The sequence below is a fragment of the Microbacterium sp. genome (assembly GCF_030149085.1).
Classification (GTDB): domain Bacteria; phylum Actinomycetota; class Actinomycetes; order Actinomycetales; family Microbacteriaceae; genus Microbacterium.
Genome location: NZ_JASBSF010000289.1, coordinates 1 through 49,118 on the forward strand (window position 1 = coordinate 1; position 49,118 = coordinate 49,118).

General features: G+C 66.9%; 58 protein-coding genes, 3 pseudogenes and 1 riboswitch. Of the genes and pseudogenes, 27 read left to right on the forward strand and 34 right to left on the reverse strand.

Annotated features, from left to right (window positions below; all coding sequences use genetic code 11):
- On the reverse strand, positions 1–840 hold an 840-nt coding region (locus Q1V87_RS11685; RefSeq protein ID WP_300592943.1), incomplete at its 3' end, for a glycine cleavage system protein T.
- Positions 841–1,004: 164 nt separating this feature from the next.
- Positions 1,005–1,096: riboswitch (glycine riboswitch) on the reverse strand.
- Between the two features lie 65 nt (positions 1,097–1,161).
- Positions 1,162–2,346 carry a MarP family serine protease gene (locus Q1V87_RS11690; RefSeq protein ID WP_300592946.1) on the reverse strand — a complete coding sequence of 395 codons (1,185 nt, stop codon included), beginning with the start codon at positions 2,344–2,346 and terminating at the stop codon, positions 1,162–1,164.
- A 113-nt stretch (positions 2,347–2,459) separates the two neighbouring features.
- On the opposite strand from Q1V87_RS11690, the gene Q1V87_RS11695 reads away from it, so the two are divergent.
- From Q1V87_RS11695 to Q1V87_RS11720, 6 genes are read left to right on the forward strand one after another with little or no spacing between them, the layout of a single operon-like run.
- A complete protein-coding gene (locus tag Q1V87_RS11695; RefSeq protein WP_300592949.1) occupies positions 2,460–3,245 on the forward strand; it encodes an NUDIX domain-containing protein in 786 nt (261 codons plus the stop codon).
- A complete protein-coding gene (nadA, locus tag Q1V87_RS11700; protein ID WP_300592952.1) occupies positions 3,242–4,591 on the forward strand; it encodes a quinolinate synthase NadA in 1,350 nt (449 codons plus the stop codon). The genes Q1V87_RS11695 and nadA overlap by 4 nt, the downstream gene beginning before the upstream one ends.
- Positions 4,588–6,147, forward strand: coding sequence for an L-aspartate oxidase (nadB, locus tag Q1V87_RS11705; protein WP_300592955.1), 1,560 nt, complete (start codon positions 4,588–4,590; stop codon positions 6,145–6,147). The genes nadA and nadB overlap by 4 nt, the downstream gene beginning before the upstream one ends.
- Positions 6,147–7,016, forward strand: coding sequence for a carboxylating nicotinate-nucleotide diphosphorylase (nadC, locus tag Q1V87_RS11710; RefSeq protein WP_300592958.1), 870 nt, complete (start codon positions 6,147–6,149; stop codon positions 7,014–7,016). Before nadB ends, nadC begins: the two co-directional genes overlap by 1 nt.
- Positions 7,013–8,155, forward strand: coding sequence for a cysteine desulfurase family protein (locus Q1V87_RS11715; protein WP_300592961.1), 1,143 nt, complete (start codon positions 7,013–7,015; stop codon positions 8,153–8,155). Before nadC ends, Q1V87_RS11715 begins: the two co-directional genes overlap by 4 nt.
- Complete coding sequence (locus Q1V87_RS11720; RefSeq protein WP_300592964.1) at positions 8,152–9,042, forward strand: glycosyltransferase family 2 protein; 891 nt, start codon at positions 8,152–8,154, stop codon at positions 9,040–9,042. The genes Q1V87_RS11715 and Q1V87_RS11720 overlap by 4 nt, the downstream gene beginning before the upstream one ends.
- Positions 9,043–9,058: 16 nt before the next feature.
- On the opposite strand, the gene Q1V87_RS11725 is transcribed toward Q1V87_RS11720, so the two are convergent.
- Positions 9,059–9,703, reverse strand: a complete 645-nt coding sequence (locus Q1V87_RS11725; RefSeq protein ID WP_300592966.1) for a DUF2461 domain-containing protein — start codon at positions 9,701–9,703, stop codon at positions 9,059–9,061.
- 44 nt (positions 9,704–9,747) lie between these two features.
- On the opposite strand from Q1V87_RS11725, the gene Q1V87_RS11730 reads away from it, so the two are divergent.
- On the forward strand, positions 9,748–9,957 hold the full coding sequence (locus Q1V87_RS11730; RefSeq protein WP_300592969.1) for a hypothetical protein: 210 nt from the start codon (positions 9,748–9,750) through the stop codon (positions 9,955–9,957).
- A gap of 251 nt (positions 9,958–10,208) precedes the next feature.
- Positions 10,209–11,669 carry a DHA2 family efflux MFS transporter permease subunit gene (locus Q1V87_RS11735; RefSeq protein WP_300593088.1) on the forward strand — a complete coding sequence of 487 codons (1,461 nt, stop codon included), beginning with the start codon at positions 10,209–10,211 and terminating at the stop codon, positions 11,667–11,669.
- 32 nt (positions 11,670–11,701) lie between these two features.
- Here the strand turns inward: Q1V87_RS11735 and Q1V87_RS11740 are convergent, their stop codons facing one another.
- Together Q1V87_RS11740 and Q1V87_RS11745 are read right to left on the reverse strand one after the other, a co-directional pair.
- Positions 11,702–11,956 carry a hypothetical protein gene (locus Q1V87_RS11740; protein WP_300592971.1) on the reverse strand — a complete coding sequence of 85 codons (255 nt, stop codon included), beginning with the start codon at positions 11,954–11,956 and terminating at the stop codon, positions 11,702–11,704.
- A complete protein-coding gene (locus tag Q1V87_RS11745; RefSeq protein WP_300592974.1) occupies positions 11,943–12,278 on the reverse strand; it encodes an ATP-dependent DNA ligase in 336 nt (111 codons plus the stop codon). The genes Q1V87_RS11740 and Q1V87_RS11745 overlap by 14 nt, the downstream gene beginning before the upstream one ends.
- A 305-nt stretch (positions 12,279–12,583) precedes the next feature.
- On the opposite strand from Q1V87_RS11745, the gene Q1V87_RS11750 reads away from it, so the two are divergent.
- Positions 12,584–13,414, forward strand: coding sequence for an SDR family oxidoreductase (locus tag Q1V87_RS11750; protein ID WP_300593091.1), 831 nt, complete (start codon positions 12,584–12,586; stop codon positions 13,412–13,414).
- Between the two features lie 35 nt (positions 13,415–13,449).
- Positions 13,450–13,716 carry a Rho termination factor N-terminal domain-containing protein gene (locus Q1V87_RS11755; RefSeq protein WP_300592977.1) on the forward strand — a complete coding sequence of 89 codons (267 nt, stop codon included), beginning with the start codon at positions 13,450–13,452 and terminating at the stop codon, positions 13,714–13,716.
- Here Q1V87_RS11755 and Q1V87_RS11760 read toward each other — a convergent pair.
- The 3 genes from Q1V87_RS11760 to Q1V87_RS11770 all read right to left on the reverse strand — a co-directional run bounded on the left by Q1V87_RS11760 (position 13,691) and on the right by Q1V87_RS11770 (position 15,154).
- On the reverse strand, positions 13,691–13,852 hold the full coding sequence (locus Q1V87_RS11760) for a hypothetical protein (RefSeq protein WP_300592980.1): 162 nt from the start codon (positions 13,850–13,852) through the stop codon (positions 13,691–13,693). The two genes, Q1V87_RS11755 and Q1V87_RS11760, sit on opposite strands and share 26 nt — an antisense overlap.
- Before the next feature lie 44 nt (positions 13,853–13,896).
- Entirely contained in the window at positions 13,897–14,214 is a 318-nt protein-coding gene (locus Q1V87_RS11765) for a hypothetical protein (protein WP_300592983.1), read from the reverse strand.
- Positions 14,215–14,323: 109 nt separating this feature from the next.
- Positions 14,324–15,154, reverse strand: a complete 831-nt coding sequence (locus tag Q1V87_RS11770) for an oxidoreductase (RefSeq protein WP_300592986.1) — start codon at positions 15,152–15,154, stop codon at positions 14,324–14,326.
- Between the two features lie 112 nt (positions 15,155–15,266).
- Here Q1V87_RS11770 and Q1V87_RS11775 point away from each other — a divergent pair, with 112 nt between their 5' ends.
- Positions 15,267–15,602: a hypothetical protein gene (locus tag Q1V87_RS11775; RefSeq protein ID WP_300592989.1), complete on the forward strand. Its 336-nt coding sequence runs from the start codon at positions 15,267–15,269 to the stop codon at positions 15,600–15,602.
- Here the strand turns inward: Q1V87_RS11775 and Q1V87_RS11780 are convergent.
- The 5 genes and pseudogenes from Q1V87_RS11780 to ychF form a co-directional block, all read right to left on the reverse strand.
- Positions 15,584–16,261, reverse strand: a complete 678-nt coding sequence (locus Q1V87_RS11780) for an alpha/beta hydrolase (protein WP_300592992.1) — start codon at positions 16,259–16,261, stop codon at positions 15,584–15,586. The two genes, Q1V87_RS11775 and Q1V87_RS11780, sit on opposite strands and share 19 nt — an antisense overlap.
- Positions 16,262–16,285: 24 nt before the next feature.
- A complete protein-coding gene (locus Q1V87_RS11785) occupies positions 16,286–16,696 on the reverse strand; it encodes a type II toxin-antitoxin system VapC family toxin (protein WP_300592995.1) in 411 nt (136 codons plus the stop codon).
- Positions 16,693–16,974 carry a type II toxin-antitoxin system Phd/YefM family antitoxin gene (locus Q1V87_RS11790; protein WP_300592998.1) on the reverse strand — a complete coding sequence of 94 codons (282 nt, stop codon included), beginning with the start codon at positions 16,972–16,974 and terminating at the stop codon, positions 16,693–16,695. The genes Q1V87_RS11785 and Q1V87_RS11790 overlap by 4 nt, the downstream gene beginning before the upstream one ends.
- 73 nt (positions 16,975–17,047) lie before the next feature.
- On the reverse strand, positions 17,048–17,239 hold the full coding sequence (locus Q1V87_RS11795; protein ID WP_300593001.1) for a hypothetical protein: 192 nt from the start codon (positions 17,237–17,239) through the stop codon (positions 17,048–17,050).
- A 94-nt stretch (positions 17,240–17,333) separates the two neighbouring features.
- Positions 17,334–18,406: pseudogene (gene ychF, locus Q1V87_RS11800) on the reverse strand (redox-regulated ATPase YchF).
- 83 nt (positions 18,407–18,489) lie between these two features.
- Here ychF and Q1V87_RS11805 point away from each other — a divergent pair.
- Entirely contained in the window at positions 18,490–19,089 is a 600-nt protein-coding gene (locus tag Q1V87_RS11805) for a 3'-5' exonuclease (protein ID WP_300593004.1), read from the forward strand.
- Positions 19,090–19,161: 72 nt separating this feature from the next.
- Complete coding sequence (gene rmuC, locus Q1V87_RS11810; protein WP_300593007.1) at positions 19,162–20,496, forward strand: DNA recombination protein RmuC; 1,335 nt, start codon at positions 19,162–19,164, stop codon at positions 20,494–20,496.
- Here rmuC and Q1V87_RS11815 read toward each other — a convergent pair.
- The 3 genes from Q1V87_RS11815 to Q1V87_RS11825 form a co-directional block, all read right to left on the reverse strand.
- On the reverse strand, positions 20,477–20,701 hold the full coding sequence (locus Q1V87_RS11815) for a UDP-N-acetylmuramyl pentapeptide phosphotransferase (protein WP_292708410.1): 225 nt from the start codon (positions 20,699–20,701) through the stop codon (positions 20,477–20,479). The two genes, rmuC and Q1V87_RS11815, sit on opposite strands and share 20 nt — an antisense overlap.
- 119 nt (positions 20,702–20,820) lie before the next feature.
- A complete protein-coding gene (gene glpX / locus Q1V87_RS11820; RefSeq protein WP_300593011.1) occupies positions 20,821–21,810 on the reverse strand; it encodes a class II fructose-bisphosphatase in 990 nt (329 codons plus the stop codon).
- 88 nt (positions 21,811–21,898) lie between these two features.
- On the reverse strand, positions 21,899–22,228 hold the full coding sequence (locus Q1V87_RS11825) for a hypothetical protein (RefSeq protein WP_300593014.1): 330 nt from the start codon (positions 22,226–22,228) through the stop codon (positions 21,899–21,901).
- 186 nt (positions 22,229–22,414) lie between these two features.
- On the opposite strand from Q1V87_RS11825, the gene fbaA reads away from it, so the two are divergent.
- Positions 22,415–23,446, forward strand: a complete 1,032-nt coding sequence (gene fbaA, locus Q1V87_RS11830) for a class II fructose-bisphosphate aldolase (protein WP_300593017.1) — start codon at positions 22,415–22,417, stop codon at positions 23,444–23,446.
- 45 nt (positions 23,447–23,491) lie between these two features.
- Here fbaA and Q1V87_RS11835 read toward each other — a convergent pair whose 3' ends face one another.
- Positions 23,492–24,055, reverse strand: a complete 564-nt coding sequence (locus Q1V87_RS11835; RefSeq protein ID WP_300593019.1) for a DUF6264 family protein — start codon at positions 24,053–24,055, stop codon at positions 23,492–23,494.
- On the reverse strand, positions 24,052–25,098 hold the full coding sequence (locus Q1V87_RS11840; RefSeq protein WP_300593022.1) for a 4-hydroxy-3-methylbut-2-enyl diphosphate reductase: 1,047 nt from the start codon (positions 25,096–25,098) through the stop codon (positions 24,052–24,054). Before Q1V87_RS11840 ends, Q1V87_RS11835 begins: the two co-directional genes overlap by 4 nt.
- A 55-nt stretch (positions 25,099–25,153) precedes the next feature.
- On the opposite strand from Q1V87_RS11840, the gene xseA reads away from it, so the two are divergent.
- Genes xseA through Q1V87_RS11875 form a run of 7 tightly spaced genes read left to right on the forward strand, consistent with a single transcriptional unit; the run spans position 25,154 to position 31,224 of the window.
- On the forward strand, positions 25,154–26,449 hold the full coding sequence (gene xseA, locus Q1V87_RS11845) for an exodeoxyribonuclease VII large subunit (protein ID WP_300593024.1): 1,296 nt from the start codon (positions 25,154–25,156) through the stop codon (positions 26,447–26,449).
- A gap of 1 nt (position 26,450) precedes the next feature.
- Positions 26,451–26,708, forward strand: coding sequence for an exodeoxyribonuclease VII small subunit (locus tag Q1V87_RS11850; protein ID WP_300593026.1), 258 nt, complete (start codon positions 26,451–26,453; stop codon positions 26,706–26,708).
- On the forward strand, positions 26,708–27,352 hold the full coding sequence (locus Q1V87_RS11855) for a DUF4245 family protein (protein WP_300593094.1): 645 nt from the start codon (positions 26,708–26,710) through the stop codon (positions 27,350–27,352). Before Q1V87_RS11850 ends, Q1V87_RS11855 begins: the two co-directional genes overlap by 1 nt.
- Positions 27,349–27,984, forward strand: a complete 636-nt coding sequence (locus tag Q1V87_RS11860; protein WP_300593028.1) for a carbonic anhydrase — start codon at positions 27,349–27,351, stop codon at positions 27,982–27,984. Before Q1V87_RS11855 ends, Q1V87_RS11860 begins: the two co-directional genes overlap by 4 nt.
- Before the next feature lie 48 nt (positions 27,985–28,032).
- On the forward strand, positions 28,033–29,427 hold the full coding sequence (locus Q1V87_RS11865; protein ID WP_300593030.1) for an aspartate ammonia-lyase: 1,395 nt from the start codon (positions 28,033–28,035) through the stop codon (positions 29,425–29,427).
- Positions 29,428–29,473: 46 nt separating this feature from the next.
- The gene (locus Q1V87_RS11870) at positions 29,474–30,571 is read left to right on the forward strand and encodes a HAMP domain-containing sensor histidine kinase (RefSeq protein WP_300593033.1); all 1,098 of its coding nucleotides are present in this window, start codon (positions 29,474–29,476) and stop codon (positions 30,569–30,571) included.
- Positions 30,568–31,224: a response regulator transcription factor gene (locus Q1V87_RS11875; protein ID WP_300593035.1), complete on the forward strand. Its 657-nt coding sequence runs from the start codon at positions 30,568–30,570 to the stop codon at positions 31,222–31,224. Before Q1V87_RS11870 ends, Q1V87_RS11875 begins: the two co-directional genes overlap by 4 nt.
- A 206-nt stretch (positions 31,225–31,430) precedes the next feature.
- On the opposite strand, the gene Q1V87_RS11880 is transcribed toward Q1V87_RS11875, so the two are convergent.
- From Q1V87_RS11880 to Q1V87_RS11890, 3 genes are all read right to left on the reverse strand, one after another.
- Complete coding sequence (locus Q1V87_RS11880; protein WP_300593097.1) at positions 31,431–32,744, reverse strand: PhoH family protein; 1,314 nt, start codon at positions 32,742–32,744, stop codon at positions 31,431–31,433.
- A gap of 239 nt (positions 32,745–32,983) precedes the next feature.
- Entirely contained in the window at positions 32,984–34,108 is a 1,125-nt protein-coding gene (locus Q1V87_RS11885; RefSeq protein WP_300593038.1) for an aminotransferase class V-fold PLP-dependent enzyme, read from the reverse strand.
- 51 nt (positions 34,109–34,159) lie between these two features.
- Entirely contained in the window at positions 34,160–34,948 is a 789-nt protein-coding gene (locus Q1V87_RS11890) for an isoprenyl transferase (RefSeq protein WP_300593040.1), read from the reverse strand.
- Positions 34,949–35,118: 170 nt separating this feature from the next.
- Between Q1V87_RS11890 and Q1V87_RS11895 the strand changes: the two genes are divergently transcribed.
- Positions 35,119–35,808 (forward strand): hemolysin III family protein, encoded by a 690-nt coding sequence (locus Q1V87_RS11895; RefSeq protein ID WP_300593100.1) that lies wholly within the window; start codon positions 35,119–35,121, stop codon positions 35,806–35,808.
- Positions 35,809–35,820: 12 nt separating this feature from the next.
- On the opposite strand, the gene Q1V87_RS11900 is transcribed toward Q1V87_RS11895, so the two are convergent.
- Positions 35,821–36,114, reverse strand: coding sequence for a hypothetical protein (locus Q1V87_RS11900; RefSeq protein WP_300593043.1), 294 nt, complete (start codon positions 36,112–36,114; stop codon positions 35,821–35,823).
- A 65-nt stretch (positions 36,115–36,179) separates the two neighbouring features.
- On the opposite strand from Q1V87_RS11900, the gene Q1V87_RS11905 reads away from it, so the two are divergent.
- A complete protein-coding gene (locus Q1V87_RS11905) occupies positions 36,180–36,599 on the forward strand; it encodes a DUF4307 domain-containing protein (protein ID WP_300593046.1) in 420 nt (139 codons plus the stop codon).
- 78 nt (positions 36,600–36,677) lie between these two features.
- Positions 36,678–37,169: a transcription elongation factor GreA gene (gene greA / locus Q1V87_RS11910; RefSeq protein WP_300593049.1), complete on the forward strand. Its 492-nt coding sequence runs from the start codon at positions 36,678–36,680 to the stop codon at positions 37,167–37,169.
- Positions 37,170–37,178: 9 nt separating this feature from the next.
- On the opposite strand, the gene ilvA is transcribed toward greA, so the two are convergent.
- Both ilvA and Q1V87_RS11920 read right to left on the reverse strand, forming a co-directional pair.
- The gene (gene ilvA / locus Q1V87_RS11915) at positions 37,179–38,405 is read right to left on the reverse strand and encodes a threonine ammonia-lyase (protein WP_300593051.1); all 1,227 of its coding nucleotides are present in this window, start codon (positions 38,403–38,405) and stop codon (positions 37,179–37,181) included.
- Positions 38,402–39,595 carry an AI-2E family transporter gene (locus tag Q1V87_RS11920; protein ID WP_300593053.1) on the reverse strand — a complete coding sequence of 398 codons (1,194 nt, stop codon included), beginning with the start codon at positions 39,593–39,595 and terminating at the stop codon, positions 38,402–38,404. Before Q1V87_RS11920 ends, ilvA begins: the two co-directional genes overlap by 4 nt.
- 62 nt (positions 39,596–39,657) lie before the next feature.
- Here Q1V87_RS11920 and Q1V87_RS11925 point away from each other — a divergent pair, with 62 nt between their 5' ends.
- Positions 39,658–40,569 (forward strand): hypothetical protein, encoded by a 912-nt coding sequence (locus Q1V87_RS11925; protein WP_300593056.1) that lies wholly within the window; start codon positions 39,658–39,660, stop codon positions 40,567–40,569.
- A gap of 24 nt (positions 40,570–40,593) precedes the next feature.
- Here Q1V87_RS11925 and Q1V87_RS11930 read toward each other — a convergent pair whose 3' ends face one another.
- The 5 genes from Q1V87_RS11930 to Q1V87_RS11950 all read right to left on the reverse strand — a co-directional run bounded on the left by Q1V87_RS11930 (position 40,594) and on the right by Q1V87_RS11950 (position 46,145).
- A complete protein-coding gene (locus Q1V87_RS11930; protein ID WP_300593059.1) occupies positions 40,594–41,487 on the reverse strand; it encodes a M48 family metalloprotease in 894 nt (297 codons plus the stop codon).
- Positions 41,488–41,504: 17 nt separating this feature from the next.
- Complete coding sequence (locus Q1V87_RS11935; RefSeq protein WP_300593062.1) at positions 41,505–42,074, reverse strand: LemA family protein; 570 nt, start codon at positions 42,072–42,074, stop codon at positions 41,505–41,507.
- Positions 42,075–42,140: 66 nt separating this feature from the next.
- On the reverse strand, positions 42,141–43,454 hold the full coding sequence (locus Q1V87_RS11940) for a D-arabinono-1,4-lactone oxidase (protein ID WP_300593065.1): 1,314 nt from the start codon (positions 43,452–43,454) through the stop codon (positions 42,141–42,143).
- Entirely contained in the window at positions 43,451–44,680 is a 1,230-nt protein-coding gene (locus tag Q1V87_RS11945) for an alanine racemase (protein ID WP_300593068.1), read from the reverse strand. The genes Q1V87_RS11940 and Q1V87_RS11945 overlap by 4 nt, the downstream gene beginning before the upstream one ends.
- A 112-nt stretch (positions 44,681–44,792) precedes the next feature.
- Positions 44,793–46,145 carry an HNH endonuclease signature motif containing protein gene (locus Q1V87_RS11950; RefSeq protein WP_300593071.1) on the reverse strand — a complete coding sequence of 451 codons (1,353 nt, stop codon included), beginning with the start codon at positions 46,143–46,145 and terminating at the stop codon, positions 44,793–44,795.
- Between the two features lie 72 nt (positions 46,146–46,217).
- Here Q1V87_RS11950 and Q1V87_RS11955 point away from each other — a divergent pair, with 72 nt between their 5' ends.
- Positions 46,218–46,679, forward strand: coding sequence for a GNAT family N-acetyltransferase (locus Q1V87_RS11955; protein ID WP_300593073.1), 462 nt, complete (start codon positions 46,218–46,220; stop codon positions 46,677–46,679).
- Here Q1V87_RS11955 and Q1V87_RS11960 read toward each other — a convergent pair.
- From Q1V87_RS11960 to Q1V87_RS11980, 5 genes and pseudogenes are all read right to left on the reverse strand, one after another.
- Positions 46,663–47,343, reverse strand: a complete 681-nt coding sequence (locus Q1V87_RS11960; protein ID WP_300593076.1) for a response regulator transcription factor — start codon at positions 47,341–47,343, stop codon at positions 46,663–46,665. The two genes, Q1V87_RS11955 and Q1V87_RS11960, sit on opposite strands and share 17 nt — an antisense overlap.
- A pseudogene (locus Q1V87_RS11965) lies at positions 47,340–48,440 on the reverse strand (ATP-binding protein); the annotation flags it as partial. The pseudogene Q1V87_RS11965 and the gene Q1V87_RS11960, both read right to left, overlap by 4 nt.
- A pseudogene (locus Q1V87_RS11970) lies at positions 48,433–48,657 on the reverse strand (potassium-transporting ATPase subunit KdpA); the annotation flags it as partial. The pseudogenes Q1V87_RS11970 and Q1V87_RS11965, both read right to left, overlap by 8 nt.
- A gap of 1 nt (position 48,658) precedes the next feature.
- The gene (kdpF, locus tag Q1V87_RS11975) at positions 48,659–48,748 is read right to left on the reverse strand and encodes a K(+)-transporting ATPase subunit F (RefSeq protein ID WP_300593079.1); all 90 of its coding nucleotides are present in this window, start codon (positions 48,746–48,748) and stop codon (positions 48,659–48,661) included.
- Entirely contained in the window at positions 48,745–48,882 is a 138-nt protein-coding gene (locus tag Q1V87_RS11980) for a hypothetical protein (RefSeq protein WP_300593082.1), read from the reverse strand. The genes kdpF and Q1V87_RS11980 overlap by 4 nt, the downstream gene beginning before the upstream one ends.
- Positions 48,883–48,933: 51 nt before the next feature.
- Here Q1V87_RS11980 and Q1V87_RS11985 point away from each other — a divergent pair.
- The coding region (locus Q1V87_RS11985; RefSeq protein WP_300593085.1) for a hypothetical protein at positions 48,934–49,118 on the forward strand (185 nt) is incomplete at its 3' end.

The following is a 49,118-nucleotide window of genomic DNA, read 5'->3' on the forward strand; positions in this document are numbered from 1 at the left end:
CTCGAGCCGCAGGGTGTCGCGGGCCGCGAGGCCCGCGGGTACGAGGCCGCGCGGCGCTCCCGCGGCCAGCAGGGCGTCCCAGAGGGCTCCCGCTGCGCGATGGGGCACGAGCAGTTCGAAACCGTCCTCACCGGTGTAGCCGGTGCGGGCGATGAAAAGCGGCGCGCCAGCGAAGGATCCGGCAGCCCAGGCGTAATAGCCAAGGTCCGCGAGCGCGGGCGAAACGCCTTCGATGCCGGATGTTGCCGTCACGATCTCCTGCGCCGCGGGGCCCTGCACGGCAACGAGCGCGAACTGGTCGGTCACGTCCTCGATCTGTGCCGTATCGGAGACGCCCGGGATGACCGCGAACGACGTGACGCCGCGGTCGATCCTCGGCTCCGCGAGGAAGGATGCCGCAACCGGCGCCCGCGCGGCGCGGAGCGCGAACGCGTCGGCAACGGCATCCCGGTTGCCGGCGTTGGCGATGACGAGATACCGGTCGTCGGCGATGCGGTAGACGATGACGTCGTCGATGATGCCGCCGTTTTCGGTCAGCACGAGCGAGTACTTCGCCTTGCCGACCCGCATGCCCGAGTGATCGCCCGAGAGCGCGTAGTCGAGGAACGCGCCGCTGTGCTCTCCCGTGACCAGGAACTCGGCCATGTGTGAGATGTCGAACAGGCCGGCTGCCTGCCGCACCGCGTGGTGCTCGGCGAGGTCGGATGCGTAGCGCACCGGCATCTGCCAGCCGCCGAAGTCTGTGAACGCGGCCCCGAGCGCGACGTGTCGATCGTGGAGCGGCGAGCGTTTCGGTTCAGCGGCCGCCTGTGCGGTATCTGGTGGTGCGGGGTGTGACATGAGTTCTCCCGGTCGTCGGACGGGGGACGCCCTTCGGCGCCCGTGAACTCCCCCTCTGTCTGTGGCCTGAGAGTTTCGCGCGGCATCCGAGTGAACCGGATGCTGTGCTTTCACCGTCGGCGGCCGCCACCCGATGCGCGGGTGATGACGCTTTCCAGAGTGGCCGGACGTGCGCGGTACGCGGACCTGAGAGATTGGCGGGGAGGCTTGCTCCTTCGGTGCCCGGTGTGACCCGGGGCTCTCCCGCACCCGTCATGTGGCCGGATCTTCAGTTGCGCCGCCAGCATATCCCAGCGCCCGGGCTGCGCCTGCAGACGCGCCTCAGGGCGTGCAGGAACCCGTCGATACCGGCTCGGCAAGAGCTGGCGCCTGATCGGCCAGCGGCGCGAGCACGCCAGAGGTGACGGCGTAGCCGACATCCGACCCGTCATCGGCGCGAGCGAATACGACGCCCGCCGCCTCCCCACCGGCGGTGAGCACGGGACCCCCGGAGTTCCCCGGTGCGACGCGGGCATCGAGCGCGTAGATCTCGCGGCTCACGGTCGCGGTGTCGTAGATGTCGGGGACCTGCGCGGTTCCCACCGACCGCACTGACGCCTGCCCCAGCGTGAACGGGCCGCCATAGGGATAGCCGGCAACCGCCGCGGTATCGCCCGCACGCAGCGGTGCGACGACGGGCAGTACCGCAACATCCTCGGTCTCCACGGCGATGACGGCGAGATCCTGGTCGGGGTCGAACCAGACGACGCGGCCCGCTTGCGCGATGCGCCCCGGCAGCTCGACGACGATCTGCTCCATCCCGGCCACGACGTGCGCGTTGGTGATGACGCGCTCATCGGCGATGACGAAACCCGATCCGGTCATGCCCCGCGAGCATGAGAATGCGGTTCCCGAGATGCGAGCCACCGACTGGGCGGCTGCGCTCAGGGCGGGGTCATCCAGCGCCACCGGCGGGGCTGTCGGTGCCGCGGCGGGAAGATCCAGCAGCGTCCCCATCCGGGGCAGGGCGTCCACGAAGACCGTCTGCCGCAGCTGCGCGAGGGCAGCGCTCACCGGTGGCGGCGTCAGCGCATCGATCGTGGCGAGGACGCGGGAGGACGAGGTCGCGGCAGTGACCAGCGGCACACCTGAGATAGCGGCGCTCTGGGCGACCAGCGAGAGCGACAGGGCGGTGGCGACGACAGCGACGACCCCGCCCAGCAGACGGTCGATCACGTGAAGGCGCAGTTTTTCGGCTCCGCGCCTGAGGGCACTGCCGACCGCGCCCCCAGCTATCGCACCGCCGACGAGCAGCACCACGACGCCGGCGATGAGCACCGGTCCACGCCACTCCGATTCGGGCAGCAGCGGCGCGACGAGCGGGAGGAGCCACCAGACCGCCACCCCGCCAACAGCAAGACCCACCGCCGATCCGAGGATCGCCAGCACGCCACTCGCGAGTCCCCACGCAAGTGCGCCGAGCAGCAGGATCACGACGAGAACGTCGGTGAGGATGCCGAGGACCACACATCCAGTCTGTCGCCCGCTCGATCGACCAAGCTGGGGGTTTTCTTCCAGCCCACCCGAGTTGCGGTTCTGGTCACCCTGACTCTAAGATCGACTGCGTAGTTAGAGTCACCATGACACAAACCGTCCTCGCTCCCGACACACCGCGCGCAGCATCCACCGATGCCATCCGCGTCGCGGTGTCGACCGTGATATTCACGGTCCGCCGCGACCCCGGAGACGGGTCGGGGCGCCTCATGATGCCGCTCGTGCGTCGAACCCGCGAACCCTATGAGTGCCTGTGGGCACTGCCCGGTGGGTGGCTCCACGCAGGCGAAGGCCTGGATGCTGCCGCCTCGCGCACCCTCGCCGAAACGACGGGTCTGACGCCGAGCTATCTGGAGCAGCTCTACGCGTTCGGAGACGTCGACCGCTCCCCCACCCGCGTCGTATCGATCGTCTACTGGGCACTCCTGCGCGCCGACGACGTTGACGCCCAGCGCGCCGCCCATGAGGCAGCGGGCGATGCTCCCGAGAACGTCGCCTGGTTCGACGCGAACGCGCCGGGCACCCTCGCCTTCGACCACAACGAGATCGTGTCGTACGCACTGTGGCGGCTGCGAAACAAGGTCGGCTACAGCCGCATCGCCCACGGCCTGCTCTCGGAGCTGTTCACGCTGGCCGACCTTCGCGAGGTCTACGAGGCGATCCTGGATCGGCGACTCGATCCCGCGAACTTCCGACGCCAGGTCGAGAACTCCGGAAACCTCATCCCCACCGACCGGTTCCGCACCGGCAGCCATCGTCCCGCCCGCCTCTACCGCTACAACCAGGATGTCGAACTCGCCGACCGGGGCCCGCTGAGCGCCGCGCGGCCGGGCGGCATCCGCACCTCCTCGCCCGAATCGAGCACCTCATGACAGCTGTCAACATCGCCCTCGCCCCGCGCCCCATCGATCCGTCGGTCGACCACGAGATCCACGGCATCGTCTCGGGGTCGCTGCAGGGCGAGACCTGCAACACCGACCTGGCGACGGCACCGTGGAGCTTCGACACGGTGCCGGGCTACGGGCCTGGAGCATCCGAGGGCGATGTCATCCCGACCGGTGCACCGCGTCAGGGCGAGCTCCCGCGGGAGTACCGCGAGGCCACAGAAGACGAGCTGGACGCCCGGATCATCGCGGCGAAGAACACCCTCGGCGACCGCGTCGTCGTGCTCGGACACTTCTACCAGCGCGAAGAGGTCGTGCGGCACGCCGACTACGTGGGCGACTCGTTCCAACTCGCCAACGCCGCGAAAGCACGCACGGATGCCGAGGCCATCGTGTTCTGCGGCGTGCACTTCATGGCTGAGACCGCAGACCTGCTCTCCGGACCCGATCAGGCGGTCATCCTGCCCAACCTCGCGGCCGGATGCTCGATGGCCGACATGGCTTCGATCGACGAGGTCGAGCAGGCGTGGGAGGAGCTCGCCGACATCTACGGCGACCTCGATACCCCGGATGTCGAGGGCCTGCTGCCGGTGATCCCGGTGACCTACATGAACTCCTCGGCGGCGATCAAGGGGTTCGTGGGCCGCCACCACGGAATCGTGTGCACCTCCTCGAACGCGCGGACCGTGCTGGAGTGGGCCTTCGAGCGGGGCCGGCGCGTGCTGTTCTTCCCCGACCAGCATCTCGGCCGCAACACCGCGAAGGCCATGGGCGTGCCGCTCGAGCAGATGCCGATGTGGAACCCCCGCAAGCCCCTGGGCGGCAACGACGACACGACTCTGGATGCCGCGCGCGTCATCCTGTGGCACGGATTCTGCTCGGTGCACCGCCGCTTCTCGGTCGCTCAGATCGACAAGGCCCGCGCTGAGCACCCCGGCGTCCGTGTCATCGTGCACCCCGAGTGCCCCATGGAGGTTGTCGACGCAGCTGACGAAGCCGGCTCGACCGACTACATCCGTAAGGCGATCGAGGCCGCGACCGAGCCGACGACGTTCGCTATCGGCACGGAAGTGAACCTGGTGCAGCGCCTCGCGGCCGAGCATCCACAGCACGAGATCTTCTGCCTCGATCCCGTCGTCTGCCCATGCTCGACGATGTATCGCATCCACCCTGGCTACCTCGCGTGGGTGCTGGAGTCGCTCGTTGCCGGCGAGGTCGTCAACCGCATCACGGTTCCGGCCAACGTAGCCGACCCAGCCCGCGTCGCTCTCGAGCGGATGCTGGCAGCTAAGCCCCCGGCAGCCCCCGCTGCAGCCTGGGAGCAGGCGTCATGACATCCGCACCGCGCGTGATCGTCGTTGGCAGCGGGATTGCGGGCCTCACCGTTGCCCTGCACGCCGCAGCCGGCGGATGCCTCGTAACGGTGGTGACCAAAAACGTGCTGGAGCACGCCAACACGCGCTACGCGCAGGGCGGGATTGCCGGAGTCATGTTCCCCGACGACCGGGTCGAAGACCACATCCGCGACACCCTGGTCGCCGGCGCCGGACTCGGTGATGAGGCAGCGGTGCGAGTACTTGCGACCGAGGGACCGGAGCGGATCCGTGAGCTTGTCGCGCTCGGCGTCGCGTTCGATCGCGACGAGCACGGTGAGTTCCGCAAGGGTCTCGAGGCCGCGCACTCCTACCCCCGCATCCTGCACTCGGGAGGCGATGCGACCGGAACTGAAATCGAGCGCGCTCTGGTCACCGCCGTGCGCGCAACGGCGGCGACGGTCATCGAGCACGCGTTCCTGGTCGACCTCATCATCGAGCAGGGTCGGGTGCGCGGCATCCGGATCCTGCGCGACGCCCGTGACGGAGACGCGGGAACGCCCGACGAGCTGCGCGCCGATGCCGTCGTCCTGGCAACGGGGGGCATCGGCGAGCTGTTCGCGCACTCGACGAATCCCGCGGTAGCAACCGGTGACGGGATCGCTGCGGCGATTCGAGCGGGAGCCGCTGTCGCTGACCTCGAGTTCGTGCAGTTCCACCCGACAGTCCTCGCGGCCGGCGACGCGTTCTTAGTGTCCGAAGCGGTGCGCGGCGAAGGCGCGACGCTCATCGACGAAGACGGTCACCGCTTCGTTTTCGACGATCATCCCGACGGTGAGCTCGCGCCGCGGGACGTCGTCGCCCGCGCGATAGCCCGGGTCATGAGGCAGCAGGACGGACGCCCCGTGCTGCTGGATGCCACCGCCATTCCCGCGACTGACGCTGATGCCCGCGCGGCTTGGCTGCAGGAACGCTTCCCGACGATCGACGCCGCGATGCGTGAGCGCGGCCTGGATTGGGCGCGCGTTCCCGTACCGGTGACGCCTGCCGCCCACTACCTCATGGGTGGCATCGTCACCGACCTGGAGGGGCGCTCCTCGCTTCCCGGACTCTATGCCGTCGGCGAGGCGGCCCGCACCGGAGTCCACGGGGCGAACCGTCTCGCGTCGAACTCGCTCTTGGAGGGCGCCGTTTTCGGCGCCCGCGCCGGGGACGCGATCGCGACGGATGCCGCATCCCGCCTCTGGCCCGCCGACACCCGCGACGACATCAGCCCCGTTCCGTCCGTGGGCGTGGCGGGAAGCCTGGCCGCCCCCTCCCCAGCCTTCTCGCGCGCCGCTCTTCAGGACCTCATGTGGGAGAACGCGTCGCTGGTGCGAGACGACGAGGGGCTCGCCCGCGCCGCTAGCGTCATCGACACCTGGCGAGCGCAGGAGCGCTCGCCGCGGACCGAGCGCGAGTACGAAGACGAGAATCTGTTGCTTGTCGCCGAGCAGGTCGTGGCGGCTGCGCGTGCTCGGAAGTCTTCGGCCGGTGCCCACTTCCGCCGCGACGCCGAGCTGGCGGCGGTGCGCTGATGCTGACCCGCGCCGAGATCGACCGGGTGGTAGCTGCGGCCCTCGCCGAAGACGCACCGTGGGGCGACGTGACAGCGGAGGCCTTCGTACCGGCATCCGCCCGCGCCCGCGCCGAGCTCGTCGCGAGGGAGCCCGGAACCTTCAGCGGCGGAGACGTGTTCGCGGCAGCCTTCGCGCTGACGGATGCCGCTATCACCGTGACCGTGCACCGAGCCGACGGGGAGACGTTCTCGGCAGGCGACGTGCTCGCCACCGTCGAGGGGCCCGCCCGCGGCGTTCTCACCGCCGAGCGCGTCGGACTCAACTTCGCCCAGCGGATGTCGGGAATCGCCACCCTCACCTCCCGCTATGTCGAGGCGGCCGCGGGAACCGGCGCACGAATTGCAGACACCCGCAAGACGACCCCGGGCCTGCGCGCGTTCGAACGCCACGCGGTGCGCAGCGGCGGCGGCCACAACCATCGGCATTCCCTCTCGGATGCCGTGATGGTCAAAGACAATCACCTCGCTGTCCTGGCAGCTTCGGGTGCCTCCACCACGGAGGCGCTCCGCACCGGGGTCGCAAGCATTCCCCATACGATGCGTGTCGAGGTGGAGGTCGACCGTGTCGATCAGATTCCCGCGGTGCTCGCGGCAGGGGTCGACATCATCATGCTCGACAACTTCTCGCTCGACGAGCTTCGCGCCGGAGTCGAGCTGATCGCGGGCCGGGCCATCGTCGAGGCATCCGGTGGCGTCGGTCTCGACACCGTCGGGGCGATCGCTGCGACCGGTGTCGATGTGGTCTCGGTCGGAGCCTTGACGCACTCTGCCCCCGCGATCGACCTGGGCCTGGACATCCAGATCGAGTCGGGTACCGGCGGGTCGTGAGCGTCAGCTACCTCGACAACGCCGCGACCACTCCGGTGCGCCGGGAGGTGCTGGAGGCGATGACTCCGTACCTCACGTCGCACTACGGCAACCCGTCGAGCCACCACACCATCGGCGAGCAGGCAGCTCATGCCCTCGCCGATGCCCGGAATCGGGTCGCCACCGTCCTCGGCATGCGGGCCACCGACGTGATCTTCACCTCTGGTGCGACCGAGGCGAACAACCTCGCGATCAAGGGCGTCGCGATAGCCGCGCAGCAGCGACGCGGCGCCCGGCACGTGGTGACCACCCCGATCGAGCACGAGTCGGTGCTTGCCTCGATCGACTACCTGACGCGCATCCACGGGTTCGAAGCGACGCTCGTGCCGGTGGACACGACGGGACTCGTTGATCCGGATGCCGTGGCTGCAGCCATCCGCGACGACACCGCGATCGTCAGCGTCGGCTATGCCAATAACGAGATCGGCACGGTTCAGGACGTCACGGGTCTGGTCGCCGCCGTCGCCGGGAGGGTGCCCCTGCACCTGGATGCCGTCCAGGCGGCAGGATGGCTGCCGCTTCGCGGCCTCGGCGTCGACGCGCTCTCGATCGCCGGCCACAAAATCGGCGCCCCCAAGGGCATCGGTGTGCTCGGCATCCGATCCCGCATCCCCCTGGAGCCCGTGCTGCACGGCGGCGGACAGGAGCGGGAGCGGCGCAGCGGCACCGAGAACGTCGCCGGAGCCGTGGGCCTCGCGCGCGCACTCGAGCTCGCGGACGCCGAACGCCTTGACGCCGCCGCGCGCGTGGCCGCCCTGCGTGACGACCTGATCGCGGGAGTGCTCGAGCGGGTGCCGATCGCGCGGCTCACCGGGCATCCGGAGCACCGCCTTCCCGGGACGGCGAGTTTCACCTTCGCGGGAGTGAACGGCGAGACCGTGCTGCTCGAGCTTGAGCGGCGAGGCCTGGTCACCTCGAGCGGGTCAGCCTGCGCGGCCGGGAGCGACGAGGCCTCGCACGTCCTGCTCGCTCTGGGGCTGGAGCCGGACGAAGCCCGCACCGCGGTTCGTGTCACCCTCGGCCACGGCGCCGTCGGCTCGGTCGCGCCGATCGTCGACGCCATCGAGGCAGCTGTTGCCGCCGTAGGATCCGGGGTATGACAGACCCGGCGATCACCGTCATCGTTCCGGGTCTGGATGTCGCCCCCTACGTGCCCGCGGCGCTCGAGTCCCTTCGAAACCAGACCCGCGGCGACTGGCGGGCGATCCTCATCGACGACGGTTCCGCCGATGAGACCGGTGGGCTCTTCGAGCGGGCAGCCGCCCGCGACGAACGGTTCCGCGCCCTGAGGCTGCCCCGCACGCGAGGACTGGGGGCGGCGCGGAACGCCGCACTGGATCTTGTCACCACGCCCTTCGTGGGGTTCCTGGACGCTGACGACGAGTTCACCCCGTCAGCCCTCGAACGCATGATCGGGACGCTCGAGCGCACGCGAAGCGATTTCGTCATCGGCGCCTATACGCGGCTGCGGCCCCAGCCCGACGGCTCGTATCTCGACGGTCCAGTACAGCCGTGGGTTGCCGCGGCAACAGCACCCGAACGCCACGGGGTGACGCTGGACGAGCATCCGGCGGCGACCGGAAGCATCGTCGCGTGGGCGAAGGTGAGCCGGGCCCGGGTGTGGGATGAGCTGCGATTTCCCGAGGGTCGGCTGTACGAGGATCAGGTCATCGCTCAGCGGATGCTCGTGTCGGCATCCGCCTTCGACACGATCCCCGACGTCGTCGTGCGGTGGCGAATGCGGCCGGACGGATCCTCAATCACGCAGCGTGAGTCCGAACTCGCCGTGCTGCACGACTGCCTGGACGCGATGGCAGAAGGGCTCGACGTGCTCGCCGGCCACGAGGAAGCGCTCCGCGCCCGGATCGACCTCATCCGTGACATGGATGTGCCTCGACTGCGCTCGATCGCCGAGAGCCACCCCGACCCTCGCTATCGAGAAGCGTTGGACGCCTTCGAGGCGAGGCTCGAGGACTGGTTGAGCTGAGGCACCGTCAGGAGCGCTACCGGGCCTCGGGATCTGTGGCGATGTTCGCGTGCAACCAGTCGCACCACACCGATACGACGTGCCAGGCGGCACGGATCTCGTCGAGGGCGACGGGCGTCCACATCCAGTCCTCGGGCGCCTCTTCTCGCCCGATCGCCAGGTGCCGCAAGCGCAACAGCTCGATCCGCGGGTGATCGACAGAGAATCCTCGAGGCGCGGTGCGCAGCTCGTCGTCGCGCATCGGCTCGAAGCCCCCAGCATGAACCTCGGCGAGGGTGGCCTCGAGATCGGGCGCCGTCCGGGCGTCATCGACGAGCGACCGGAACGCCGCCAGCTGTGAGGGCGAGGGCTGGTACATCCCGCCACCGATCAACAGGCCGGATGCCGAGAGCTGCAGGTAGTGCGCGGCTGAAGCGCGGGTGACGAGGCCGATCTGGAGCTTGTAGGGCGACTTATCGGCGCTGAAGCGCACGTCACGGTACGGGCGGAAGATCTTCACGGGGCCGAACTCCGGCTCGAGTTCCTCGGCCAGCGACTCAAACGGACCGGCGACGTTCTCGGTGAAGCGCGACTTCTGGCTCTGCCACCACTCCTTGGTGTTGTTGACCGCCAACTCGTCGAAGAAGGCGAGGGCGTCAGGATTCAGGCCGTCGAAGCTCACGCCTGGAGCATAACGCCGGGCAGTGACACCGGTAGGCTGTGAGCATGACTGCGAACGATGGCGCCGGCACTGGACACGAAGACCTGGACGCGCTTCGCAAAGAGATCGACGATCTGAAGTCGATCCCCGAGGAGCAGCTGATCTCCCCGACACCGGCGGGCCTGCTCGATCGGGAGCCCACGCCGCACCCGACCAATGCGATCGGGTCCGAGCAGTGGGACAAGTCGGTGGACGAAGAGACTCTCGACGACTGAGTCTGGCTCCGACCGGGAGTAGTTTCTTCCGCCTCACGGGAATCGAATGTCGGTTCCCGCCGTTATGGTCAACGACGCCACCTCGCGTGGCTCTCGTGCGCCCGCTCTCGGCGTCCCCTCCCGTTTTCGACTCCGACGACACGTGCCCTGATAGTGAGGACCCGCCCGTGGCAGCCAGCAATGTAAACTCTCAGACCGGCTCGATCCCGGTCATCCCTGCCGGCCCCGACGCCGCGACTCCGGTCCCTGGTCTGAACCTGCGCCCCGAGGAGAGCCGGATTATCTGGCTCCTGCTGTCTGCGGCTTTCGTCGCGATCCTCAACGAAACCACGATGGGCGTCGCGATCCCCCACCTCATCGTGGATCTCGGCATCACCGCGGTGGCTGCCCAGTGGCTGACGACGGCATTCATGCTCACGATGGCGGTGGTCATCCCGATCAGCGGCTTCCTCCTGCAGCGCTTCACGACCCGGCAGGTCTTCCTCGCAGCGATGACGCTCTTCTCGACCGGAACAGCCGTGGCTTTCATTGCGCCCGGCTTCGAGATCCTCCTCGTCGCCCGCGTCATCCAGGCCTCGGGCACCGCGATCATGATGCCGCTGCTCATGACGACGCTCATGACCATCGTGCCGCCGCATGCGCGTGGCCGCATGATGGGGCGGGTCAGCATTGTCATCGCGCTCGCTCCGGCGATCGGCCCGTCCCTGTCGGGACTCATCCTCGATTCCCTGGGGTGGCACTGGATCTTCGGCATCGTCCTGCCGATCGCAATCGCAGCTCTCGTGGCCGGCGCGATCTGGATCCGCAATCTCGGCGAAACCACCCGCGCACCGATCGATGTGCTGTCTGTGATCCTGTCGGCGTTCGGATTCGGTGGCCTCGTCTATGGCCTGAGCCAGATCGGCGGCGCGGCAAGTCACGGCGGATCGCAGACCGACGCCGCAGCTGAAGCCGGGTCCACGATGACCCTGGTGATTGCGATTGCGGTGGGCGTCGTCGCGCTCGCGCTGTTCGTGTGGCGTCAGCTCGTGCTGCAGCGCAAGGATGACGCGCTGATGGACCTGCGCGTGTTCCGTTCCCTGAACTTCTCCCTGTCTATTGCCCAGATGGGCGTCCTCTCGATGGCGTTCTTCGGGGCGATCACGGTACTTCCGCTCTACCTCAGCCAGGCTGTGGGTGCGACGGCGCTGGAAAGTGGTCTCCTGCTGCTGCCGGGTTCGCTCGCCATGGGCTTCGCCGGGCCGATCGTGGGCCGCATCTACGACGCATCGGGCACCCGCGTACTGCTGGTTCCCGGCGCCATCCTCGCTGTCGCCTCGCTCTGGGCGTACGCGAGCTACGGCGCCGACACCTCCATCTGGGTCATCCTCGTCACCCAGATCGTGCTGTCGCTGGGTCTCGCGCTCTCGTTCACGCCACTGTTCACGGCGTCGCTCGCCTCGCTCCAGCCGCGGTTCTACTCCTACGGATCGGCGGTCCTCGGCACCGTGCAGCAGGTCGCAGGCGCTGCGGGCGTGGCTGTCATGGTCACGACGATGTCCGCGATTGCGGCTTCTGCCGTCGAAGCGGGACTCCCGGCCAACGAGGCAGCCGCGGCCGGGGCACGCGGCGCGTTCCTCGTGTCGGCGATCGTTGCGCTGCCGATCCTCGTCGGGGCCTTCATCATCCGCAAGCCGGCTGACCAGCCTGAGGGAGTTGTCCCCGCGCACTGAGCGCGCGAGCGAGAAGGTTCGTGCCGCTGCGATCAGCGGTTGTCGATCGTGCCCAGATCCTCCGCTCCAGTGAGCTCGCGCTCATCCTCGGGCACCGGCACGAGCGCGATAGGAACGCCGGGTGTCAAGAGCAGGAACGCCTCCCGACGCATCCCCTCGCCGTCGTTGACCCGGAGCCACTGCGGAGCGCTCAACATTCCGTCGAGAACCTCCTGACGGACGTCGTCGAACTCTCGCCCACCGACGCTATAGAGCTCGCCGCCGTAGACGATGTCAATGCGCTTCATTATTGCCTCCGGGCACCGGGTCGCCTTCCCTGGGTTCAGGCACGACGTAAAGGCCAGACGGGGAGTTCGCCGTGAACGCGAGGGCTTCCACCCATGCCATGTTCAGCTGCGGACGACGTCCACCGTAGAACTTGTAGACGAGCGAGCACCGCGGGTGGACCCACACTGTTGTTCGGCCATCACCAATGCTCGCATCGTCCTTCCAGGTGAAGTGAAACGCCTCGTTCCGCCTCAGCTTCGTCCCGATCACGACCTGCAAGTGCGCCAACGTCCGATCGTCGAAGTCGACCTTGACGGTGCCATCGTAGATGAACTTTCCCATTCCGCTCTTTCTCCCCTGTGTGGGCACTCCCCGAGTCGCCGGGAAACCCCGTAGTGCGGGTCTCCGTATGATTGCAGACCCCCAGTCAGTATGCGACCACATCTACCGCGATCGTGTCGACAGCGTGCGTGCCGGTGCCAGCCGCACATCAGCACCTACGGTGCGTGCGCTCGTTGCGTTACCTCCGTCGGCCTTCGTGGTCAAGTCCCTGCCCGGAGCGCACCGCAGCTTCTAGCATCGCGCTCGTGACTTCACACGACACACCCCAGGACCCCCGCACCGCTCACACGACTGCTGACTTCCCGATGCAGGAACAGGCGCAGCCCGGGCTCGAAACCGAGATGGGACCCCGTCCCGACCATGGCGAGGGAACGTACGTAGGTCACGGCCGACTTGCGGGCAGGCGTGCTTTGATCACAGGCGGAGACTCCGGAATCGGTCGCGCGGTGGCGATCGCCTTCGCGCGCGAAGGAGCGGACGTTGCGATTGCCTCGTTGCCGGAGGAGCACGAGGATGCGGAAAAGACGGTGTCCCTCATCCGTGACTCGGGGGTGCGCTCAGCCTCCTTCAGCGGAGATGTCCGTGACGAAGCCTTCGCCGAGAGGATCGTCGCCGACACCGTCGCGGAGTTCGGCGGAATCGACATCCTTGTACTGAACGCCGCGTATCAGCGCGACCGCGACAGCCTCGCCGATCTGGAAACTGCCGAGTTCGACCGGGTCTTTCGCACCAACCTGTACGGCATGCTGTTCTCCGCGCGCGCTGCGATGCCGCACCTCGGCGCAGGGTCGGCGATCATCGTCACGGCGTCGATTCAGGCTTTCGATCCGTCCCCCGGTCTCGTGGACTATGCCATGACAAAGGCGGCCCAGGTCGCGTTTGTCCGCGCGACGGCCCAGGATCTGGGTCCGCGCGGCATCCGTATCAATGCTGTCGCGCCCGGTCCGATCTGGACGCCCCTGATCCCGGCCACCGACTTCGATGAGGAGAAGCTCACGACGTTCGGAAGCGACACTCCCCTCGGCCGCGCCGGGCAACCGGCGGAGCTGGCCGGGATGTATGTGTATCTCGCGAGCGACGAAGCCTCATACGTGTCCGGTGGCGTCTTCCCGGTCACCGGAGGTCGCGCGCTGTAACTAGCCCCTTAAGCATCCAGAGAAGGGAGACACCGGTGCCTGGACGTCGGAACTCGAGCCTGAAAGACCCGGAGCTGTACGAGGAGCTCCGGGACGACGGAGCATCCAAGGAGAAAGCCGCGCGCATCTCGAATGCAGCGGCAAACCGCGGTCGGTCGACCGTCGGTCGCAAGGGTGGCGAATCGGGCAGCTACGAGGACTGGACTGTCGATGAACTAAAGAAGCGGGCGAAGGAGCTGGGGCTGTCTGGCTATTCGTCGATGCGCAAGAAGGAACTCATCGACGCGCTGCGGAACCACTGAGGTTCGGGATGACTTTGACAATTCCTCCGAGCACGGCAGCCAGCAGCGACACGAGCTCTGTCAGCAGCACACCGAACACGGTGACAACTGCCGCGAGGACGCCTGCCCAGATTCCAGCGGTTCTCAGAGCCTTCATGCACTCAGGCTAATGCGTCAGCGGCAATGGCGGGCGTGGCAAGGTCAGAGCTCCAGCGGCCACGGGTCATCCGGCGGGCCGCCTCGACCGCCGTCGAGGCGCATCCTGCGGCGGTGGATCTCTTCGATCGACGCAGGGTCGGGCTCCATGGTGGCCTCTCCGGGCACCGACTCGACAATGAGCGCGGCTGCCTCATTCAGGAGCATTGTCACCGTGACGCGATGTCCCTCTGCGTTCGTTGCCGGCACTGTCACTGCATCGGCCGTCCGGTGCTCGCTCAGGATCCGGGCGTAGTCGATGAGGGCATTGGCGGTGTCATCGTGCATGAACAGAGACCTACCGGCGTAGTGCACATGCTTCATGTGGGCAACCTAAGCCCGCGCGTCGTTGACCACGACCCTCTTGACATCCCGGCTCGGATGGTCAGAATTCCCGCCGAGCATTGCATCGCTTGGAAATCGTGGCGGCTGTTCACATGGCCAGGCGTCTGAGGATGAGGTCCATGACCCGGTCCGGGAGCAGGCGACGTGCGGCCACAACGACCTTGGCCGACGCCGGAGTCGCATATCGGGTCTTCGGCCGCCACACTGTCGCCGCGTGCACGATCGTGGCCGCGACATCCTCCGGGGTCCCGGAAGCCGCCGAGCCGTCGACGCGCTCGTAGTTGCGGACGAGGGCTCGGGCCTGCTCGGCATACGGGCCGGCGCCCGAGTACTCCTGCGCGCTGCGGCGCGAGATCGTATTCCATTCGGTTCGGATCGGCCCAGGCTGGATGATGACGACGTCGATCCCGTGCGGGGCAAGCTCGATCCGCAGCGAGTCTGAGAGGCCTTCGACCGCGAACTTCGTGGCGTGATACCAGGAGCCGATGGGCTCGTAGATGCGCCCGCCGATGGACGAGACGTTGATGATGCGGCCGCGCCGGAGAGCGCGCATCGTCGGGATCACGAGCTGGGTGAGCCGCGCCAACCCGAAGACGTTGACCTCGAACTGACGACGGGCCTCGTCGATGGGAACGTCCTCGAGTGCGCCGTACGACCCGTATCCGGCGTTGTTGACGAGCACGTCCAAACGCCGCTGCTCCCGGATGATACGGTCGACGCCAGCGCGCAGGGATGCGTCATCCGTCACATCCATCTCGATCACGTGGCATCCGGATGCCTCGAGCTCCTGCATTCGGTCGACCCGCCGCGCTGCGCCGTAAACGATCCAGCCACGCGCGGCGAGCGCGAGTGCTGTTGCGTGACCGATCCCTGAGGAAGCGCCGGTGATGAGGACGACGGGGCGTGGCTTCGGGCTCATGCCCCTAGTCCATCACGCCCCGCGGCGCGCAGGTCCGGATGTCGGAGGCCCGACCTAGCCTGCAAGGCATACCGAGAGCGTGCCCCTCTCCCGATGGAACAGGAGCACGTTCATGACTACGCACAACTCTTCCGCTGCAGCGACTCCAGCGGCGTTTGACGACCTCGTCCTCACCTGCTGCCACATCCGCGAGGGCGAGCGCCCCGTCGGATTCGTCTCGCATGACTCGCTCGGATGGGTCTTCACGTGTGGCCGGGGCGACCACTGGACCGACTGCTGGGGTATGGCACACGCCTATCACTTCACGGACGCCGACGTCTCGCTCGTTCTGCTCGGCGCACTCGGTGTCGGCGGGCAGGCTGCGCGCTTCGCCGCAGATCACGCCTGGCTGACCCTTCCCAACTTCGAGGCAAGCGAGAGCGTGCCAGGTCAGTCCCAGTCGAGGTAGTCCTCGATGGGCCAGGCCGTCTCCCCGACGTGGGTCAACGGGAACAGGTCGCGCGCACCCTCGATCGTGACGAGGCTGATCCGCTCGGGAGCGCTCGCCGCCAGCGCCTGCCCGTTCGCCGGCGGCGCCACCTCATCGTCGGCTCCCTGGATGATCAGGATGGGGATACTCGGCGGAATCTCGAGCGCGGCGATCACTGGCGTGGCGGTGCGCGCGGCGCTCTGCATGGCGACGAGGTCGGCCTTGCGGGCGTTCTCGGACACCTCGGACTCAGCGGATGCCGCGGCACCCTCGGTCCCTTCAACACCGAGAAGCAGGAGCCCACCGAATCGCCCAGGGTGCTCGAGCGCGGCGACACGTGCGACGGTGCCGCCGAAGCCGTGTCCGCCGACCCAGGAGAAAGCGAGGCCGAGGTGATCCATCACGTCGATGACGTCGCGAGCGAGATCGTGCATCGTCGGCCCGATCCCCGACTGCGGACGACGGCTGCCGATGCGTACGACGTGGAAGTCTTCCTCGGCGAGCGCTTCGGCAAGTGGCCCGAGGTACCCGATGTTGAGTCCCTGCCCCGGCAACAGTACGAGAGACGGGCCGTTGAGGCGGTCGTCGGCGTACGGGATCGCTCGCCCCTCGGGTTCGAACGTCTCGATCTCAGCCATTGCGTTTCGTCCTCTCGCATCTGGTCAGGAGTTGGCAACCGCTCCGGGAGCGATCACAGCCAGGCCCGCGGTGCGCGCAGCCTCGCCTAGCCTGCGGTCGTAGGTGAGCACGGCATCCACATCCAGACGTATCGCCGCCTCCAGATGCAGAGCATCAAGTGTGCGCAGGTACGGCATCGGCAACAGCCCGGCAGATCGGTAGATCGCACGATCGAGCGCCGCGAGCGAGACCCCGTCGAGGATCTGGCTCACCTTGGCCTGGTCGCGTCCTTCTCTGAGGGCGATGCGGCGAAGCTCCGTCTCGAGCAGGTCGCTCGAGACCAGCTGCATCGGAGTTTCATCAAGCCACCGCACGAGCGCTGGCGTTTCAGGCTGAGCAACCAGGAGCGCCCCCAACGCTGACGTGTCTGCGTAGACGAGGGATACGTCAGTCAAGCGCGATCCTCGCGCAGTTCATCAAGAATCCGAGCCATCGGAGCGTCACTTGCGGTCGGCTCGGGCGCCAGCGCAGCCCAGCCGGCAGTCCTCCTGGCAGGCCGCACGATCAACAGCGTCGGCGCAGGTGCGTCAAGTGGGACGATGCGTCCAACCGCAACTCCACGGTTTGTCAGCACGAAGGACTGCCCCTCCGCCACCTCACGAAGAACGCGACCCGACTCGTTTCTCAGCTCGCGCTGGGAGAGTGTCTCGATCTGGTTCTCGCTCGCGCTCACGAACCGAGCGTAGCACTCGCGCTACAGACGCCGACTCAGTTGTTGAACCCGAACTCCACGACGTGCCCCGGGGTTAGATCTCTGGAAACGCCTCGAGTACTTCGCCCCGTTCGCCGATCTCGTCAAGCTCGCCCTCAATCTCATAGAGAGCGTTGTACACAATGTCCAATAGGCCGTACGGATCCCGCCAGCTCCGGCCAACTCTGGTTGCGAACCTGGCCAGGATCTCGATCGCGTCATCCGCAACCTGGCGGGACTCCTCCATATGCATATTCGTACCGCGATGAGCCGAGCGAACTCATGCAACCTTAGGCGCGTACACGCGACGATGGTGGAACCAGCCGCTCACCTGCTGCGTGCTAGTTGTTGAAGCGGAACTCCACGACGTCGCCGTCCTGCATGACGTAGTCCTTGCCTTCGAGCCGCGCCTTGCCGCGAGCGCGGGCTTCGAGCACCGAACCCGCGTCGACGAGATCGTCGAACGAGATGACCTCGGCCTTGATGAAGCCCTTCTCGAAATCGGTGTGGATGACGCCGGCGGCCTGGGGCGCCTTCCATCCCTTACCGATCGTCCACGCACGGGCCTCCTTCGGGCCGGCGGTGAGGTAGGTCTGCAGGCCGAGAGTGTCGAATCCGATCCGGGCGAGCTGGTCGAGGCCCGACTCGTCCTGGCCGGTCGAGGCGAGAAGTTCCGCAGCATCCTCGGGGTCGAGGTCGATGAGCTCGGACTCGATCTTCGCGTCGAGGAACACTGCCTGCGCGGGAGCGACGAGCGCCGCGAGGTTCGCCTTGGCGTCGGCATCCGTCAACACAGACTCGTCCACGTTGAACACGAAGATGAAGGGCTTTGCGGTCAGCAGACCGAGCTCACGGATCGGGGCCAGCTCGATTCCGGATGCCGAGAGCAGCGTCCCGCGCTCGAGCGCGTCTTTCGCGGCGAGCGCTGTCTCGAGCACGACCGGGTCGAGCTTCTTGCCCTTGACCTCTTTCTCGTACCGCGTGATCGCCTCTCGAGCGTCTGGAGGTCAGCGAGCTGGAGCTCGGCGTTGATGGTCTCCATGTCGTTCTTCGGGTCGACGGCTCCGTCGACGTGCACGACATCCGAATCGGCGAAACCGCGCACGACCTGGGCGATGGCGTCGGCTTCGCGGATGTTGGCGAGGAACTGGTTACCCAGGCCCTCCCCTTCGGAGGCGCCGCGGACGATGCCGGCGATGTCGACGAACGAGACGCTGGCCGGAAGAATCCGCTCGGAGCCGAAGATTCCGGCGAGGGTGTTCAAGCGCGGGTCGGGGAGGTTGACCACGCCCACGTTCGGCTCGATCGTTGCGAACGGGTAGTTCGCCGCGAGCACCTGGTTCTTGGTGAGGGCGTTGAAGAGGGTCGACTTGCCGACATTCGGGAGTCCGACGATTCCGATGGTAAGAGCCACGGGGGTCCAGTCTACGGGGGCGGCGCCGTCTCGCCCCGGCGCGCCTCGGGGGCGATGTCGGATGGGCAGGCGATGCTGAAGCCGTGTCACTGGATTTCACCGCAATCGACTTCGAAACGGCGAATTCCAGCAATGCCTCAGCGTGCGCCGTCGGCCTCGCTCGCGTGCGTGACGGCGAGATCGTCGAGACGGCGGGATGGCTCATCCGGCCGCCGTTCCCCCACGACCGCTTCTTCGAGATCAACACCCGCATCCATGGCATCCGCGAACAGGATGTCGTCAATGCACGGACCTGGGCGGAGCAGCTGCCAGACCTGTGCGGGTTCATCGGTGATGACGTGGCGATCGCCCACAACGCCGGCTTCGATATGAGCGTCATCCGCCGGGCCTGCGAGGCAACCGGAACTGCCTGCCCTGACCTGACCTACGCGTGCACGGTGCAGATCTCACGACGCACCTACGACATCTCGTCTCACCGCCTTCCGGCCGCGGCAGCCGCCGCTGGATACGCGGGTTTCGTGCACCACGAGGCCGTCGCGGATGCCGTGGCATGCGCACACATCGCGATCGATGCTGCCCGTCGCACAGCCGCACCCGACATCACGTCCCTCGCCGAAGCACTCGGGGTCCGGCTCGGGCGCCTCGAGGGATTCGCCGCAGCAGCCGAGACGATCTTCGCCTGACACGCCACTACCTCTGCCTCGGTCACGGCGCGGTGAACCGGCGATGTCGGTGGCCCGCGGCATCCTGACGACATGGACGCATTACTGGTGTCGGGAATCATCCTCGGGAGCCTCGCGGCAGGCCTCATCGCGGGGTGGGCCTTCGGTGCGACGGGGGCGCGGGCGCGATCGATGGCCCAGCTCGCCGCGGTGCGCGAGCAGCTGGCCGCAACCTCCGCCGCACACGAGGCGACGCTCGCCCAGCAGAAGGAGTGGTATCGCGACCTTGTCGCCCAGACCCGCTCCGACCAGGCAGCCCGCGAGGAACGCGAGCGACGGGAGCAGTCGGTGCTCCGCGCCCTCGAACCGGTGCGCGAGACGCTGCAGTCAATGCAGATGACGGTCGCCGAGCTCGAACGCGAACGACAGAACCAGTACGGCACGATCGCCGAGCAGCTGCGGCGAGCTCAGCAGTCCGACGAGGCCCTGCGTGCCACAACCGAGAGCCTCGCCAGCGCCCTCCGCTCCGGCAGCACGCGCGGCGTGTGGGGCGAGACCCAGCTGCGCCGCGTCGTCGAGGCTGCGGGGCTGACGCGGCATGTCGATTTCGACATCCAGTCGACGATCGAAACGGATGCCGGCGCTGGCCGCCCCGACATGATCATTCGCCTGCCGGGAGACAAGGCCATCGCCGTTGACGCCAAGGTGCCACTTGACGCCTACCTCGAGGCCGCAGCGGTCCCCGACACCGCAGTCGGCGCCGAAGCAGCATCCCGACGTGCGCTCATGGACAAGCACGTCAAGGCCATGCGCGCGCACGTCGACGCCCTCGCGAAGAAGACGTACTGGGCCGGTTTGACCTCGAGTCCCGAGTTTGTGATCTGCTTCGTGCCCAGCGAGTCGCTGCTGTCGACGGCACTGGATACCGACCCCACGTTGCTCGATTACGCGTTCGGGAGACGCGTCGCGCTGGCGTCACCGGTCAACCTGTGGGCAGTGCTGAAGACCGTCGCCTACACCTGGACGCAGCAGGACGTCACCGCGGACGCCAGACGCCTGTTCGATCTCGGCAATGAACTCTTCACGCGGCTCGGCGGCCTCGCATCGCACGCCAACGACCTGCGCCGGTCGATCGAGCGGACTGTCGAGTCCTTCAATCGCTTCGCCGGAACGCTCGAGTCCCGCGTGCTCGTGACGGCTAGGAAGTTCCCCGGAATCGATGACACGAAACTGGATGCCGTCACTGGCCCCGCAGCGATCGAGTCATCACCCCGTCACCTAACGGCGATCGAGTTTTTGGACGCGGGCTCGGAGCGCGACACGAGTGGATCTGAGGTAACGACCGAAGACGATCCCACCGCTCGCATCACCGCTGACCTCGGGGAGATCAGGGGCCGCATCCAGTCGCCTACGCGCCGCCAGGAATGAGACTCAGCAGCGCGACAACCGTGCCCGACACCAAGATGAACGCCCCGATCGACCACCACACGGAGGGTTGGTGTCCCACGGGACGACGAACACGGAACAGCACGTCCGGTCGTCGTGCGGGATCGCTGGCATCGGCGATCACGGCCTGAGCACCGGTGTGCGGTCCCGTGCGGGGATTCCGGTCTTCGCTCGGTGGTGTCGACATGGCGTCACTCCTCGCTTCCGTTCGGACTCCTCCGATTCTGCCAGAGGTCCACGCCGAGGCCGCCTCACCGCGCCCGGGAAGCAGGGCCGCCCGTCAACGCAGCGTGGTGCTCACGGAACTCAGAGCCACTTCGACACGAGGTGCTCAGACGTGATCCGACGCAGCGTGCCCGAGGCCCCACGGAGCACGACGCTTTCGGTGTAGACGTATCCACCCTCACGCCGCACCCCGGCGACGAGCTCGCCATTGGTCACGCCGGTAGCAACGAAGATCGTGTTGTTGCCCCGAACCATGTCGTCGGCCTCGTAGATGTGTCCGTCGACCTTGAGGCCCGCATCGATAGCGCGCTGCGCCTCGTCGTCATTGCGTGGCCAGAGTCGACCCTGGATGTGACCGCCAAGAGCCTTGATCGCGCAGGCCGTGACGATCCCCTCGGGGCTGCCTCCGACACCCACGCACATGTCAGTGCGCGCGTTGTGGCGAGCCGCATTGATCCCGCCCGCGACATCGCCGTCACTCATGAGGCGCGTGCCGGCCCCAGCTTCCCGGATCTCCGCGATGAGCTTGTCGTGTCGCGGCCGGTTCAGGACCGAGACGACGATCTCGTCAACCGGCTTTCCCAACGCCTTCGCGAGCAGACGGATGTTCTCCCCGATCGGAAGGCGAATGTCGACCACACCGACACCGGCGGGTCCGGTCACGAGCTTGTCCATATAGAAGACCGACGACGCGTCGAGCATCGTGCCGTGATCGGAAACGGCAAGGACGGAGAGCGCGTTATTGCGACCCTCGGCCGTCAGCGACGTCCCGTCAATCGGGTCGACCGCGACGTCGCACTTCGGACCGCGACCGTTGCCGACGCTCTCGCCGTTGAAGAGCATGGGGGCGTCATCCTTCTCACCCTCGCCGATGACGATGGTGCCGTCGAAACTCACGGTCGTGAGGAAGGCGCGCATCGCGTCGACCGCTGCCCCGTCAGCGGCCTCTTTGGCGCCGCGGCCGATGAAAGGCACCGACCGGATCGCCGCAGCCTCGGTCGCACGAACCAGCTCGAGAGCCAGGTTTCGGTCGGGATGCAACGGGCTCATGTCTGCGGTCAGGCTCACCATGATTTCACCCTAACCACGCGTGCGGCCTCGCCCGCCGAGTTACCCACTCGCGTTCCGACAAGAATCAAGGTTCTTGCCAGAGCGGCAATCAGGGGCGAACTACCGGCGCCGTCGTCGCATCGAAGTGTTGCGAGACCAGCAGAATCCCCCCCGATGAATTCGCAGAGTTTGCGAGGTCCTCGATCCATTCGCGGCTCAACTGCGGCGATTCCGGCTCATCGAAGACGAAGCGCAGGGGAATCGACGGATGCAGCCACAGGGTCGTGCGTCCCGGTTCCTGGTCCTCAGGGTGCTGCCACGACACCGTGAAGCTCTCGCCGCGGCGCAGCTTCGTGGCGATCACCACTTTGAGATGCGCAAGCGCGAGGTCATCGATGTAGATGGGGGTCGCCGATCCTCCGTAGTAAACAGTTCCCATGTGCGCTACCCTATGCGCCGCCTCGCTGACGAGGGCCGACATGGCAGAACCTTCATGTTCGGGTCACAGGTCTCCCCGTCCGCCGGGGAATCTCACGGCCGACCGTCTCGGCGCGGGCTGACACGCTTCGCTAGAGTGACGGTGAACCCCCACCGAGGTGATTCCCCACCGACAAGGAGCGCACTCATGCCCGTCGCAACCCCCGACCAGTACGCCGAGATGCTCGACCGCGCCAAGGCAGGCGGGTTCGCCTACCCGGCCATCAACGTCTCGAGTTCGCAGTCGATCAACGCCGTACTGCAGGGCTTGGCAGAGGCCGGTTCGGACGGCATCCTGCAGGTGACGACCGGCGGCGCTGACTACTTCGCCGGGCACACCGTCAAGGCGCGGGCCACGGGAGCACTCGCGATGGCGAAGTTCGCCACCGAGGTCGCCAAGAACTACCCGATCACTGTCGCGCTGCACACCGATCACTGCCCCAAGCCCGCCCTCGAAGACTTCGTGCTGCCGCTACTTGCAGCATCCGAAGAGCAGGTGAAGGCCGGTGGCGAGCCGATCTTCCAGTCGCACATGTGGGATGGATCGGCAGTCCCGCTGGGCGAGAACATCGAGATCGCCAAGGAGCTTCTCCCCCGGCTGAAGAACATCAACGCGATCCTCGAGGTCGAGATCGGCGTCGTCGGCGGCGAAGAGGATGGCGTCAAGCACGAGGGCACGAACGACGCGCTCTACACCACGACCGGCGACGTCACCCAAGTGGTCGAGGCACTGGGCCTCGGCGACCAGGGTCGCTGGATCGCCGCGCTCACCTTCGGCAATGTGCACGGCGTGTACAAGCCCGGCAACGTCAAGCTCAAGCCGGAACTGCTCGGCGAGATCCAGGAAGGCATCGCCGCGAAGTTCGGCACGGCGGCAAAGCCCCTGGACCTCGTCTTCCACGGTGGCAGTGGCTCGACCGAGGAAGAGATCGCCCTGGCTGTCGCGAACGGCGTCATCAAGATGAACATCGACACCGACACGCAGTACGCGTTCACGCGCTCCGTCGCCGGCTTCATGTTCAGCAACTACGACGGCGTCCTGAAGGTCGACGGCGAGGTCGGCAACAAGAAGGCCTACGACCCGCGGGCATGGGGCAAGGTTGCAGAGACTGCGATGGCGGCACGTGTCGTCGAGGCTACGCAGCAGCTCGGCTCGGCGGGCAAGTCCCTGGGCGTCTGAGCTCCGCCCCGCAGGCGATCAGTCTGCCGACCCGCGTATCTGGCCTCAGGAGATCGAGGCCAGGTACGCGGTGAAAGCGGGGTCTGACATCAGCGGAACAATCGCGAGCACGCCGACGACCAGATGAGTGACGACGGCGCCGACAAGCGGAACCCACCACGCGATCTTGCCGGCCATGGTCCGGCGCACCGAGAACCACGCGGTGATGAGGTAGCCGATGATCAGCGCGACCGCAGCGGCGGTTCCCCAGGTCTGTCCACCGTCGAGGTTGGTGAACTCGCCGGGGATCCCCATGACTTCGAAGACCGTTGCGGCGTACTGCGGAAAGTCCAAGAGTGCGAGCGCAGCGACAGCGACGTTCACCAACGCGTAGGCGAGCAGCGCGAAGGTGATGATGCGATCGATTGCCCGCGAGCGTCCAGGATCGACCGAAGCGCGCGGCGCCGCGCCTCCTTTGTTCGCGGATGCCGACGCGGGCGCATCCGTCACCGACTCGCCGGTATCGAGCGACCAGGTCGCGTCGGGCTTTTGGATGCGTGCTCGCTGCTCCTCCGGCGTCGCATAGACGCCGTACTGCGGCTGCGGTCGGTCGTCCTTGTCTTCGCTCATGCGCGCACGCGCCCGCCCCGGTGCTCGCCGGTGCTCTGCCGCAACTCCTTGGGGAGGGAGAACATCAAGTCCTCTTCGGCCGTGCGCACCTCTTCGACGTCGCGATAGCCTGCCGCCGCAAGATCCTCGAGCACCTGCTGAACCAGCACCTCGGGGACCGACGCACCGCTGGTGACACCGACGCTGGCAACCCCATCGAGCCATTCCTGCCGAATCTCGTCAGCGTAGTCGACCCGATACGCGGCCTTCGCGCCGTACTCGAGAGCGACCTCGACCAGTCGCACGCTGTTGGACGAGTTCGCCGAACCGACGACGATCACCAGGTCAGCACCCTGTGCGACCTTCTTGATGGCGACCTGGCGGTTCTGGGTCGCGTAGCAGATGTCGTCTGAGGGCGGATCCTGCAGCTCGGGGAACCGCTCACGCAGGCGCCGGACAGTCTCCATCGTCTCGTCCACCGAGAGGGTCGTCTGCGACAGCCACACCACGCGGGACGGGTCCCGCACCTCGACGGTGTCGGCCTCCTCGGGCGAGTTGACGATCGTGATGTGCTCCGGCGCCTCACCGGCTGTGCCCTCAACCTCTTCATGACCGAGGTGACCGATCAAAAGGATCTCGAACTCGTCACGGGCAAAGCGCACGGCTTCGCGGTGCACCTTCGTGACCAGCGGGCAGGTCGCGTCGATTGCCTGCAACTGGCGATCGGCTGCCGACTGCACGACGGCCGGCGACACACCGTGCGCGCTGAAGACGACGTGCGCGCCCTCGGGCACTTCGTCGACCTCGTCGACGAAGATCGCGCCCTTCTGTTCGAGCTCGGTCACGACGTGGATGTTGTGAACGATCTGCTTGCGAACGTAGACGGGCGCACCGAATCGCTCGAGCGCCTTCTCGACCGCGATCACGGCGCGATCGACTCCGGCGCAGTATCCCCGGGGCGCAGCGAGCAGCACCCGCTTGGGTCGATCGACCGGGATATCCTGGAGGCGCTCACGGCGCCGCGGAACGCGGGGCATGGGCATGTGTACCGCGGGAGTGCTCATCGGTCCGATTCTACGGGGGCGGCCTGAGCGCGGGCCGGGCAAGCCGAAAGGGATCATGACGACGTTTCAGCCCGAGCACGTTCCCGGACAGGCTCCGCCGCCGGATTCCGTGCATCCGCGGGACTCGAGCGCCCAGTCGCCGACGTCGGTTGCTCGCCTGGGCGACACCATTCGCGGCTTTGTCGAGACGTGGGGGTCGGTGTGGGTCGAGGGCGAGATCACATCGTGGAACCTTCGCGGCGGCAACGTCTTCGGGCGCATCAAAGACCTCACGACGGACGCGACGATCTCGATCCGAATCTGGTCGAGTACGCGCCAGCGGCTCCCCGCCGACCTCGCCGTCGGCGATCGGGTCGTCGCGTGCGTCAAGGCCGACTACTTCACCCGAACGGGTGATTTCAGCTTCGCCGTTTCGGCGATGCGGCATGTGGGGCTGGGCGACCAGTTGGAGCGGCTCGAGCGGCTCCGGGTCCAGCTCCGCGGCGAAGGGTTATTCGACCCCGCTCGCAAGAAGCAGCTCCCGTTCCTCCCGCACCTCATTGGCCTGATCACGGGCGAGAACTCGGATGCCGAGAAGGATGTGCATCGCAACGCGGAACTGCGCTGGCCGCGTGTGCGGTTCCGCACGCAGTACGCGGCTGTGCAGGGGGATCGTTGCGTACCCGAGACGATCGCGGCGTTGAAAGCCCTGGATGCCGACCCCGAGGTCGACGTGATCATCATCGCTCGGGGCGGTGGCGACCCGCAGACCCTCCTGGGATTCAGTGACGAGCGGCTCGTGAGGGCGGTGGCGGCGGCATCCACCCCCGTGGTCAGCGCCATCGGACACGAGAACGACCATCCGATCCTCGACGATGTGGCGGATCTTCGAGCATCCACGCCGACGGATGCCGCAAAGCGCGTGGTCCCGGACGTCGCCGAGCAAAGGGCGCTCGTGTCTCAGTTGCTCAGCCGCGCCCGCACCCGGGTGACACAGCGACTGGCCCATGACATCACCCAACTCGAACAGCTTCGCTCACGCCCCGTGCTGCGCAATCCCGAGAACGTGCTGGCCCAGCGAGCGCAGCACATCGAGCTTCTGGTCGCGCGCGGGCGCGACCACGCCGAGCGCGCCGTGGCCGTGCAAACCGCACATACCGCGCAGTTGCGCGCAGCTGTACGCGCCCTCTCCCCCGCGTCGACGCTTGCCCGCGGGTATGCGATCGCGCACGTCGCTGGTGGCGTGATCGTGCGGGATGCCGAGCAGGCGCCGTCTGGGACAGAGGTCACGGTGACCGTCGGACGCGGCTCGTTCGCTGCGCGTTCGGGAGGCGAGGTTGACGAGACCAGAACCCCCGACAGGCCGCTCTAGGATGGAAGCCATGACCGCCGCGAACCCGCCTGCACCGGGGGACGTCGACGGCCTCTCGTTCGAGCAGGCTCGCGACGAGTTGGTTCGGGTCGTCGCAGAACTGGAGCAGGGCGCACCAACTCTCGAGGAGTCGCTTCGACTCTGGGAGCGCGGCGAAGCTCTCGCGGCGCGGTGCGAGCAGTGGCTCGTCGGCGCGAAAGAACGCCTGGATGCAGCGCGTGCAGCCTCGACGCCACCGACGGGCGGGGACCAGTCGTGATGGCGCAGCGTGAGCGAATCGTCGCCGAGCTCGGCCGTCCTGAAACTCCCGAGGAGACGGCGGCGCGCAAGGCCGAGTCATCCCGCGTCTATCGCTCGAGTCAGACGTTTCGCAATCTTGTTGCGGCCCTCGTGATCACCCTCGGCATCGTCGCAATCGTCATCTTCGCCGTGCCGCGCGGCGAGCCACCAGCGCCCAAGCCGATCGACGTCGCTGCGGTAGCCGAGGATGTCTCGGGCACCCTCGGGGGTGGGGTTGCGATCGTCCCTGTCGTTCCCGAGACCTGGCTGGTCACCTCCGCCGCCGTCGCAGGAGACGACCCGCGCACGTGGACGGTGCTGTACGTCCCTGCCGAAGACGCCGGATTCGTGCGGGTCTCCCAGGGCTTCAGCGCAGACGCGGCATGGCCGACTCGCGAGCTCTCAGGAGCAGATGCGGCGGGAACCATCGTCATCGACGGTGTCGAATGGACCGAGTACGACATTCCCGACCCTGCCCGCGCCGGCAACATCTCGGCTGCTCTGAGTACGACCGCCGGCGACGACACGATCCTGGTCTACGGCGCAACGAATACCGAGACCCTCCGCGTGGTCGCGGCGGGTCTGACCGATCAGATCGTCACCGCCCAGGAGGAAAGCTCATGACGCCCACCGCGACTCCCGCCGAGGTGTGGGGCGACATGCGTGAGGGCAATGCCCGGTTCGTCTCGGGCGACCCGTCGCACCCACGGCAGGATGTCGAGCGTCGTCACGAACTGGCCGGGGGCCAGCGCCCGCGTGCCGCACTGTTCGGGTGCGCAGACTCGCGCCTCGCCGCGGAGATCATCTTCGACCAGGGCCTCGGTGATCTGTTCGTCGTCCGAAACGCCGGTCAGGTCATTTCCGACTCTGTCGTGGGCAGCCTCGAGTACGCCGTCGCGGTCCTCGAGGTCCCCCTCATCGTCGTGCTCGGCCACGACGAATGCGGTGCCGTTGCCGCCGCGATCGAATCCACCACCGTGGATGCCCCCTCTCTTCCGCCACACATCTGGCGCCAGATCGCCCCCATCGTTCCGGCGGTCCGGCGCGTGATTCGCGCGTCCGACGGCAAGCCCGTGGATGCCGAAGAAGTAGGCCGCGAGCACCTGCGTGACACCGTCGCTGAGCTCCTCCACTCCTCCGAGCTCATCAGCGATGCCGTCGCCGCCGGTACCCTCGCGATCGTCGGAGCGAACTACCGGCTGTCTGAAGGCACGGCGATCCCCGATGTCATCGTGGGCGCCGCCGAGAACCCCTGATCACTGCGGGCAGACGCCCGAACCCACCTGAAGCGAAGGAACGAGGACGTGACTGACATCGAGTACCGCATCGAACACGACACGATGGGCAAGGTGCGCGTTCCCAAGAACGCACTGTATGCCGCGCAGACCCAGCGGGCCGTCGAGAACTTCCCCATCTCGGGCGATGCGCTCGATCCCGCGCAGATCGTGGCGCTGGCGCGCATCAAGAAGGCCGCAGCGCTGGCCAACCGAGACCTCGGCACCCTGGACGCTCAGATCGCGGAAGCGATCGCTGCGGCGGCCGACGAGATCATCGGTGGTGCTCACGCCGACCAGTTCCCGATCGACGTGTACCAGACCGGCAGCGGAACGTCGTCGAACATGAATATGAACGAGGTGCTGGCTACCCTCGCGACGCACAGCCTCGGCCACACCGTGCACCCGAACGACCACGTCAACGCTTCGCAGTCATCGAACGACGTCTTCCCCACCTCGGTGCACGTCGCAGTGACCCAGGAGCTGATCGATGACCTCATTCCCGCGCTTGACCACCTGGCAGTAGCCCTCGAAGAGAAGGCAGAGCTCTGGAAGAGCGTCGTGAAGTCCGGCAGGACTCACCTCATGGATGCCACTCCCGTCACCCTGGGCCAGGAGTTCGGTGGCTACGCGCGCCAGATCCGCCTCGGCATCGAGCGTGTTCGGGCTGTCATCCCGCACGTGGCCGAGGTGCCGCTGGGTGGCACCGCCGTCGGTACCGGAATCAACACTCCTCTCGGATTTCCGCAGAAGGTCCTGGAGATCCTGGTCGCTGAGACCGAGCTGCCGATCACCGAGGCCAAGGATCACTTCGAGGCCCAAGCTAACCGCGACGCGCTTGTGGAGGCATCGGGTGCTCTGCGGACGATCGCGGTGTCGCTCACGAAGATCAACAACGACCTGCGCTGGATGGGGTCAGGCCCGAACACGGGTCTCGCCGAATTGCGGATCCCCGACCTGCAGCCGGGCTCGTCGATCATGCCCGGCAAGGTGAACCCTGTCGTTCCCGAGGCGACCTTGATGGTGTGCGCGCGCATCATCGGCAACGACGCGACGATCGCCTGGGCGGGAGCCTCGGGCGCGTTCGAACTGAACGTCGCGATCCCTGTCATGGGGACGGCACTGCTCGAATCGATCCGGCTGCTCTCGAACACGGTCCGGGTCCTGGCAGACAAGACGATCGCGGGTTTGGAAGCCAACGTCGACCGCGCCTCTGCCTTTGCCGGCATGTCGCCGTCCATCGTGACGCCGTTGAACAAGCTGATCGGCTACGAGGCGGCGGCCAAGATCGCCAAGCACGCGGTGGCCGAAGGGATCACGATTCGGGAAGCCGTCGTTGCCCTGGGCTACATCGAGCGCGGCGAGCTGACCCTCGAGCAGCTCGACGAGAAGCTCGACCTGCTGTCGATGACCCACCCGGGCTGAGCTGGCGTGGATGCGCGGAGCCGACGCTCCGGGCCATAATCACCCCATGACACGGTCCCAGCGGCCGCGATCCGCGCGCACTCGCATCGTCACGGGAGTGGTGCTGGCGTGCGCAGTCGCCCTCGCCCTCGTCGGGGGCGTGACGTTCACGGTGCAGGCTGCGGCGCTGTGGCGTGCCGGAACGCCGCTGGATGGCCTGCTGATTCCCATGATCGTCTTCGGCGTCGCATCCGTCGTCACCATTGCTCTCGTCGCCCTCGTCGGCTGGTTCGTCGCCGGGGCGGCACTGCGGTCGATCGCGGAGGTGCGTGAGGTCGCCGACAGCATGACGCTGGCCGATCTCAGCCGCCGTCTGCCATCCGAGGGAGGCGATAGCATCGCTGACCTGTCACAGACTGTCAATTCGATGCTCGACCGCCTCGAGGGTTCGGTTGACTCGCAGCGACAGCTGCTGGATGACGTGCGTCACGAGCTGAAGACCCCGATCACCATCGTGCGCGGACACCTCGAGATCATGAATGCGTCGGATCCCGCCGACGTCGAAGCCACTCGGGCGATCGGCATGGCGGAGCTCGATCGCCTCAACCGACTGGTCGAAGACATCGATCTCTTGGCAGCGGCGGAGACCGACACCTACGCGTCTGATGAGATCGATCTTGCCGCCCTCAGCACACGCATGGCGGACATGGTCGCCGTCATTCCCGGACACGACTGGCGCGTCACCGATAGAGCTTCAGGGCTGATGCTCGGCGACGGTGACCGCCTCCTTCAGGCGTGGTTGCAGCTGGCTGACAATGCCTCGAAGTACTCACCCGACGCGAGTCCGATCGACATTGGCAGCACGGCTGACGCAGGAGAAGTCCGTTTCTGGGTGCGCGACCACGGTCCCGGCGTGCCGCCGGCAATGCGCCATCGCATCTTCCGTCGATTTGACCGAGCGGGACGACGCCGAAGTGTGGGAGGCTCAGGGTTGGGATTGGCAATCGTCGATGCCATCGCGAAAGGCCACGGTGGCCATTGCGAGGTGACCGATACCCCCGGGGGTGGGGCAACGTTCACGATCCACGTGCCGCACACCAGCGGCGCGTCCTATCCGGCGCCGGTGCGCGCCGATGACGTGATCCATCAGGGGGGAAAGCGGTGACGAGGATCCTCATCGCAGAAGACGAGCCGCAGATCTCAGCGTTCGTGGAGCGGGGGCTGCGCGCAGCAGGCTACGACGTCGTTGTCGTCGACGACGGTCCACCTGCGCTCGACTTTCTTCGGGGCGGGGGGATCGACCTCGGCCTCCTCGATATCGGTCTGCCCACGGTGGACGGGCTCGAGGTGCTTCGGCAGATTCGTCGCGAGGGTCGCACGGTGCCGATCATCATGCTCACTGCCCGCACCAGCACCCGGGATACTGTCGAAGGCCTGGAGTCCGGGGCGAACGACTACATCCGCAAGCCATTCACCTTCGAGGAACTGCTCGCGCGCGTGCGCTCGCGGCTGCGGGAGGTACCCACCGACGCGGGGACGACGATCGTGCATGGCGAGGTCTCGCTCGACCTGTTGTCACGGCGGGCACTGGTTGCAGGACGAGAGGTGGAGCTATCCGCTCGCGAGTTCGCCCTCGCTGAGCAGTTCCTCCGCAACCCGGGTACGGTCTTGTCTCGCGAGCAGCTTCTCAGCCGCGTCTGGGAGATGGACTTCGATCCGGGGTCGAACGTCGTCGACGTGTACGTGCGCTATCTGCGGGGCAAGCTCGGCGCCCACCACATCGCGACTGTCCGCGGCGCCGGCTACCGCTGGGAGTAATGAGAATGCCCCCGGCGTCTGGGGTGTCGCCGGGGGCAGGCCGGTTATTGGGGGGTCACCGACCGGAGGGCCTCGCGATCTGGGGGGCTCGCGGAACCCGTTGCAACCATGGTGACAGAAGCCAGGGCCCCGATGACCGACCGCTCGATGAGACTCTTCTCATGGTTTCCTTCGCGCGCGCCCGGCGTGCGCTCGGAGCGATCCCGTCAGGACAGCTCTCCCGACTCCAGAAGGTCGGTGACCAGAGCCGCAATCGCCGAACGTTCCGAGCGCACCAGGGTGACGTGACCGAACAGCGCCTGGCCCTTGAGGGTCTCGATGACGGAGGCGACACCGTCGTGGCGCCCCACCCGGAGGTTGTCTCGCTGGCCGACGTCGTGGGTGAGCACCACTCGCGAGTTCTGGCCGATGCGGCTGAGCACCGTCAGCAGCACGTTGCGTTCGAGTGACTGGGCCTCATCGACGATCACGAAAGCGTCGTGCAGGGAGCGACCTCGGATGTGCGTCAGAGGCAGGACCTCCAGAAGTCCCCGTTCCACGACCTCGTCGAGGACGTTCCCGGAGACCACGGATCCGAGCGTGTCGAACACCGCCTGACCCCACGGGTTCATCTTTTCTGCCTGGTCACCGGGCAGGTAACCGAGCTCCTGACCGCCCACCGCGAACAGCGGACGGAAGACGATGATCTTCCGCTGCTGCTGCCGCTCGAGCACAGCCTCGAGCCCAGCACACAGGGCAAGAGCCGACTTGCCTGTGCCGGCCCGGCCACCGAGGGACACGATGCCGATCTCCGGATCCAGAAGGAGATCGATCGCGACGCGCTGCTCAGCCGAACGACCGTGCAGCCCGAACACGTCGCGGTCGCCGCGAACGAGCCGGAAACCGCCATCGCCGGTGACACGACCAAGGCCCGACCCCCGCTCAGAGTGGATGATCAGGCCCGTATTGACGGGAAGGCCCGTCACCTGGTCGCTGGTACCGACCTCGCTCTCGTAGAGATCGCTGAGTTCGTCGCCGGAGATGTCAAGGGTGGCTATGCCAGTCCACCCGGAGTCGACTGCCTGCTCAGCAAGGTACTCTTCGGCCGAGATGCCCAGGGACGCAGCCTTGACCCGCATCGGGAGATCCTTCGAGACGACGGTGACCTCCTGGCCGTCGGATGCGAGGTTCATGGCCACGGCAAGGATGCGACTATCGTTGTCTCCGAGTCGCATACCTGAGGGCAGTGCATCGGGATTGGTGTTGTTCAATTCGACGCGCAGGGTCCCACCGGCGCCGACAGGAACCGGGAAGTCAAGTCGCCCGTGCTCGACCCGCAACTCATCGAGATGACGCAGCGCCTGCCGCGCGAAGTAGCCGATCTCGGGGTCGTGCCGTTTGCCTTCGAGTTCGGTAATGACCACCACCGGGACCACGACATTGTGCTCCGCGAATCGGAAGAACGCGCGCGGATCGCTCAGCAGCACCGATGTGTCGAGCACGTAGGTGCGCAGCGTCTGATCCTGCTCGGCATCCTCGATCCGGTCATCCTGGTGAACCCGGTTCTGTGCCTGTGCTGCCCGTGTGGTCACAACCCACTCCCGCCCCGGGTGGTAATTCCCGGTACCCAGCGAGTCGACCAGGGGTCACGAGTCGCGATCCTGACGGCCGACCCGGTCGGGCGCCTTGCCCGACGAGTTGAACGTACGACGGGGAGCGGGTGGCGTAGGCATCGACACGCTGTCGGTCCCGTTACGTCGAGGTAAATTCCTCGCGGGTTCTACCAGGCTCGCGAAACAGAGTAGGCCGAAAGTGCGGAGGCGAACAGCAAGAGGGATTCGTCGTCGGTCCCGGCGTGGGTGGAGACGCGGATCGTGCCGCCGCGAGGAGTAATCGTGACTCCTGCGTTGGCGAGCGCAGCCGCCAGCGGTGCGGCATCCTGCGGTTCGGGAGCCAGGGTCACGATTCCCGCGCGAAGCTGGGGCTCTCGAGGAGTGATGACGGGAATGGCGTTCTCGTCGGCGATCTCGATCACCCGCGTCGCCCGCGTCTCGACTGCTGCGCCGATCGTCGCCACACCAACCTCGTGAATCTCATGGAGCGCACTTCCGAGGCGCGCGGCCGCAAGCGAATCGGCCTTCGAAACGATGAAGGCGCGCGCGTCACGCGACGGCTCGGGCACCTCATCCACGGGCAGCCCGTCGGCGACACCGGCGTAGCCCGAGAGCACGGGGGTCAGCCGGTCGACGGCGCGCGGGCTGTAGGAGGCGACCCCGGTGCCGCGCCCGGCGCGCAGCCACTTGTATCCGTTCGCGCAGACGACGTCGGCGGCACCGTAATCGGCGTCGACGATCCCGAGCCCCTGGATCGCGTCGACGATGAGCAGGCGATCCCCGATCACATCGCGGAGGGCGCTGAGGTCGACGCGATAGCCGGTGCGGAAATCCACGAGGCTCACGGCGACGGCGGTCACCTCATCGGTGAGGGCGTCGCGGACGGCATCCGGAGTCATGAACCCGTTCTCGGGATCCAGCCACGCCGCTCGCATGGTACCGAGCGATGCCTCGGCGCGCGCGGCGGCAATGGTGAGGGCGGGGAACTCAGCGCGCGACAGCAGCAGCGTGCCGCTGAGGCCATAGATCGCCTGCTGCAGGCCGTGGCTCGTCGAGGGCTGAATGACGATCTGCTCTGCGGGCACACCCAAGACGGATGCCGCGTGAGTACGCGACTGGTCGACGTGCTCGTTCACCAGGTCGACGCTCGAACGGCGCCCCGTGCCCAGCAGCTCGGCATCCGCGTGAACTTCGCTGCGAACATTGGGAGACAGCGGACCGAATGCCGCCCAGTCGAGGTAGCCGGGCTCGGAATCGAAGGACTCGATATACGTCGTGATGTCACCCGTCACGGTCACATTGTGGCACGCCCGAGGCGCACCACGGGCGGTTGCATCCCACGCTCAGCTGCCGAAGCGGCGCTCACGACTCGCGTAGTTGCGCAGGGCACGAAGAAAGTCCACCTCACGAATGTCAGGCCCGAGAGCCTCCATGAAGTAGAACTCGCTGTGAGCACTCTGCCAAAGCAGGAAGTCGCTGAGCCGCTGCTCTCCCGACGTTCGGATCACGAGATCGGGATCCGCCTGCCCCCCGGTGTAGAGGTGCTCGCCGATCTGCTCGGGCGTGAGGCTCGCCGCAAGCTCCTCAAGGGACCCGCCGTCCCGATCGTGGGCGGCGATGATGCTACGGACGGCATCCACGATCTCGGAGCGGCCCCCGTAACCGACCGCGAGATTCACGTGGAGGCCGGGGTTTCCCGCTGTCCGGTCCTCCGCGGCACGCAGCACGCTGGTGAGCTCAGGGGGAAGGAGCTCGGCCCTGCCCACGTGCTTGACCCGCCAGTCGCGAACCCGCGAGATCTCCTCGGCAAGCTCGGCGATGATCTGCAGCAGGTCGTTGAGCTCTGCAGCGTCGCGTTTGCGGACATTGTCCGTCGAAAGCAGGTACAGCGAGACCACCTTGACTCCGAGGTCGTCGCACCACTCCAAGAACTCGCGCATCTTCGCAGCACCCGCACGATGACCGTGCGCGGCAGTCTCATACCCGAGCTGACGAGCCCACCGACGATTGCCGTCGATCATCATCGCGATGTGATGCGGCATGTTCTCCGGTGTCAGTTCGCGGCGGAGTCGAGCTGTGTAGAGCCGATACAGCGGGCCCTTGCCGCGCGCTGTTCCGACTCCCGATGCCACACGGCCACGTTACTCCTGCGCCACACCGATGCGAGGACGATCAGCAGCACCGGCGCGTTCCCCCGCGGGAATACTCGGGCCCGTAGGCTCGGGGTGTGACCCCGTCTGGCGTGAACCACCCGACCGAGCGCCCGGCCGCCGAATGGGACGAGGCCGTCGATGGCGCTGAGATGCCCCGACTGCCCCTCATCGAAGAGGCCGAGGCAGTCGCCTCCGACGAACTCAAGCCGTCCTGGCGCGGCTGGATCCACGCGGCGACCTTCCCGATCGCGATCGCTGCCGGCATCGTCCTCATTGTGCTGTCACAGGGCGCGGCGGCGAAGTGGTCGGCTGCCGTATTCATGCTCACATCGCTGCTGCTCTTCGGCAATTCAGCCCTGTACCACCGGTTCCGCTGGAAGCCGAAGACCCGTGCCGTCCTCAAGCGCATCGATCACGCCAACATCCTGCTGCTGATCGCGGGAACCTACACCCCGATCGCGGTGCTCGCGCTCCCGACAAGCCAGTCGGTCATCCTGCTTTCTCTCGTCTGGGGCGGGGCGATTCTCGGCATCCTGTTCCGCGTGTTCTGGATCGACGCGCCGCGATGGCTTTATGTGGCGCTCTACCTCGTGCTCGGCTGGGCGGCGGTCATGTACATCGTGCCGCTGTTCCAGGCCAACGCCGCCATGATGGTCCTTGTCGCGGTGGGCGGCATCCTCTACACACTGGGCGCCGTCGTATACGCGCTCAAGCGCCCGAACCCGTGGCCGAACCACTTCGGATTTCACGAGATCTTCCACGTGTGCACAGTGCTCGCGTTCCTGTGCCACTGGACGGCGTGCCTGCTCATCGGACTCAGCCCCGCCTATCACGGCTAGCGCCCCGCGCAGCTAGGACCGCTCGGGCTCTCCGGGCTCGGGATCTCCGCCGTCAGTGTCTGCGGGCTCTGAACCCGACTCCGCGGCAGCTTCCGCCCGCGCCTCGGCGTCCAGTTCTTCGCGGATGTCGGCGCGCACCCGGCCACGACGGATGCGACGCATCATGTCGGTGATGAGCAAGATAACGACGACCGCCAGCAGTGCGATGACCAGAAAGCCCCACGGGCCCGGGGTGACGAGGTCGGGGTTGACCGTCTCCGACGGGCTTGGAACCGGGGTCGAGGTCCCCAACAAAATGCGCATCATGTCTCGTTTCGACTGGCCAGCGTCTAGCCTGGAGTTCCAGCCTAACGACTCACGAGACACCGCCGATGACGACCGCCCCCCCCACCTCTGACGACGCGATCCGCGCGAAACTCGACGATCGCTACGGACGCCGACGCGCACGCGCACCGCGGTGGGTCATCGGCCTCGGACTCGTGATCGTCGTTGCCGTCATCGGATGGTTCGGCTGGATGACGGTGGCCAGTTCCCTCGAAAGCGTGGATGCCGACACCACCGGATTCACCGTGGTCGATGACGGGTCAGTGAGCCTGAGTTTCCAGGTGACGGCGCCCCTGGAGCGCGAGGTAGCGTGCATCCTTGAGGCGCAGGACGAAGAACACGGCATCGTGGGTTGGCGGGTACTGGTGATTCCTCCCTCGAGCGATCACACGCGGGCGTTCGTCGAGACGATCCCGACGACAGCGGCAGCGACGACGGGTTTGATCAACTCCTGCTGGGTGACGTAATCTAGCGGGACGAATTCCACGACGCCCTGGCGCTGCCGGGGCGTCTTGCCATATCGGCGCCGACGAAAGGAGACGCTCGTGTCCAGCGATGCCCCGGTGACCTTCCTGACCCAGGAGGCCTTCGACCGCCTCCACGCCGAGCTCGAGCACCTGTCAACCGTCGGCCGTGAAGAGATCGCCAAGCGCATCGAGATTGCACGCGAAGAGGGCGACCTCAAGGAGAACGGCGGGTACCACGCCGCCAAGGACGAGCAAGGCAAGCAGGAGGCGCGGATCCGCACGCTCCAGGCCCTGTTGAAGAACGCCACGGTGGGCGTCGCGCCCGAGAGCACGGGCGTCGTCGAGCCGGGCACGGTCGTGACCGCCGTCGTCGCCGGTGGCGAAGAGGTTTTCCTTCTCGGTAACCGCGAGATCGGTGCCGGGTCAGAGCTCGATGTCTACAGCGAGGCGTCGCCGCTGGGCTCTGCCATCCTGGGGCTGAAGGAAGGCGACAAGACGTCGTACACCGCGCCCAACGGGCGGGAGATTGCGGTCGAGGTCGTCAAGGTCGAGACCTACGGCGGGCAATAGGCCGCCGCATCAGTCCGCGTCGACGTGGACGACGAACCCGGCGTTCTCGAGCGTCGCGATGACGTGCGCCTTGTGTTCTTCGCCGCGCGTCTCGACACTCAACTGCAGGATCACCTCGCTGATCTGAAGACCCTGCCCATGACGGGTGTGCAGGACTTCAATCACGTTGGCGCCCGCAAGCGCAAGCAATTCTGAGACCCGCGCCAGCTGTCCGGGGCGATCCGGCAAGGGGATGCGCATCGTCATGTAGCGACCGGATGCCGACAGTCCGTGTGCGACGACGCGCTGCAGCAGCAGCGGGTCGATGTTGCCACCCGACAGGACGCACGCGGTCGGCCCGTGAGCTGTGACTTTGCCAGCGAGGATGGCCGCAACACCGACGGCCCCAGCAGGCTCGACGACCTGCTTCGCGCGCTCGAGCAACACCAGCAGTGCCCGCGCGATGTCGTCCTCGGACACCGTGACGACCTCATCCACCAGCTCGCTGATGATCTCAAAGGGCAGATCTCCCGGCCGTGCAACGGCGATTCCGTCGGCGATCGTCGCCCGAGTGGCAACCTCCAAGGGCCGTCCGGCTGCAAGCGACGCCGGGTAGGCTGCGGAGTTTTCGGCTTGGACGCCGATGACGCGCACCGTGCGGCCGACTGCCGCGGCGCGCGCCTTCACCGCGGCGGCGACACCCGACAGCAATCCCCCGCCGCCGATCCCGATGATGACGGTATCGAGGTCGGGCATGTCATCCATCAGTTCGAGGCCGAGGGTGCCCTGCCCGGTGATGATGTCCCCGTGGTCGAAGGGGTGAATCAGCACGGCGCCGGTGCGCTCCGCGAACTCCGCCGCCAGGCGAAGCGGCGTCTCGACGGTGGCACCCTCGAGGATGACGTCAGCGCCATAGCCGCGCGTAGCAAGGAGCTTCGGGACGGGCACCCCGAGCGGCATGAAGATCGTCGCCGGGATTCCGAGTTCACGGGCAGCAAGCGCAACCCCCTGTGCGTGGTTTCCTGCCGATGCAGCAACGACACCGCGCGCGCGCTCATCTTCCGTCAGCCGCGACAGCCGGTACGCGGCACCGCGGATCTTGAACGAACCGGTGCGCTGCAGGTTTTCGAGCTTGAGTGCGACGGGGACGCCGAGCAGGTCGGTCAGGTGCAGGGACTCGTCCATCGGTGTGCGCCGGATGACGCCCGAAAGAGTTGCTGCAGCATCCTCGATCTCGGCCAGGGTGGGGATGCTCACTTGCTGATTCTCCTCGGGCGGGGAACTGTCGACCAAATCAGGTCGGGGGCGTCGAGTTTCGCACCGGGCTCCCATGCCCGGTCGCCGAGGTAGACCGCCACGACGTTGATGAACGCGGCGAGCGGCACGGCAAAGAGCGCTCCCGGGATTCCGGCTATCAGCGCGCCACCGGCGACCACCAGGACGACGGCGAGCGGATGCACCTTGACGGCGGATCCCATGAGGAGCGGCTGGAGAACGTGGCCCTCCAGCTGCTGGACGCCGAGCACGACCACCAGCATCCACAGCGCGATCCAGGGTCCGTTGTAGACGAGGGCCAAGAAAACGGCGAGCGCGCCGGTGACGACGGCACCGACGATGGGGATGAAGGAACCAAGGAACACGAGCACCGCGATGGGAATCGCGAGCGGAACGCCGAGCAGGAAAGCCCCCAGACCGATTCCGATCGCGTCGATCGTCGCGACGAGCAACTGGGTCCGCGCATAGTTGGCGACGGTCACCCAACCGGCACGGCCTGCCCCATCGACAGCGGGCCGCGCAGCGCGCGGGAACAGCCGGGTGGTCCAGCGCCAGATCCCTGCCCCGTCGGCGAGGAGCGTAAGGAGGATGAAGATCGTCAGCAGCGCGCCCGTTGCGACGTGGCCGACGGTGGTGCCGATCGCCAGCGCACCCGACCACAGGAGCTCGGCCTGCTGTTGGATGAAGGTCCAGGCCTGCGCGAGCAGGTCGTCGATCTGGGTCGCGGTCAGGTGGAGCGGACCGTCGATCAGATACTGCCGGAACTGCTGGACTGCCTCGATCGTACGCAACTGTACCGACGACCACTCCCGCGTGATCTGCCAGATCGCAAGCCACAGCAAGCCGGTGACGACGGCTGCCGTGCCGAGGACGGTGATGGCGATGGCGAGCCATCGCGGGAAGCGCAGGCGCAGCATCCCCGTGAACGCGGGCCAGACCAGCGCCGTGATCAGGATCGCGATCAGCAACGGAATGACCAGCAACTTGAGCTGAATGACGAGCCAGATCCCGACACCGATCGCCGCGGCAATGACCAGGAAGCGCCACGCGTACGCGGCGGCAAGCTGGAAGCCTGAGGGGATGCCGCGCGTTTGCTGCATCGTGACGATCCGTCGCCGGTCCCGGATCGCGTCGAAGAACGACCCCGTGGGCTTGTCGTCGGACGTGCTCATCCATTCAGTCTAGAACTGGCACATGCCGCGAACCGGATGTGCTGGCGCGCTAGCGTGGGGGTGTGAAACGTGGCCCCCTGATCGCCGTCGTTGCGGCGGGAGTCGTGCTTCTGGCAGTCGCCGGACTTGTGCTGTGGCTTCTCCAACGCCCGCCGGGACCGCAGGCAGTCGCCGAGGATTACCTCCGTGCCCTGGCCGGCGGCGACGCCGAGACGGCGTTGGATCTCGTCGCCTCCGACAGCCTCGATCCGTCGATGATCGAAGCCGCGTTCGCGGGGGCTACTGCCACGATCTCGGATGCCGAGGTCACAGGCGTCATCGAGGATGGCGAGACTGCCACCGCGTCGATTACCTACACCCTCGATTCGACCTCCGGCTCGGGTGAGCTGATGCTTCAGCAGACTCCCACCGGCTGGAAAGTCGCCCCGGACGGGCTGGGTACGGTGACGATCACGTCGGCCCTCGGTGATGCCGCCGCGATCGGCACAGCGGTGTTCGGGGTGAACGAACCCGTCGTGTTGCTGCCCGCGCTCTACCAGATCGACGCCGCTCCGGTCGGCATCCTGACCGGAGCGCTGACCGTCGCCGTGGCACCTGGCTCGGCCGCGACAGCAGCACTGCAGCCGCAGCTCTCGGACACCGCGCTCGAGACGGCATCCGCACAGGTGCAGGCATACGTCGACGCATGCACCGCTCCTGCCGATGCGGTGCCCGAGAACTGCGGCATCCGGGTTCCCTGGGCCGCAGACCTCGCCACACTGACCTCGCTCTCTTTCCGCGTCGAGACGGCGCCGACGCTCGCCTTTGCCGAGGACCTGTCGAGCTTTGCCGCCACCGGCGGGGTCCTCGTCGCGACGGCATCCGGCACGACCCGGGACGGATCGGCGGGGACGTTCACCTATCGCACCGACGATTGGTCGCTGCGCGGAGGCATGGCCTTCACCGGCAACCAACTCGTTCTGTCGGTCGACTGACCGACCCAGCTGCCAGCGGTGATCTCAGAACTGCCCGCCCATCGTGTGCAAGCGTTCAATGCGGTCTGGGATCGGCGGGTGGGTTGCGAACAGGCGCGACATGCCCTTGGCGCTGAGTGGGTTGGCAAACCACAGGTGGGCCATCGACGTGTTCTCGCGGCTGAGCGGTTGCGCGTGCTGCTCGAGCTTGGCGAGCGCCGAGGCGAGGCCGTCCGGGTCGCGGGTCGTGAGCGCGCCGGTTGCGTCGGCGAGGTACTCGCGTTGACGCGAGATCGCGGCCTGGACCGCACCGGCGAGAAGCGGTGCGACGATCGCTGCGACGATGCCGAAGATGAGGAAGAACAGCTGCGCTTGGCCGTTGTTGCCCCCTGAGCGGCGTAGACCACCGAAGAACGCCATCCGCATCAGGATGTCGGCCAGCAGCCCCACCGCCACGACGAGGCCGAACACGATGAGCGACACCCGGATGTCGTAGTTGCGGATGTGGCCGAGCTCGTGTGACAGCACGCCCTCAAGTTCGCGGTCGGTCATGATCTCGAACAGGCCCGTCGTCACGGTGATCGCAGCCTGTTCGGGTTTGCGGCCGGTGGCGAAGGCGTTCGGCGCGGCATCCTCGACGACGTACAGGCGGGGCATCGGCGTGCCGGTCGTGATGCACAGGTTCTCGACGAGCCGGTAGTAGCGGGGCGCCTCCTCGCGGGACACAGGGATGGCGCCGGCCATCGCAAGCGCCTCACGGTCGGCCGCGAAGTACTGCACGGTGGCGTAGCCGACGGCGAAGATCAGCACGAAAGCCGTCACCCACCAGTTGTTGCCCATGAGCCATCCGGCGAGCAGCCCGATGGCTCCCAGGCCCACGACGAACAGGACGAGGATGAACCAGGTGTTGCGCTTGTTCCGCGCGATGGCGCTGTACATGCGACCTCAGGGGTCGATCAGAACTGAATGCGCGGCGGCTCGGAGATCGCTGCCCCGTCGACGACCTCGAAGAACTCCCGCTCAGTAAAACCGAGATTCTTCGCGAAGAGGTTGTTCGGGAAGACCTTGATCTTGGTGTTCAACTCGCGAACGCCACCGTTGTAGAAGCGGCGGGATGCCTGAATCTTGTCTTCGGTGTCGACCAGCGCCTGCTGCAACTGCAGGAAGTTCGTGCTGGCCTGCAGCTGGGGGTAGGCCTCAGCGACGGCGAACAGCGACTTGAGAGCTTGCTGCACGTGACCTTCGGCGACACCAGCTTCTGCGGGCCCGGATGCGGAAAGGGTCTCGGCTCGCGCCTGGGTGACGTTCTCGAACACCGCTCGCTCATGGGCCGCGTAGCCCTTGACGGTCTCGATCAGCCCCGGAATCAGGTCAGCTCGTCGCTTGAGCTGGACGGTGATGTCACTCCACGCCTCATCGACACGCACGTTCAGCTGCACAAGCGAGTTGTATGTCGCCCACAGATAGATACCGACGATGACGACGAGCGCCACGACGATCAGAACCGGGATCAGCCACTCCCACATGGCCCCCATCCTAGGGGACTCGGCTGCCCGCTGACTGTGAGTGCGTCGGGTGCCGCCACCACGGGATCAGGCGCCGAGGACCCGTTCCAGGTAGGTGTTCTGGAACGCGCGACGCGGGTCCAGCCGATTCCGCAACGACACGAAGTCATCGAACCGGGGGTACCGCTCACGCAGCCTGTCGGCATCCAGCGTGTGCATCTTGCCCCAGTGTGGTCTTCCGCCGTGGGCGAGCATGATCTGCTCGACGGCGGTGAAGTACTCCGTCGGGTCTTCACGCCAGTATCGGTGGACGGCGATGTAGCCCGAGTCGCGGTCGTGCGCTGTCGAGAGCCACCGATCATCGGCGGCGGCGAAACGCACTTCCACCGGGAAGGAGATTCGCCATCCGCGAGCACGAATGAGCGCCCGCATCTCGTCGAATGCCGGACGCACGGCAGCCGCCGGCAGCGCATACTCCATCTCGCGGAAACGTACGGTGCGGCTCTGGGTGAAGACCCGGTTGGACCGGTCGGTGTAGTCGCGGTTGCCGGTGAGCTTAACTGCGAGCCGAGAGAACGGGGGCACGACGGCGGGGACGCGCGCACCGACACCGCACACTGCGCGATAGACACCGTTCGCGAGGAGTGTCTCATCGACCCACTTCCCCACCACAGGCAGGGGCTTGCGGACGGCTGATTCGGGCAGACGCGTGTTGCACTTGGTCAGTGCGACATCCGTGTGGGGGAACCAGTAGTACTCGAAATGGTCGGTGCTCGCGACCCGATCATCGAGCGTGTCGAGCACGTCCAGGAGAGGCTCGGGGCGCTCCGTTGCTTCGAGCACGAAGGCAGGAACGCATTGGACCGTGATATCGACCAGGATGCCGAGCGCGCCAAGGCCCAGGGCGACAGCGGGGAGGAGGTCGGAGTTCTCGGTGTCGCTCACCCGCAGGATGTCGCCGGTTCCCGTGACGAGTGTGACGCCGACGATCTGCGTGGATATCCCGCCGAAGGCCGCGCCGGTTCCGTGTGTCCCTGTCGAGATAGCACCGGCAATGGTCTGCCGGTCGATGTCTCCGAGGTTCTGCATCGCCAGTCCGTGCGGCGCGAGAAGCCCCGGGATCTGGTGCAGTCGCGTTCCGGCACGCAGAGTGACGCGACGGCGTTCGTGATCGATGGAAACGAGACCTGAGAGATCGGTGAGATCGAGCAGGACGTCGGGTGCGATAGCGATTCCTGTGAAGCTGTGCCCGGCGCCCACCGCCTTGATGCGTCGGCCGCGGGTGATGGCAGCCTGCACCGAGCGCTGGACGGCATCCGGGGATGCCGGGAACTCGACGCTCTGCGGTCGTACCCGCGCCGAGCGTGCCCAGTTCTGCCAGGTACCACCGGGTCGTGTCACAGGAACGCCTTCCCTTCGCCGCGATACGTCGGTGCTTCGCCGACGACGGTGTCATCGTCCACGAGCAGATAGTGATCCACGCGCTCGGCGAGCTCCCCGCTCTTGGCATGCCGGAACCACACCCGATCCCCGACGCTCAAGCTTCGAGCAGCTTCGCCCTGCAACGGGGTCTGTACCTCCCCCGCTCCTTCGCGAGGCAGCGTTCGAAGGCCCGCGGGCCACACCGGCTTCGGTTGACGCGACGCGACGGGCGGGCCTGACGCGATCCATCCGCCGCCCAGCACCGTCGCGATGTCGGAAGTGGGCTTGCGGACAACCTCAAGGGAGAAGGCTGCAGCCGGCTGAGGAGCGAAGGCGCGGTATCCGTCGAAGAGGTGGCCGGCGAACAGGCCGCTTCCCGCCGTCACTTCCGTAACAGCCTGGTCGGATGCCGTGAACTCCAATGATCCGGTTCCACCGCCGTTGACGAACTCGAGGGGGGCGATCGGGCGGAGGGCGGCGACGATCGCCTGACGTCGCTCCAGAAGTTCGGCGGACGATCGCTGCTGCATCCATCGAATGAGGCCATCACCAGAACCGGTAGCATCGCCCTGGCCCGCAATCTGCGCCTCGTACATCATGAGTCCGACGAGTCGGAAACCGTCGCGTCGGGTGATGGCCCGCGCGAGGCTCGCCACCTCCCCCGGTTCGTGCACGGGCGAGCGGCGCACGCCGATATGGCCGAGCGCGGGGGCGCGCCACGATGCGTCGGCATCGATCGCGAGGCGGATCGTCGGCCTTGCACTCGGCGGTACGACGGCGTCAACGACGTCGAGCTGGGCGAGATCGTCGACCATGAGGGTGACGCGCGTGCATGCCTCCTCGCTCTGGGCGAGGGCGAGGATCGCCGCGCGGTCAACGGTCGGATACCCGAGCACGACGTCGTCGTGCGTCTCGGCGAGCCAGAGCGCTTCGGGCAGCGTGAAAGCGAGAATCCCGGCATAGCCGGGGAGCGCGAGGGTCGCGTCGATGGCTTCCCGCACACGAATGGACTTGCTCGCGACGCGGATCGGGACGCCCGCCGCGCGCACCGCCATGTCGAGTGCGTTGTGCCGGAGGGCCCCGAGGTGCAGGGTCGCCACGGGACCGGAAACGTCGGCTATCGCATCCGTTTGTCTGCGCCAATAGGTGGCGGCGTCGGGAGCCGGTTGTTTCGCATCCGCCATGGACTGAGCAAGCGACACCATGACGGCACTCTACTGGCCGAACGCGAGCTCACCGGTACGGCGTGCACGGATCACCTCGCCGAGCTCGCGCCGCGGACCCAGCACATCTATCGTTGCCTGCTCCAAGGCATGTTCAGGCGGCGTTGGGGTAGAAGGTGGGGAGGTGTCGTTCAGGTTTCACGACATACCGGCGGCCGTGTGGGGATACCCATTCCAACGACCCGTCGTCGAGGTGGGTGATCACCCACCCGCCGTGATGCTTTACCGTGTGGTGGCCTTGGCACAACGGTGCCGTGTTCGTCACGGACGTTTCACCGCCGTCGGCCCACGCGACCGAATGATCGATCTGACACTGCGAGGCAGGTTTCCCGCATCCCGGGCCCATGCACCTGTCAGCCCGCCACGTCACCAGTCTCGCCATCTCCGGCGGTGGCCGATACCTCGTGCGCCCAACCGAGACCACGGCCCCGGTCTCCGGGTGGGTCAGAACCCGCATCCACCCCGACGCGTTACCGGCCAGCTCCCGGGCCGTCTCGATCGGGATCGGACCAACCCCCTCCACCTCCGCCGGATCGGTCACCCCCTCAACACCCAGCAGCGCCAGGGCGGGGACGGTGACGACCACGGTCGCGCGGATCCCCCGAGCCTGCTCCGGGTGCTGGGCCACAGTCCCGTCGATGAGGAGATCGCAGAACACGTCAGCACGAATCTCATCCAACGACCGCTCCCCCGAACCATCGGGCGAACCGCCCCGGGTCGAACCGCGGTCGTGGTCACGGATCACCACCGCCTGCTGGGTGACACGCCCGTAGATCGCATGGGCTTCCACCGACGGAACCAGAGCGTGCACCCACGACATCGAATCCCCCGCAGGCTCCACCAGGATCCGACGCCCCCGCACCGCCACCTGGTGACGCTCGGTCAACGTGGGGGCGGTTTCCCGGTCGATCAGGCGGCGTAGCGCCCGCCGGAACGACCCCACCGGCAACGACTCCGCCAACCCCAACGCCCGCCCCACCAACCGTCCCGCAACATCAGGGCCCAACACGTCGAGGTCATCGACAAGGATCTCCGCGTGCCGAACGGTCACCCGCGACCGAGACAACGACTCCAACACCGCCGGGTACGAGTGCACAAGCGACTCGGCGCGAGCGAGCATCATTCCTGCCGCGTTCTCCGTCACCCGCAGAGCCGACGCGAGCTCCAGCCGCAGGGACCGCATCACCAGCTCCCGGGATCCACCCCCGTACCGGGTGACGTCATCGAGGGCCTCCAGGCGCAGGTCATCGACCCGAGCGAACCGCTGCGCAGCGAACACCGCCTCAAGATCAGCAGCCTCAAGCACAAGAGCGACAGCATCCGGACGCGGTGGAACCCAGCCGGCCACCTCAGCATCCCACTCCCGCACATCCCCCTCATGCACGAACCCGTCAGCATCCGGAACCCCGGGCCACCGCCCCGAATCACCCGCACCGACTGCTTCCATACCCCGACACTACGAGGGGCCTCCGACATTCACACCCCGAGCTTCACGAGCCACGAGTGATTGACTTGGCGAGTGGACCTGAGCCCGTGCCTCGCTCGTGATATCGCGGATCTGACGACGTTTCTGGCCACAGCAGACCTTACGATCAGCGGCATCGAGGAACCGGGAGTACGAATCTGGGTCGAGCGAGACGACTCGGGAGAAATGGTCGGAAGCACGGGTTACGAGCTCAGCGGAGATGGTGATCACGCGCTCATTCGGAGTGTTGCCGTAGCGACTCCTGTTCGCGCCCGCGGCCGCGGAAACGCCCTCGCACGGTTCGCTCTCGCTCGGGCAGCCGAGGGAGGCGCGACACGTGCGTGGCTATTCAGCCGGCGCTCTGGCCCGTTCTGGCAGCAGTTGGGTTTTGAACCTGCCAACAGATACGAGCTTGCAGAGTCGCTAGCGAACACCCATCAGGTTCGGTTCTTCCAGCAGACCGGACAACTGCACAACGAACGGGCGTGGTCGCGGGCGATCAAGCCTCAAGGTTGAGTCGGTAGCCCATCCCTGATTCGGTCAGCAGGTGGACCGGATGGCTGGGGTCGACCTCCAACTTCTTACGCAACTGCGAGATGTAGAGACGCAGGTACCCGGTGTCCGTCACCTGCTCGGTGCCCCAGAGGGTCTTTAGCAGCGTCTGCCGCGTCACCAGAGTGCCGGGGTTGCGGGCGAGGAACTCCAGCATCCGCCACTCGGTCGGAGTGAGATGAACACGGGCGCCGCGTCGCCGAACACTCTTGGCTAACAGATCGACCTCGACGTCCCCGAAGCGCACCACGGATTCTCCCGTCGGCGCCGATGAGGACCGCCGTGTCAGTGCACGCAGACGTGCGAGGAGCTCATCGATCTGGAACGGTTTGGTGACGTAGTCATCTGCGCCGGCATCCAGCGCCTCGACCTTGTCGCCGGAACCCGAACGTCCTGACACCACGATGATCGGCACCTCGCTCCAGCCTCGAATGGCGTGGATGACCCCGACCCCGTCGAGGTGCGGCATCCCGAGATCGAGCATGATCACGTCGGGGTATTCCTTGGCGGCGAGCGCGATCGTCGTCGGTCCGTCGGGGGCCGCCACGACGTCGTAACCGTGCGCCGCGAGCGTGATGCGCACGGCCCGCACAAGTTGCGGGTCGTCGTCTGCGACCAGAACCTTCATGACGCCACGCCCGTCCGCTCGTCGGCAGCCGCATCGTCATCCTCGGCCACAGGTGCAGTGCCAAGCTCCACCACCATCGTCAGGCCACCGCCCGGAGTATCCTCGGCCGTCAATGTCCCGCGCATACCCTCGGTGAAACCGCGGGAGAGCGCAAGCCCCAGCCCGAGCCCCGTCGTGTTGTCGGTGTCGCCCAGCCGCTGGAACGGCGTGAACATGTCGGATCGACGATCCGTCGAGATGCCAGGACCACGGTCGATGACCCGCACCTGAACGCGATCACCGAGAACGCTGGTCGTCACTCTCACCGCGGTACCGACCGGCGAGTGACGCTGTGCATTGGAGAGCAGGTTGACCACGACACGCTGCAGCAACACGGGGTCGGCGAGCACATTCGGCACCCCCACGTCCAGAGCAAGCTCCACCGCGCTCGGACCCAAACCGAGTTCGTCGAGCGAAGCAAGCACGACGTCTCCGACATCCGTCGACGTCAGCGAGACGGCGAGTGCTCCGGCCTCGATCCGACTGACATCGAGCAAGTCGGTGAGAAGCCGCGAGAGGGTGTCGAGGCTCTCGACTGCTGTGTCCAGCAGATCCGCGCGGTCCTGCTCACCGAGCGCGGCCCCCGCGGCGCGAAGCCCGCCGACAGCGGCAAGCGCGGCGGCGAGCGGGCGACGAAGGTCATGGCTCACCGCCGAGAGGAGGGCGCTGCGGACCTGATCGGCTTCAGCAAGGATGTCGGCTGCCCGGGCGGTCTCCTGAAGTGCTGTCTGCTCGAGCGCGGCGTCGAGCTGGGCGACCACAACACCCAACAAGCGCCGCTCCGATGCGTCAAGATCGCCGCCGTGAAGTTCCAACGTCGCGCGCTCGCCGATGGGTACGTCGCTGTGTCGCCCGTTCGGCAGCGGCTCGCCGTCGGTTGCGAGCACCTCGCCCGATTCGCCGACGAGGCGGGCGCCGGACATTCCGAACGACTCGCGCGCACGAGCAACGAGGGCCGGAACGGCGCCCTGACCACGCAGCACCGAGCCCGCGACAGTTCCAATGAGCTCGGCTTCGGCGGTGGCGCGCCGGGCATGACGCGCCGCACGAGCCGACCGCAGAGAAGACGAGAACGCCCCGCGCGTAGGCCTGCCATGTCTGCTCAGAGCGCGAATCGTCTCCGATCAGCCGGTATACGCCTCGTTCGACGCGCCAGTCCTTCGTCGACGCGTAGGTACGGGCTATCCAGTCGCCCAGGGGGCGGTGGAGCAAGGCGAGGATCAGCAGCACGGTGCAGATCTGAAGGATGCCTGCCCAGATCGTCGAAGCATCCACGTCAGAACCTCTCCGGGTTCAGCAGCGCAACGATGAGATAGACGAGCGCAGCCACCGCGAGCGTGACGGCAAGCACAGAGAACACGATCATCGGCGCTCACCTGCGACCGGCAGGGAGGGAGAAGGGTCCGAAGACGGCCGGATCAGCCGCTCGACCCCCTTTGCGATCAGGCCGACGAGCGCGAACAGGGCGAGCGTAGCGGCCACGGAAATGACGTCGAGCACGGGGAACTCCCGGGGTTGCTGTTACGCCGTCGGATGACGGGCGCTGAACAGATGCAACCTCTTCCCCGCAGCGGGGTCGACGATCCTCACGGAATCCATACGGTCACGACCCGCATGCTCACGGATCCTCGACGATGCTCCGCGCCGCGCGGAGCCTCCGGCGGCGTGGGCCCGAGTGTGACTCTCGCCCACCAAAGCGACGAGGCACGCCGCCGCGCTGCGCGCGGCACCGTGCC

Coding starts and splice junctions, on each gene's coding strand:
- Q1V87_RS11950 (WP_300593071.1), bottom strand. CDS start 46,145: ATGGAAGCAGTCGGTGCGGGTGATTCGGGGCGGTGGCCCGGGGTTCCG.
- Q1V87_RS11770 (WP_300592986.1), bottom strand. CDS start 15,154: ATGAGCCCGAAGCCACGCCCCGTCGTCCTCATCACCGGCGCTTCCTCA.
- rmuC (WP_300593007.1), top strand. CDS start 19,162: ATGGACGCATTACTGGTGTCGGGAATCATCCTCGGGAGCCTCGCGGCA.
- Q1V87_RS11870 (WP_300593033.1), top strand. CDS start 29,474: ATGACACGGTCCCAGCGGCCGCGATCCGCGCGCACTCGCATCGTCACG.
- nadC (WP_300592958.1), top strand. CDS start 6,147: ATGCTGACCCGCGCCGAGATCGACCGGGTGGTAGCTGCGGCCCTCGCC.
- Q1V87_RS11935 (WP_300593062.1), bottom strand. CDS start 42,074: ATGTGGGAGTGGCTGATCCCGGTTCTGATCGTCGTGGCGCTCGTCGTC.
- xseA (WP_300593024.1), top strand. CDS start 25,154: ATGACGACGTTTCAGCCCGAGCACGTTCCCGGACAGGCTCCGCCGCCG.
- Q1V87_RS11730 (WP_300592969.1), top strand. CDS start 9,748: ATGACTGCGAACGATGGCGCCGGCACTGGACACGAAGACCTGGACGCG.
- Q1V87_RS11835 (WP_300593019.1), bottom strand. CDS start 24,055: ATGAGCGAAGACAAGGACGACCGACCGCAGCCGCAGTACGGCGTCTAT.
- Q1V87_RS11855 (WP_300593094.1), top strand. CDS start 26,708: ATGGCGCAGCGTGAGCGAATCGTCGCCGAGCTCGGCCGTCCTGAAACT.
- fbaA (WP_300593017.1), top strand. CDS start 22,415: ATGCCCGTCGCAACCCCCGACCAGTACGCCGAGATGCTCGACCGCGCC.
- glpX (WP_300593011.1), bottom strand. CDS start 21,810: ATGGTGAGCCTGACCGCAGACATGAGCCCGTTGCATCCCGACCGAAAC.
- nadB (WP_300592955.1), top strand. CDS start 4,588: ATGACATCCGCACCGCGCGTGATCGTCGTTGGCAGCGGGATTGCGGGC.
- Q1V87_RS11775 (WP_300592989.1), top strand. CDS start 15,267: ATGACTACGCACAACTCTTCCGCTGCAGCGACTCCAGCGGCGTTTGAC.
- Q1V87_RS11745 (WP_300592974.1), bottom strand. CDS start 12,278: ATGGGAAAGTTCATCTACGATGGCACCGTCAAGGTCGACTTCGACGAT.
- Q1V87_RS11765 (WP_300592983.1), bottom strand. CDS start 14,214: ATGAAGCATGTGCACTACGCCGGTAGGTCTCTGTTCATGCACGATGAC.
- nadA (WP_300592952.1), top strand. CDS start 3,242: ATGACAGCTGTCAACATCGCCCTCGCCCCGCGCCCCATCGATCCGTCG.
- Q1V87_RS11760 (WP_300592980.1), bottom strand. CDS start 13,852: ATGAAGGCTCTGAGAACCGCTGGAATCTGGGCAGGCGTCCTCGCGGCA.
- Q1V87_RS11840 (WP_300593022.1), bottom strand. CDS start 25,098: ATGAGCACTCCCGCGGTACACATGCCCATGCCCCGCGTTCCGCGGCGC.
- Q1V87_RS11960 (WP_300593076.1), bottom strand. CDS start 47,343: ATGAAGGTTCTGGTCGCAGACGACGACCCGCAACTTGTGCGGGCCGTG.
- Q1V87_RS11795 (WP_300593001.1), bottom strand. CDS start 17,239: ATGGAGGAGTCCCGCCAGGTTGCGGATGACGCGATCGAGATCCTGGCC.
- Q1V87_RS11860 (WP_300593028.1), top strand. CDS start 27,349: ATGACGCCCACCGCGACTCCCGCCGAGGTGTGGGGCGACATGCGTGAG.
- Q1V87_RS11895 (WP_300593100.1), top strand. CDS start 35,119: ATGCCCCGACTGCCCCTCATCGAAGAGGCCGAGGCAGTCGCCTCCGAC.
- Q1V87_RS11920 (WP_300593053.1), bottom strand. CDS start 39,595: ATGAGCACGTCCGACGACAAGCCCACGGGGTCGTTCTTCGACGCGATC.
- Q1V87_RS11815 (WP_292708410.1), bottom strand. CDS start 20,701: ATGTCGACACCACCGAGCGAAGACCGGAATCCCCGCACGGGACCGCAC.
- Q1V87_RS11720 (WP_300592964.1), top strand. CDS start 8,152: ATGACAGACCCGGCGATCACCGTCATCGTTCCGGGTCTGGATGTCGCC.
- Q1V87_RS11930 (WP_300593059.1), bottom strand. CDS start 41,487: ATGTACAGCGCCATCGCGCGGAACAAGCGCAACACCTGGTTCATCCTC.
- Q1V87_RS11695 (WP_300592949.1), top strand. CDS start 2,460: ATGACACAAACCGTCCTCGCTCCCGACACACCGCGCGCAGCATCCACC.
- Q1V87_RS11780 (WP_300592992.1), bottom strand. CDS start 16,261: ATGGCTGAGATCGAGACGTTCGAACCCGAGGGGCGAGCGATCCCGTAC.
- kdpF (WP_300593079.1), bottom strand. CDS start 48,748: ATGATCGTGTTCTCTGTGCTTGCCGTCACGCTCGCGGTGGCTGCGCTC.
- Q1V87_RS11850 (WP_300593026.1), top strand. CDS start 26,451: ATGGAAGCCATGACCGCCGCGAACCCGCCTGCACCGGGGGACGTCGAC.
- Q1V87_RS11750 (WP_300593091.1), top strand. CDS start 12,584: ATGCAGGAACAGGCGCAGCCCGGGCTCGAAACCGAGATGGGACCCCGT.
- Q1V87_RS11825 (WP_300593014.1), bottom strand. CDS start 22,228: ATGGGAACTGTTTACTACGGAGGATCGGCGACCCCCATCTACATCGAT.
- Q1V87_RS11900 (WP_300593043.1), bottom strand. CDS start 36,114: ATGATGCGCATTTTGTTGGGGACCTCGACCCCGGTTCCAAGCCCGTCG.
- Q1V87_RS11740 (WP_300592971.1), bottom strand. CDS start 11,956: ATGAAGCGCATTGACATCGTCTACGGCGGCGAGCTCTATAGCGTCGGT.
- Q1V87_RS11945 (WP_300593068.1), bottom strand. CDS start 44,680: ATGGTGTCGCTTGCTCAGTCCATGGCGGATGCGAAACAACCGGCTCCC.
- Q1V87_RS11905 (WP_300593046.1), top strand. CDS start 36,180: ATGACGACCGCCCCCCCCACCTCTGACGACGCGATCCGCGCGAAACTC.